Annotated in this window: 59 protein-coding genes (2 of these 59 running past the window's edge); 28 read left to right on the top strand and 31 right to left on the bottom strand. The window is 70.5% G+C overall.

Going from position 1 to position 55,419, the window contains the following annotated elements; genetic code table 11:
• The 3 genes from DEJ05_RS01140 to DEJ05_RS01150 all read left to right on the top strand — a co-directional run.
• On the top strand, positions 1-257 hold the final stretch of the coding sequence (locus DEJ05_RS01140; RefSeq protein WP_071406260.1) for a helix-turn-helix transcriptional regulator. 655 nt of this gene lie to the left of the window's left edge; 257 of the gene's 912 nt are visible here — the last part of the coding sequence; the start codon falls outside the window, past its left edge; its stop codon occupies positions 255-257.
• Positions 258-288: 31 nt separating this feature from the next.
• Entirely contained in the window at positions 289-1,029 is a 741-nt protein-coding gene (locus DEJ05_RS01145) for a class I SAM-dependent methyltransferase (RefSeq protein ID WP_111109509.1), read from the top strand.
• A 168-nt stretch (positions 1,030-1,197) separates the two neighbouring features.
• Complete coding sequence (locus DEJ05_RS01150; protein WP_111028883.1) at positions 1,198-1,680, top strand: FBP domain-containing protein; 483 nt, start codon at positions 1,198-1,200, stop codon at positions 1,678-1,680.
• Positions 1,681-1,844: 164 nt separating this feature from the next.
• Here DEJ05_RS01150 and DEJ05_RS01155 read toward each other — a convergent pair whose 3' ends face one another.
• Positions 1,845-2,831, bottom strand: a complete 987-nt coding sequence (locus DEJ05_RS01155; RefSeq protein WP_111023409.1) for an aldo/keto reductase — start codon at positions 2,829-2,831, stop codon at positions 1,845-1,847.
• Between the two features lie 111 nt (positions 2,832-2,942).
• On the opposite strand from DEJ05_RS01155, the gene DEJ05_RS01160 reads away from it, so the two are divergent.
• From DEJ05_RS01160 to DEJ05_RS01195, 8 genes are all read left to right on the top strand, one after another.
• Positions 2,943-3,179: a hypothetical protein gene (locus tag DEJ05_RS01160; protein WP_111023411.1), complete on the top strand. Its 237-nt coding sequence runs from the start codon at positions 2,943-2,945 to the stop codon at positions 3,177-3,179.
• A gap of 127 nt (positions 3,180-3,306) precedes the next feature.
• Positions 3,307-3,852, top strand: coding sequence for an acyl-CoA thioesterase (locus DEJ05_RS01165; protein ID WP_111109510.1), 546 nt, complete (start codon positions 3,307-3,309; stop codon positions 3,850-3,852).
• 32 nt (positions 3,853-3,884) lie between these two features.
• Positions 3,885-4,472 carry a YdeI family protein gene (locus DEJ05_RS01170; RefSeq protein WP_111109511.1) on the top strand — a complete coding sequence of 196 codons (588 nt, stop codon included), beginning with the start codon at positions 3,885-3,887 and terminating at the stop codon, positions 4,470-4,472.
• Between the two features lie 74 nt (positions 4,473-4,546).
• Positions 4,547-5,428, top strand: a complete 882-nt coding sequence (locus DEJ05_RS01175; protein WP_110859382.1) for an aldo/keto reductase — start codon at positions 4,547-4,549, stop codon at positions 5,426-5,428.
• Between the two features lie 154 nt (positions 5,429-5,582).
• Positions 5,583-6,191, top strand: coding sequence for a PadR family transcriptional regulator (locus DEJ05_RS01180; protein WP_258376059.1), 609 nt, complete (start codon positions 5,583-5,585; stop codon positions 6,189-6,191).
• Positions 6,188-6,916 carry an ABC transporter ATP-binding protein gene (locus DEJ05_RS01185; protein ID WP_071404089.1) on the top strand — a complete coding sequence of 243 codons (729 nt, stop codon included), beginning with the start codon at positions 6,188-6,190 and terminating at the stop codon, positions 6,914-6,916. The genes DEJ05_RS01180 and DEJ05_RS01185 overlap by 4 nt, the downstream gene beginning before the upstream one ends.
• A complete protein-coding gene (locus tag DEJ05_RS01190) occupies positions 6,913-9,735 on the top strand; it encodes an ABC transporter permease (RefSeq protein WP_111109513.1) in 2,823 nt (940 codons plus the stop codon). Before DEJ05_RS01185 ends, DEJ05_RS01190 begins: the two co-directional genes overlap by 4 nt.
• A 206-nt stretch (positions 9,736-9,941) precedes the next feature.
• On the top strand, positions 9,942-10,385 hold the full coding sequence (locus DEJ05_RS01195) for a hypothetical protein (RefSeq protein ID WP_146244988.1): 444 nt from the start codon (positions 9,942-9,944) through the stop codon (positions 10,383-10,385).
• Between the two features lie 119 nt (positions 10,386-10,504).
• Here DEJ05_RS01195 and DEJ05_RS01200 read toward each other — a convergent pair whose 3' ends face one another.
• Positions 10,505-11,176, bottom strand: coding sequence for an SDR family oxidoreductase (locus DEJ05_RS01200; protein ID WP_111087659.1), 672 nt, complete (start codon positions 11,174-11,176; stop codon positions 10,505-10,507).
• Positions 11,173-11,571 carry a cupin domain-containing protein gene (locus DEJ05_RS01205; RefSeq protein ID WP_111028874.1) on the bottom strand — a complete coding sequence of 133 codons (399 nt, stop codon included), beginning with the start codon at positions 11,569-11,571 and terminating at the stop codon, positions 11,173-11,175. Before DEJ05_RS01205 ends, DEJ05_RS01200 begins: the two co-directional genes overlap by 4 nt.
• Positions 11,572-11,681: 110 nt before the next feature.
• Between DEJ05_RS01205 and DEJ05_RS01210 the strand changes: the two genes are divergently transcribed.
• The 6 genes from DEJ05_RS01210 to DEJ05_RS01235 all read left to right on the top strand — a co-directional run bounded on the left by DEJ05_RS01210 (position 11,682) and on the right by DEJ05_RS01235 (position 17,057).
• Positions 11,682-12,839 (top strand): sorbosone dehydrogenase family protein, encoded by a 1,158-nt coding sequence (locus DEJ05_RS01210; RefSeq protein WP_111109515.1) that lies wholly within the window; start codon positions 11,682-11,684, stop codon positions 12,837-12,839.
• Between the two features lie 55 nt (positions 12,840-12,894).
• A complete protein-coding gene (locus tag DEJ05_RS01215; protein ID WP_111028872.1) occupies positions 12,895-13,773 on the top strand; it encodes a helix-turn-helix transcriptional regulator in 879 nt (292 codons plus the stop codon).
• A 202-nt stretch (positions 13,774-13,975) separates the two neighbouring features.
• Positions 13,976-14,908 carry a helix-turn-helix transcriptional regulator gene (locus tag DEJ05_RS01220; RefSeq protein WP_181440619.1) on the top strand — a complete coding sequence of 311 codons (933 nt, stop codon included), beginning with the start codon at positions 13,976-13,978 and terminating at the stop codon, positions 14,906-14,908.
• Complete coding sequence (locus tag DEJ05_RS01225) at positions 14,905-15,108, top strand: hypothetical protein (RefSeq protein ID WP_111109517.1); 204 nt, start codon at positions 14,905-14,907, stop codon at positions 15,106-15,108. The genes DEJ05_RS01220 and DEJ05_RS01225 overlap by 4 nt, the downstream gene beginning before the upstream one ends.
• Before the next feature lie 60 nt (positions 15,109-15,168).
• Entirely contained in the window at positions 15,169-15,867 is a 699-nt protein-coding gene (locus tag DEJ05_RS01230) for a carboxymuconolactone decarboxylase family protein (RefSeq protein ID WP_111109518.1), read from the top strand.
• A complete protein-coding gene (locus DEJ05_RS01235; RefSeq protein WP_111109519.1) occupies positions 15,864-17,057 on the top strand; it encodes an MFS transporter in 1,194 nt (397 codons plus the stop codon). Before DEJ05_RS01230 ends, DEJ05_RS01235 begins: the two co-directional genes overlap by 4 nt.
• Before the next feature lie 9 nt (positions 17,058-17,066).
• On the opposite strand, the gene DEJ05_RS01240 is transcribed toward DEJ05_RS01235, so the two are convergent.
• Together DEJ05_RS01240 and DEJ05_RS01245 are read right to left on the bottom strand one after the other, a co-directional pair.
• Entirely contained in the window at positions 17,067-18,038 is a 972-nt protein-coding gene (locus tag DEJ05_RS01240) for an NAD(P)-dependent oxidoreductase (protein ID WP_111109520.1), read from the bottom strand.
• Between the two features lie 146 nt (positions 18,039-18,184).
• The gene (locus DEJ05_RS01245; protein WP_163342984.1) at positions 18,185-18,670 is read right to left on the bottom strand and encodes a DUF4126 family protein; all 486 of its coding nucleotides are present in this window, start codon (positions 18,668-18,670) and stop codon (positions 18,185-18,187) included.
• Positions 18,671-18,806: 136 nt separating this feature from the next.
• Here DEJ05_RS01245 and DEJ05_RS01250 point away from each other — a divergent pair, with 136 nt between their 5' ends.
• Positions 18,807-19,457, top strand: a complete 651-nt coding sequence (locus DEJ05_RS01250) for an NAD(P)H-binding protein (protein WP_111109521.1) — start codon at positions 18,807-18,809, stop codon at positions 19,455-19,457.
• Positions 19,458-19,575: 118 nt separating this feature from the next.
• Here the strand turns inward: DEJ05_RS01250 and DEJ05_RS01255 are convergent, their stop codons facing one another.
• Complete coding sequence (locus tag DEJ05_RS01255) at positions 19,576-20,562, bottom strand: matrixin family metalloprotease (protein WP_111109522.1); 987 nt, start codon at positions 20,560-20,562, stop codon at positions 19,576-19,578.
• Positions 20,563-20,683: 121 nt separating this feature from the next.
• Positions 20,684-21,385, bottom strand: coding sequence for an SDR family oxidoreductase (locus tag DEJ05_RS01260; protein WP_071404103.1), 702 nt, complete (start codon positions 21,383-21,385; stop codon positions 20,684-20,686).
• A 94-nt stretch (positions 21,386-21,479) separates the two neighbouring features.
• Between DEJ05_RS01260 and DEJ05_RS01265 the strand changes: the two genes are divergently transcribed.
• Positions 21,480-21,875, top strand: a complete 396-nt coding sequence (locus tag DEJ05_RS01265) for a MerR family transcriptional regulator (RefSeq protein WP_071404104.1) — start codon at positions 21,480-21,482, stop codon at positions 21,873-21,875.
• A 93-nt stretch (positions 21,876-21,968) separates the two neighbouring features.
• On the opposite strand, the gene DEJ05_RS01270 is transcribed toward DEJ05_RS01265, so the two are convergent.
• The 8 genes from DEJ05_RS01270 to DEJ05_RS01305 form a co-directional block, all read right to left on the bottom strand.
• A complete protein-coding gene (locus tag DEJ05_RS01270; RefSeq protein ID WP_111109523.1) occupies positions 21,969-23,651 on the bottom strand; it encodes a CBM35 domain-containing protein in 1,683 nt (560 codons plus the stop codon).
• An 86-nt stretch (positions 23,652-23,737) separates the two neighbouring features.
• Positions 23,738-25,015, bottom strand: a complete 1,278-nt coding sequence (locus DEJ05_RS01275) for a family 1 glycosylhydrolase (protein ID WP_111092137.1) — start codon at positions 25,013-25,015, stop codon at positions 23,738-23,740.
• A 53-nt stretch (positions 25,016-25,068) separates the two neighbouring features.
• A complete protein-coding gene (locus DEJ05_RS01280; protein ID WP_111109524.1) occupies positions 25,069-25,941 on the bottom strand; it encodes a carbohydrate ABC transporter permease in 873 nt (290 codons plus the stop codon).
• Positions 25,938-26,891, bottom strand: coding sequence for a carbohydrate ABC transporter permease (locus DEJ05_RS01285; protein WP_035809298.1), 954 nt, complete (start codon positions 26,889-26,891; stop codon positions 25,938-25,940). The genes DEJ05_RS01280 and DEJ05_RS01285 overlap by 4 nt, the downstream gene beginning before the upstream one ends.
• A gap of 25 nt (positions 26,892-26,916) precedes the next feature.
• The gene (locus tag DEJ05_RS01290) at positions 26,917-28,182 is read right to left on the bottom strand and encodes an ABC transporter substrate-binding protein (protein ID WP_071404107.1); all 1,266 of its coding nucleotides are present in this window, start codon (positions 28,180-28,182) and stop codon (positions 26,917-26,919) included.
• A gap of 134 nt (positions 28,183-28,316) precedes the next feature.
• Positions 28,317-29,327: a LacI family DNA-binding transcriptional regulator gene (locus tag DEJ05_RS01295; RefSeq protein WP_111109525.1), complete on the bottom strand. Its 1,011-nt coding sequence runs from the start codon at positions 29,325-29,327 to the stop codon at positions 28,317-28,319.
• Between the two features lie 152 nt (positions 29,328-29,479).
• Positions 29,480-30,172, bottom strand: a complete 693-nt coding sequence (locus tag DEJ05_RS01300) for a DUF6766 family protein (protein WP_258376060.1) — start codon at positions 30,170-30,172, stop codon at positions 29,480-29,482.
• A 97-nt stretch (positions 30,173-30,269) separates the two neighbouring features.
• Positions 30,270-30,992 carry an SDR family NAD(P)-dependent oxidoreductase gene (locus tag DEJ05_RS01305; protein ID WP_111109526.1) on the bottom strand — a complete coding sequence of 241 codons (723 nt, stop codon included), beginning with the start codon at positions 30,990-30,992 and terminating at the stop codon, positions 30,270-30,272.
• A gap of 138 nt (positions 30,993-31,130) precedes the next feature.
• On the opposite strand from DEJ05_RS01305, the gene DEJ05_RS01310 reads away from it, so the two are divergent.
• Together DEJ05_RS01310 and DEJ05_RS01315 are read left to right on the top strand one after the other, a co-directional pair.
• The gene (locus DEJ05_RS01310; protein WP_111109527.1) at positions 31,131-32,555 is read left to right on the top strand and encodes a hypothetical protein; all 1,425 of its coding nucleotides are present in this window, start codon (positions 31,131-31,133) and stop codon (positions 32,553-32,555) included.
• A 97-nt stretch (positions 32,556-32,652) separates the two neighbouring features.
• Positions 32,653-32,985: a DUF4190 domain-containing protein gene (locus DEJ05_RS01315; protein ID WP_111053631.1), complete on the top strand. Its 333-nt coding sequence runs from the start codon at positions 32,653-32,655 to the stop codon at positions 32,983-32,985.
• Positions 32,986-33,067: 82 nt separating this feature from the next.
• Here DEJ05_RS01315 and DEJ05_RS01320 read toward each other — a convergent pair whose 3' ends face one another.
• The 4 genes from DEJ05_RS01320 to DEJ05_RS01335 form a co-directional block, all read right to left on the bottom strand.
• Positions 33,068-33,637, bottom strand: a complete 570-nt coding sequence (locus DEJ05_RS01320) for a manganese efflux pump MntP family protein (protein WP_027466883.1) — start codon at positions 33,635-33,637, stop codon at positions 33,068-33,070.
• Positions 33,638-33,868: 231 nt separating this feature from the next.
• Positions 33,869-34,723, bottom strand: a complete 855-nt coding sequence (locus DEJ05_RS01325) for a LamG domain-containing protein (RefSeq protein WP_111109528.1) — start codon at positions 34,721-34,723, stop codon at positions 33,869-33,871.
• On the bottom strand, positions 34,720-35,604 hold the full coding sequence (locus DEJ05_RS01330; RefSeq protein ID WP_111038376.1) for a S26 family signal peptidase: 885 nt from the start codon (positions 35,602-35,604) through the stop codon (positions 34,720-34,722). The genes DEJ05_RS01325 and DEJ05_RS01330 overlap by 4 nt, the downstream gene beginning before the upstream one ends.
• Before the next feature lie 96 nt (positions 35,605-35,700).
• Positions 35,701-36,354 carry a hypothetical protein gene (locus DEJ05_RS01335; protein ID WP_027466885.1) on the bottom strand — a complete coding sequence of 218 codons (654 nt, stop codon included), beginning with the start codon at positions 36,352-36,354 and terminating at the stop codon, positions 35,701-35,703.
• Positions 36,355-36,529: 175 nt separating this feature from the next.
• Here DEJ05_RS01335 and DEJ05_RS01340 point away from each other — a divergent pair, with 175 nt between their 5' ends.
• Complete coding sequence (locus tag DEJ05_RS01340) at positions 36,530-36,976, top strand: MarR family winged helix-turn-helix transcriptional regulator (protein ID WP_071248606.1); 447 nt, start codon at positions 36,530-36,532, stop codon at positions 36,974-36,976.
• A gap of 23 nt (positions 36,977-36,999) precedes the next feature.
• Here DEJ05_RS01340 and DEJ05_RS01345 read toward each other — a convergent pair whose 3' ends face one another.
• The 4 genes from DEJ05_RS01345 to DEJ05_RS01360 form a co-directional block, all read right to left on the bottom strand.
• Positions 37,000-37,968 carry an NAD-dependent epimerase/dehydratase family protein gene (locus tag DEJ05_RS01345; protein ID WP_111109529.1) on the bottom strand — a complete coding sequence of 323 codons (969 nt, stop codon included), beginning with the start codon at positions 37,966-37,968 and terminating at the stop codon, positions 37,000-37,002.
• Positions 37,968-38,528, bottom strand: coding sequence for an MOSC domain-containing protein (locus DEJ05_RS01350; RefSeq protein ID WP_258376061.1), 561 nt, complete (start codon positions 38,526-38,528; stop codon positions 37,968-37,970). The genes DEJ05_RS01345 and DEJ05_RS01350 overlap by 1 nt, the downstream gene beginning before the upstream one ends.
• Before the next feature lie 71 nt (positions 38,529-38,599).
• The gene (locus DEJ05_RS01355) at positions 38,600-39,019 is read right to left on the bottom strand and encodes a MauE/DoxX family redox-associated membrane protein (protein WP_027466888.1); all 420 of its coding nucleotides are present in this window, start codon (positions 39,017-39,019) and stop codon (positions 38,600-38,602) included.
• Positions 39,020-39,072: 53 nt separating this feature from the next.
• A complete protein-coding gene (locus DEJ05_RS01360) occupies positions 39,073-39,537 on the bottom strand; it encodes a hypothetical protein (RefSeq protein ID WP_146244989.1) in 465 nt (154 codons plus the stop codon).
• Between the two features lie 75 nt (positions 39,538-39,612).
• Between DEJ05_RS01360 and DEJ05_RS01365 the strand changes: the two genes are divergently transcribed.
• A complete protein-coding gene (locus DEJ05_RS01365; protein WP_181440620.1) occupies positions 39,613-41,055 on the top strand; it encodes a glycosyltransferase family 39 protein in 1,443 nt (480 codons plus the stop codon).
• Between the two features lie 38 nt (positions 41,056-41,093).
• Here DEJ05_RS01365 and dnaB read toward each other — a convergent pair whose 3' ends face one another.
• From dnaB to DEJ05_RS01395, 6 genes are all read right to left on the bottom strand, one after another.
• Positions 41,094-42,458, bottom strand: coding sequence for a replicative DNA helicase (dnaB, locus tag DEJ05_RS01370; RefSeq protein WP_031260130.1), 1,365 nt, complete (start codon positions 42,456-42,458; stop codon positions 41,094-41,096).
• A 569-nt stretch (positions 42,459-43,027) separates the two neighbouring features.
• Entirely contained in the window at positions 43,028-43,480 is a 453-nt protein-coding gene (gene rplI / locus DEJ05_RS01375; protein WP_027466901.1) for a 50S ribosomal protein L9, read from the bottom strand.
• Positions 43,481-43,494: 14 nt separating this feature from the next.
• Positions 43,495-43,752, bottom strand: a complete 258-nt coding sequence (rpsR, locus tag DEJ05_RS01380) for a 30S ribosomal protein S18 (protein WP_017887834.1) — start codon at positions 43,750-43,752, stop codon at positions 43,495-43,497.
• Between the two features lie 50 nt (positions 43,753-43,802).
• On the bottom strand, positions 43,803-44,372 hold the full coding sequence (locus DEJ05_RS01385) for a single-stranded DNA-binding protein (RefSeq protein ID WP_111109533.1): 570 nt from the start codon (positions 44,370-44,372) through the stop codon (positions 43,803-43,805).
• 3 nt (positions 44,373-44,375) lie between these two features.
• Complete coding sequence (gene rpsF, locus DEJ05_RS01390; RefSeq protein ID WP_027466903.1) at positions 44,376-44,759, bottom strand: 30S ribosomal protein S6; 384 nt, start codon at positions 44,757-44,759, stop codon at positions 44,376-44,378.
• Between the two features lie 176 nt (positions 44,760-44,935).
• Positions 44,936-46,375, bottom strand: a complete 1,440-nt coding sequence (locus DEJ05_RS01395; RefSeq protein WP_111109612.1) for a CCA tRNA nucleotidyltransferase — start codon at positions 46,373-46,375, stop codon at positions 44,936-44,938.
• A gap of 133 nt (positions 46,376-46,508) precedes the next feature.
• Here DEJ05_RS01395 and DEJ05_RS18250 point away from each other — a divergent pair, with 133 nt between their 5' ends.
• The 5 genes from DEJ05_RS18250 (at position 46,509) to DEJ05_RS01420 (ending at position 54,591) form a co-directional block, all read left to right on the top strand.
• Complete coding sequence (locus DEJ05_RS18250) at positions 46,509-50,627, top strand: DUF6049 family protein (protein ID WP_220036988.1); 4,119 nt, start codon at positions 46,509-46,511, stop codon at positions 50,625-50,627.
• A gap of 94 nt (positions 50,628-50,721) precedes the next feature.
• Positions 50,722-51,720 carry a thioredoxin-disulfide reductase gene (gene trxB / locus DEJ05_RS01405; RefSeq protein ID WP_110863691.1) on the top strand — a complete coding sequence of 333 codons (999 nt, stop codon included), beginning with the start codon at positions 50,722-50,724 and terminating at the stop codon, positions 51,718-51,720.
• Positions 51,721-51,786: 66 nt separating this feature from the next.
• A complete protein-coding gene (gene trxA / locus DEJ05_RS01410; protein ID WP_017887828.1) occupies positions 51,787-52,113 on the top strand; it encodes a thioredoxin in 327 nt (108 codons plus the stop codon).
• Between the two features lie 150 nt (positions 52,114-52,263).
• Complete coding sequence (locus DEJ05_RS01415; RefSeq protein ID WP_111109534.1) at positions 52,264-53,568, top strand: PLP-dependent aminotransferase family protein; 1,305 nt, start codon at positions 52,264-52,266, stop codon at positions 53,566-53,568.
• Positions 53,569-53,628: 60 nt separating this feature from the next.
• Positions 53,629-54,591 (top strand): D-alanine--D-alanine ligase, encoded by a 963-nt coding sequence (locus tag DEJ05_RS01420; protein ID WP_111109535.1) that lies wholly within the window; start codon positions 53,629-53,631, stop codon positions 54,589-54,591.
• 160 nt (positions 54,592-54,751) lie between these two features.
• Here the strand turns inward: DEJ05_RS01420 and DEJ05_RS17765 are convergent, their stop codons facing one another.
• Positions 54,752-55,054, bottom strand: a complete 303-nt coding sequence (locus DEJ05_RS17765) for a hypothetical protein (protein WP_146244990.1) — start codon at positions 55,052-55,054, stop codon at positions 54,752-54,754.
• 163 nt (positions 55,055-55,217) lie between these two features.
• Positions 55,218-55,419, bottom strand: partial view of a ParB/RepB/Spo0J family partition protein gene (locus DEJ05_RS01425; RefSeq protein ID WP_111109536.1) — the end only. Its footprint extends 767 nt past the window's final position; only the last 202 of its 969 coding nucleotides appear in the window; its start codon lies off the right edge, out of view; its stop codon occupies positions 55,218-55,220.

Here is a 55,419-nt window from a genome sequence, read left to right on the forward strand (position 1 = left end):
GGGCCGCCCACGACGTCCGGATGCAGCGCACCGGCAAGAAGCGCATCGACCACCCGATCGTGGGGGAGCTGCGGCTGTCCTACGAGGCGCTCGACCTGGTCGCCGACCCCGGACTGACGCTGTTCTCGTACTCGGCCGAACCGGGCAGCGAGTCCGAGCGGTCGCTCGCGCTGCTCGGCAGCTGGGCCGCGACGGAGCGGGCCGAGCAGTACGCGGCCCTGCGCGAGTCGGAGTCCGAGTCCGAGTCGGTCGACTGACCCGGCCCCCGCGGGTTCGTAGGGTGGGGACGTGACGAGGACGACGGACGGCTCAGCAGGGGATGCGGACCACCGGCAGCACCGCCGGCCCGAACCCGCGTTCGCCCGCGCGGTCGCGAAGGCTCTCGGAGACGCCCGGGCCGTGCTCGACGTCGGGGCCGGCGCTGTTTCCTACGCACCGACCGACCGCGACGTGACCGCCGTGGAACCCGCCGGAGACCTGCCCTTCGCCGACGCCACCTTCGACGCCGCGATGACGACCTTCTCGCTGCACGAGTGGGACGACCTCGAACGCGGGCTCGCCGAGGTGCGTCGGGTCACCCGGGGCCCGATCGTGGTCCTGACGTTCGACCCCGACCGCATCGAGCGATCCTGGCTCGCCGAGTACGCGCCCGAGGTGCTGTCGGCCGACGCCCGTCGCCATCCGGCACTGCCGCGGATCGCCGACGCACTGGGCGACGACACCGTGACGAGCACCCCGTTGCCGATCCCGTTCACGTGCGTCGATGGGTTCGCCGAGGCGTACTACGCGCGCCCCGAGCGTCTGCTCGACCCCGGCGTGCGCCAGGCGGACCCGGCGTGGGGCCTCGTCGACGAGTTCACCGTCCGGCGGTCGGTGGCAGCGCTCCGCACCGCGCTCGAGTCGGGGGAGTGGGACCGGCGGCACGGGTCGCTCCGCATCCGCCCGACGTACGAGGGTTCGGTCGTCCTGGTCACGGCGACGCCGAACCGGCCGCGGACGGACCGGGCCGGGCTTGACACCCGGTCGTAGGCTGGTCGGGTGAGCTTCCAGGAGGTGGTCGGCGCCCGTATCGCCGGCATCAGGGCGTGAGGCCCCCGGTCGTGCCCTCGGGTGCGGCCGCCCTCGTCGAACCCTGACCTCCTCCGCCCGGTGCGGTGTGCGTCCGCACACCCCGGGCCTGCACGAAAGCGATCACCCATGCTCCCCATCGTGGAGAAGACCCTCCGCACGTCCTTCGTCAACGCCTCGCGCAAGGAGGTGTCCGACCTCACGCTGCCCGCCGACTTCGAGACGCTCGGCTGGGACGCGCTCGACTACCTCGGCTGGCGCGATCCGAAGATCGGTCGGCGTGCGTACGCCGTCGTGCCGACCCTGGACGGCGACCTGATCGGCATCCTGTTCCGGCAGGCCGAGGCCTCGCCCCGCTCCCGTGCCCAGTGCTCGTGGTGCCAGGACGTCAAGCTGCCGAACGACGTCGCGTTCTACAGCGCGAAACGGTCCGGGCCGGCCGGACGGAACGGCAACACCGTCGGCACCCTGGTCTGCCAGGACTTCCAGTGCTCGCGGAACGTCCGGAAGCTGCCGCCGCCCGCCTACGAGGGCTACGACGTCGAGGCCGCGCGCCTCCGGCGCATCGAGAACCTGCAGGTCCGGGCCGCGTCATTCGCCGCCGAGGTCTGAGACGCCGGCGTCCTCGAAGGACGCCCTCGAGTCAGCGAGACGCCGCCGGATTCGGAGGCGTCTCGTGCTGACGCCGGCGTCTCGCGTCCGCTGACGCGACTGACGACGGCCGGAAGGCCCGGTGCCAGCTGGCACCGGGCCTCCCGGCCGTCAACCGGTCGCGTCTACCGACCGATGGTCGACATGTCGGGGTAGCGGTCACCGGTCGGGACCGGCAGCGCCGACAGGCGCGACAGCTGGTCCGCCGTGAGGGTCAGGTCGGCTGCGCCGACGTTCTCCTCGAGGCGGGAGACCCGCTTCGTGCCGGGGATCGGGACGATGTCGTCACCCTGGGCCAGCAGCCAGGCGAGCGACACCTGCGCCGGGGTGGCCCCGGCCTCGGTCGCGATGTCCTTGACGGCGTCGACGATGCGCATGTTCTGCTCGAACGCCTCCTGCTGGAAGCGCGGGTTCGCCAGGCGGAAGTCGTCGGAGTCCAGGTCGGACGGCTTCGTGATGGCACCCGTCAGGAACCCGCGGCCGAGCGGCGAGTACGGCACCAGGCCGATGCCGAGCTCGCGCAGGGTGTCGAGGACGTCGCCCTCGGGGTCCCGCGTCCACAGCGAGTACTCGCTCTGCAGCGCGGTGATCGGGTGGACGGCGTGGGCCTTGCGGATGGTGTCGGCACCGGCTTCGGACAGTCCGATGTGCCGGATCTTGCCCTCCTGCACGAAGCCGGCGAGCTGGCCGATGACGTCCTCGATCGGGACGGCCGGGTCGACGCGGTGCTGGTAGTAGAGGTCGATGTGGTCCGTGCCCAGGCGACGGAGGGAGCCTTCGAGCGCCTCGCGCACGGACTCCGGCTGGCTGGAGAGACCGCGCTGCTGCGTCGGGGTCTCCTCACCGGCCTCGTGGCGGTACAGGCCGAACTTGGTCGCGATGACGACGTCGTCGCGACGGCCCTCGAGCGCACGGCGCAGGAGTTCCTCGTTCGTGTAGGGGCCGTACGCCTCGGCGGTGTCGAACAGGGTGACGCCGAGGTCGATCGCGCGGTGGATGGTGCGGATCGACTCGTCGTCGTCGGTGCCGGCGCCCGTGTAGAAGGCGCTCATGCCCATGGTTCCGAGGCCGATCGGTCCGACCTCGAGGTCTGCGAGCTTGCGTGTCTGCATGCTGCAGGTCTACTCCCGGTCCCCGTGACGGCGGGAGGCACTGGCTGTACCCGCCTCGGCACCGCTACGCTGCGAGGGACGGGGCAGGCGCCCCGGGCTCGGGGGAGTGTCGTGGTCATCATCTGGATCGTCATCGCCGTGGTCGTCGTGCTCGGCGCCCTGCTGATCGTGCTCGAGGCGCAGAACCGCCGTCGTCGGCGGGCGCTCGAATCGATCGAAGACCTGTCGGATCCGCGTGACACCGCACGCGCCGCGGCCGAAGCCGATGCGGCGCACTCCAGGACCGAGGGGCTCGCCAAGTCCGCGCACCCCGGCATCACGGGCGCCGGCGGCGGCTTCCCCGGCTGAACCGCCCGACCCCGCCGCCTGCCGATTGTCGGGAGCGGCTGGTCGTGTGTCGGCAGACGGCCGCTCGCTTCGTGAGGTTCCTCCAAGGTGCTCGCACGAGTGCTCCGCGCACTGGTGTGATCGACCCGTGAACCTGTACTTCCGACTGCTCCTGCTGCAGCTGCGCACCCGTCTGCGCGCTCGGGTCGGTGGACGCCGCCGGGCGTCGCTCTGGGACGAGGTCCGGACACCGTTCCGGGTGGTCCCGACCGACCTCGACCCCCTGCGCCACGTCAACAACGGCAAGTACCTGTCGATGCTCGACCTCGGTCGGCTCGACCTGATGCTCCGCTCCGGGTACTGGGCAACGCTGACCGAACGTGGCTGGTACCCCGTCGTCTCGGCGCAGACGATCACGTACAAGCGGTCGCTGACGCTCGGGCAGCGGTTCGAGCTCCGCACCCACGTGCTCGGGGTCGACGACCGTGCCGTGTACCTGGAGCAGACGTTCGTGCGGCAGGGTGCCGTGATGGCCCGCGCCGTGGTGCAGGCCCGGTTCCTGCGGCGTTCCGGCGGGACGGTGCCGACCGCGGACCTGCTCGAGGCGGCGGGCGGCGCGGACCGCGACCTCACCGTGCCCGACTGGGTGCACGACTGGGCGAGTGCAACCCGGATCAGCAGCAGCGCGGCCTGACCCGCGCGGAAGGCCGGTCCTACGATGACCGCATGGACATCGTCGACCTGGTACTGCCGGACGTCGCCGCGTGGCGCGCCTGGCTCGACGACCACGAGCACGAACCGGACGGGGTGTGGCTCGTGCTCGCGAAGAAGGGCGTCACGGAGCCGACGACGCTGACCTACGACACGGCCCTCGACGAGGCGCTCTGCTCCGGGTGGATCGACGGGCAGCGGCGCGGGCGCGACGACACGACCTACCGCCAGCGGTTCACCCCGCGCCGGAAGGCTTCGCTGTGGTCGCAGCGGAACCTCGGCCTGGTCGCCGCACTCATCGCCGAGGGGCGGATGCGGGAGCGCGGGCACGCCGAGATCGAGCGCGCCAAGGGCGACGGCCGGTGGGACCGCGCCTACGCCGGCTCGGCAACGGCCACGGTGCCCGAGGACCTGCAGGCCGCGCTCGACGCCGCCCCCGCAGCCGCCGCGCTGTTCGCCGAGCTCGACGCCACCAACCGGTACGCCGTGCTGCACCGCATCACCACCGCCCCGAACGCCACGGTGCGGACGAACCGGCTCATCAAGCTCGTCGGCGGACTCGAACGCGGCGAGACCCCGTACCCGCGACCCACCCGTCCGTAGACCCTGCGAACCCGGAAAGCGGTCGGGGGACACCGACTCAGGGACCGGCAACGCACCGGGCGTAGACCGGGGACATGACCACAGGCACTGACACCACGAACCGTCCGGCCGCGTCCTCCGGCACCTTCCGCATCGGCGGCGACCTCGAGGTCAACCGGCTCGGCTACGGCACCATGCAGCTCACCGGCCCCGGCGTCTGGGGACCGCCGAAGGACCACGACGAGGCGATCCGCGTCCTCAAGCGTGCCGTCGAGCTCGGCGTGAACTTCTTCGACACCGCCGACTCGTACGGCCCCTACGTCGCCGAGGAGCTCCTCAAGGAGGCCCTGCACCCCTACGGCGACGACGTCGTCATCGCCACGAAGGCCGGCCTCACCCGCACCGGCCCGAACGTCTGGCCGCCCGTCGGCCGCCCGGAGTACCTCCGGCAAGAGGCCGAGATGAGCCTCCGCCGCCTGGGCCTCGAGCGCATCGACCTGTTCCAGCTGCACCGCATCGACCCGAAGGTCCCGCTCGAGGACCAGGTCGGCGAGCTGAAGAAGCTGCAGGACGAGGGCAAGATCCGCCACATCGGCCTGTCCGAGGTCTCCGTCGACGAGGTCAAGGCCGCGCAGGAGATCGCCACGATCGTCTCCGTGCAGAACCTCTACAACCTGCAGAAGCGTGACGCCGAGGAGCTGCTCGACTGGTCCGAGCAGCAGGGCATCGGCTTCATCCCGTGGTTCCCCCTGGCCACGGGTGGCCTGACCGGCGAGGACTCGCCGCTCACCGAGATCGCCGAGCGCAAGGGTGCCACCCCGGCACAGCTCGCGCTCGCCTGGCTGCTGAAGCGCTCCCCGGTGATGCTGCCGATCCCCGGCACGTCGAGCGTCGCGCACCTGGAGGACAACCTCGCGGGTGCCACCGTCGAGCTGACCGACGACGAGTTCGAGGAGCTGGCGAAGCTGGGTCACTGACCCGGCGCGACCAGCAGACGGACGGGAGGCGCGGTGCCAGCTGGCACCGCGCCTCCCGTCCGTTTTCTGCCCTGTCCAGATCCGTGCTTGCGCACGCATACCGGGTATGTGCATACTCAGTATGGCCACGGTGGCCCGAGACAGGGGAAGTGCCATGAGCGTTCGGATGGGCGTACTCGCGCTGCTGGTGGGGGGACCCGGCTACGGGTACCAGCTCCGGGGGGAGTTCGAGCACCGCACCGGCGGGAGCTGGCCGCTGAACATCGGCCAGGTCTACACGACCCTGGACCGCCTGGAACGCGACGGCCTGGTGGCCCGCGGCGACGCCGACGACGACGGACACGTCGTCTACACGGCGACCGACGCGGGTCGCGCGGAGGTGGCACGCTGGTTCAGCGAGCCCGTGCCCGCGAAGCGCGGCCGCGACGAGCTGGCGATCAAGTTCGCCCTCGCCGTGACCGTGCCCGGGGTCGACGTCGCCCGGCTGGTGCAGGTGCAGCGCGGTGCCGCGATCCGGAACCTGCAGGACCTGACACGGCTGAAGCGCACGACCGACCCGTCGACGGACCTGGCGTGGTCGCTCGTGCTCGAGTCGATGGTGTTCCAGGCCGAGGCCGAGGTGCGCTGGCTCGACCACGTGGAGTCGAGCGTCGCGCGGTACCGGCCGGACGAGCACCAGGCGGCGCCTGCCAGTGCCGACGCTGCGGCTTCCGCTGCCGCTGCCGCTGCCGCTGCGGCTTCCGCTTCGCGGAGCGCACGGTGACCGCCGCACCGCTCCTGCAGCTCGACGCCGTGAGCGTGCACTACGGCTCCGGCGCGAAGGCCGTCACCGCCTTGGCCGGCATCGACCTGCGGGTCGAGCGCGGCGAGATGGTGGCCGTGATGGGCACCTCGGGGTCGGGCAAGTCGACGCTGCTCGCCTGCGCCGGCACCCTGCTGCCACCGACGAGCGGTGAGGTGCTGATCGACGGCGCCTTCGTGTCCGACCGTCCCGCCAAGGAGCTCGCAGCGCTGCGGCGCCGGCTCATCGGGTTCGTGTTCCAGGACTTCAACCTGATCCCCTCGCTGACCGCGGTCGAGAACGTGGCACTGCCGCTCGAGCTCGACGGGTGGAAGGCCTCGCAGGCCCGCCGCGCCGCGGAACTCGCGCTGGACAACGTCGAGCTGTCGCACCGATCCGACGCCTACCCGGACGACCTGTCCGGCGGCCAGCAGCAGCGCGTCGCGATCGCCCGCGGGGTGGTCGGCGAGCGCCGGCTCGTGCTCGCCGACGAGCCGACCGGAGCCCTCGACTCGCAGACCGGCGAGGTCGTGCTCCGCATGCTCCGTCGGCACGTCGACGCCGGAGCCGGCGCCCTCCTGGTGACCCACGACGCCCGGCACGCGGCCTGGGCGGACCGGATCGTGTTCCTGCGCGACGGTCGGGTGGTCGACGAGACCGTGTACTCGGGCGTCGAGGCGGCGCTGACGGACCGGACCGCCTCGTGAGCCGGGGTCGGCGTGCCGGGACCGGCCGGACGCCGTTCGCCCTGAGACCGGCGCTCCGTCTGGGGCGTCGACTGGCGTTCGCGAAGGCGGGCCGCGCGGCACTGATCATCGCGCTCATCGGGATCCCCACCGCCGGGTTCGCCGCGGTCGCCGTCGTGGTGCAGTCCACACAGGCCACCGCAACCGAGCGGCTCGACTACGACCTCGGCCAGGCATCGGCGCAGATGCGGGTGTCCGGCCCGGACCTGCCCGGCATGGTGCAGGACCCCGTCCAGTGGCAGTCCACGGACTCGAAGCGGAACAGCCCCGTCACGGATTCGGACGAGGACTCCCCCTTCGCGAACGTCCTGGCGCACGTGCCCGACGGCGCCCTGTCGATCCCGGTCGGCAGCACGCCCGTCGTGGTGCAGGGGGCACACGGCCCGGTCGGACTGACCGCCGTCGAGGGCAGCGTCTGGGACCCGTCGCTCGAGGGCCACTGGCACGTGCTCGACGGTTCCAGGCCGACCACGCGCAGTGAGCTCATGGTCACGCCGGCGACGCTCGAACGCCTCGGGGCGCACATCGGCGACACGGTGGACCTGACCGACCCGGTCACCAAGCGCTTCACGATCACCGGGACCATGACCGACCTGGGGACCGATCCGGGGACGCAGGGGGTGTTCCTGCCGTGGGGCACGACGCTCGCGACGACCGACACCACCGACGACGCCGGGCTCACCGACGTCACCGTGTACCTGCCGTCGGACGCCCCGACCTGGTCGGAGATCCGGCAGCTCAACGCGCACGGCATCATCGTGCAGTCGCGTCCGGTCGTGCTCGACCCGCCCGACGCCCGGCTCCCCGGTGGGCAGCTGGGCTCGTCGCTCGGCTGGTACCTCGGGGCGATGGGACTGCTCGGCGTCTTCGCGATGTTCGAGGTCGCCCTGCTCGCCGGGGCTGCGTTCCTGGTCGGTACCCGGGCGGACACCCGCTCGTACGCCATCGTCACGAGCGTCGGCGGGGACAAGCGGTTCGTCCGCGCGATCGTCGCCGGGTCGGGCCTGGTGCTCGGCCTCGTCGGCGCGGTCCTCGGGGTCGCCGCCGGCACCGGGATCGGCGTGCTCGCCTACCGACTGATCGACAACGGCAACGTGGCGTCGTTCCCGGGGTTGCACGTGCCGCCGCTCCTGCTGCTGTCCATCGCGGCCGCCGGGGTGCTCGCCGGACTCGTCTCCGCGCTCGTCGCCGCACGGTCGGCGACCCGGATCAACGTGCTCGCGGCACTGCGGGGCTCGCTCCGTCCGGTGCCCGTCAGCCGTCCGGCCCGCCGTCGTCGTCGCATCTGGGGGCCGCTGCTCGTGGTCCTCGGCGCCGTGATGACGTTGGCGTGCGGTGTCGGGGTGCTCATGCTCAACGACCGTCCGGTGCAGCAGGACCGGTGGGCCTACGTCGTCGGTGTCGGCGTCGCGATCGGGCCGTGCCTGATGCAGCTCGGCATCGCCATCTGCTCACCGTGGCTGCTCGCCCTGATCACCCGGCTCACCTCGCGGGCCGGTCTGTCCGCCCGGCTCGCCGCCCGCGACGCCCGCCGCAACCCGGTCCGCACGGTGCCGGTGCTGGCGAGCGTCATGAGCGTCGTCTTCGTGGCCTCCGTCGTGATCACGTGGAGCGCGTCGAGCCACGCCCAGTACGTCCGTGGATACGAGTACTCCACGGCGGTCGGGGTGGCGACGGCCGAGGTGCAGACCGAGACGAAGGACGGCGGCAGTACCGGTCGCCACGACGCAGAACTGACGGCCCACGCCGCGAAGGTGGTGTCCGGGGTCTTCGACCAGGACCGCATCCGGGTGCTCGGTGTCGCGCAGGAGCAGCCAGGCGACACCCCCTCGACCGTCACGATCCCGCACCGCTGGAGCGCGTACGACTGCCCGGTGAACGACACCAGGAGCTGCTCGTACTACCTCGACACGGCGAGCGTGTCGAGCCCGCACATCTGGACCGGGACCGTGGACGACTACGCCGTGCTCACCGGGCACCGGCCGTCCGCCGCCGTGCGGGACGCGCTCGAGGGCGGCGAGGCCGTGTCGCTCTGGCCCGAGTACGCCCACGACGGCGCGGTCCGCGTCGACACCTTCCACGACCGGACGTGGGAGAGCGACCCCATCACCGAGCGGAGCCGACCGGCGGCCAGCGTCTCGATCCCCGCGGTACTCGACGTGCAGACCCCGCGGATCCAGGTCGGCGTCTTCATGACGAAGGCGACCGCCGAGCAGTACGGCGTGCCCGTGGTCGACGGCATGCTCGTCACGACGCTGCCCCACGACCTCGACCCGGCCCAGGCGGACGAGCTGAGCTCGGCGTGGCAGAGCTTCGGCGGCGACGACCGTGCCCGGTGGAGCGGCCCGTCGTTCATGTACGAAGCCGGCCCCACCGACAACGAGGCGATCATCCGGGCGATCGTGCTCGCACTGGCCGCGGCCGTCACGATCGGTGCGACGGCGGTGGCGATCGGACTCGCACGGTCCGACGGCCGGCGGGACGACGAGGTGCTCGACGCCATCGGTGCCGCACCGCGCCTGCGCCGAGGGGTGTCGACCTGGCAGGCGGCGATCCTGGCCACGGTCGGCTCGGTGATCGGGACGCTCCTCGGACTCCTGCCGATCCGCGCCTTGACCCTGCGCTTCACCGAGAGCCCGGTCGGCGTGAACCACATGCCGTTCATGCCGGACTGGCCGGTGCTGGCCCTGCTCGCGATCGGCCTGCCCCTCGTGGTGACGGCCGGGGCGTGGCTGACCTCGCGGGGTCGGCGGCGGGTGGCGGTGCGACGGGCGCACTGATGCGCGCGCTGCCTGAGCCGCGCGCTGCGTCGTGCGCTCCGCTTCGCTTGGTGAGCAGAAGATGTCGAGTCGGCTGCTCGGACTCGACGTCTTCTGCTCACGAAGTGACCGGCAACGAAGACTCGGAAGCACATTGACTACGTTTGGCGTCACAACAACCGAACGATCACAGTGCGGACGTCCTTGAGTGGCCACATCAGCAACGGATGGGTGAGATGAGCGATATTGCACGGCTCGTCGATGCCGGAGCGATCGAAGCCGCGGTCGCCGAAGCTCAGGGGCTGACTCCCGACCGGGTCGCCGACCTGCTCTTCGCCTCGGGCGGCTTCGCTGTGGACATGGCTCCGTACGACGCGTTCGTCCGGCGCTGGTACGAGCGCCTCGACAGCCCCTATCTGCGCGCGGCGGCGGCGGAACGATTCGGGGATGCCTACCTCACCGAACTCGCGGGGGTGCCCGGGGGCGAGGCGTTCGCGGCCGAGCTGACCGAGGCCGCACTCCGAGCCGTGATCGCGCACACCGGTCGAATGATGCGCGGGCCGGCGATCACCGACTGGGCAGAACCGCACGTCGCGGTGATGAGCACCGCCCGCGCGCGCTCCTGGCGAGAAGCGTCCATGGAGCTCGCGAAAGTGCACTTGCCGGACTGACGGACGGGAGGCCCGCGGCGGGGTCGCCACGGGCCTCCAGTCCGTCACATGGTGAGCAGGAATGGTCGGGTCGCTGTGCCGGACCCGACCGTTCCTGCTCACGAAGCGGCGAGCGCCGCTCACGCGAGCTCGGGCAGCGCCTCCGCATAGGTGCGGAAGTCGCCGCGCTCCGTGTGGATCGCCCACAGGCGGTCGGCGATGGACTCCCCGGAGTGCTCGGGCCGCCCGTCGTCGATGCCGAACGGGATGATGAGCTGGCCGACGTGGACGTCCTCGTCGCGGACGGCGTCGTGCAACAGCTGCGCGTAGGCGCTCTCGGCCGCGAAGGCGACGGACGTGCCGGTGACGCGGGCGCCCGGTCGGACCGCGCTGCCGCCGTTGACGAACAGGATCGTGCCGTGGCCGATCGCGCGCATGCCGGGCAGCACCTGGCGGACGGCGTTGACCGAGCCGTAGACCGAGAACTCGATCGGGCCGACCAGGTCGTCCGCCGTGGTCTCGAGCACGGGGCGCATGTACTCCTTGGCGGGGAGCGGGCTGTACTGCAGCACCTCGATGGGGCCGAGCTGCTCGGTGGCGCGCTCGAGTGCGGTGCGCAGGGAGTCCCCGTCACGGACGTTCGCGGCGAACCCGGCTGCGGTGTGGCCGCGCTCGCGCAGTTCCGCGGCGAGGCCGTCCAGGCGGTCCTGGTTGCGGGAGATCAGGGCGACGGCGAAGCCCTCACGGGCGAAGCGCTCGGCGACGGCGAGGCCGAGGCCCTTGCCGGCGCCGACGATGGCGATGGTGGTCATGCGGTGTACTCCTCGTCGCTCACGTGCTCGAGCCAGGTGGTGGTCGTCGCCGGGTCGGCGGCGGCCTCGAGCATCGCGAGGTGTTCCATGTAGTCGGTGGGGGTCGCGCCGTGCCAGTGTTCCTCACCGGCGGGCGTGTAGACGGTCTGTCCAGCCTGCACCTCGATGACGCGGCCGTCCCGGGTGCCCATCCGCGCGACGCCCTCGGTGACGTGCAGGGTCTGGCCCTTGGCGTGCGAGTGCCAGGCGGTGCGGGCGCCGGGCAGGAACCGGACCTTGGCGACGGTCATCGTCTGACCGGGCTCCTTCGGCGAGGCGATGGCGTCGAGGTACACGTCGCCGGTGAACTGCTCGGGCGGGTTCTTGACGGTCGGCTGCTTCGGTTCGATCTGCATGCCGACGACGGTAGGCCGCCGTGCGCACCGTCGGGAGGTGCCGACAGACCCCCTCAGGGGTTTCCCGAACGCAGCGTGTGTGATCGACCCACGACCCCGGGAGGATCATCGTGGACACACCCGCCGGAACGCCCCGCAGCCGCCGCCGCTGGTCGGTGGCCGGCCTCGCCGCCGTCGCCGCACTGGCCCTCACCGCCTGCACGAGCGGCGACGGAGCAGAGCGGGACGGATCCGACCGGGGCGGTTCGCCGTCGGCGCGCGCGACCGCGCCCGCCGACCTGTCGGCCGGTCAGGTGGCGCTCGACGGTGACACCACCGACGTGGTCACCGGCCTGGAGGCCCCCTGGTCGGTGGTCCTGACGGGTGACGACGGCGACGCGCTGGTCAGCGAGCGCGACTCGGCCCGGGTGCTCGAGCTGCGGTCCGACGGCACCACCCGTCGAGTCGGCACGGTCGACGGTGTCAGCCACGGCGGCGAGGGCGGACTGCTCGGGCTCGCGCTGCACGACGACGACCTGTTCGTCTACTCCACGGCCGACGACGGCAACCGGATCCAGCGGTACGAGCTGACGGGGAGCACCGGGTCGTGGGGGCTCGGCGAGGCGACGACGATCATCGACGGCCTGCCGAAGAACACGTTCCACGACGGCGGCCGGATCGCGTTCGGGCCCGACGACATGCTCTACGCGAGCGTCGGGGACGCCGGCGCGAGCACGGACGCGCAGGACGAGGAGTCACTCGCGGGCAAGATCCTGCGGCTCACCCCGGACGGCGACGTCCCCGCCGACAACCCGATCGACGGCTCGCCGGTGTGGAGCCTCGGGCACCGCAACGTGCAGGGCATGGGGTGGTCGTCGGACGGCACGATGTTCGCGTCGGAGTTCGGCGAGAACACCAACGACGAGCTCAACGTGATCGAGCCCGGGTCGAACTACGGCTGGCCCGAGGTCGAGGGCACCGGCGGCGAGGACCAGGGCTTCGTCGACCCCGTGCAGCAGTGGTCCACCGACGAGGCGTCCCCGAGCGGCCTCGCCGTCGTCGACGACACGGTGTTCGTCGCGAACCTGCGGGGCGAGGTGCTCCGGGCGGTCCCGGCCGACGACCCCGGCACGGCGACCGAGTACTTCGCGGGTGACTTCGGCCGCATCCGGACGGTGCTCGAGGGCCCGTCGGACACGCTCTGGTTCGTCACGAACAACACCGACGGCCGCGGGACACCGTCGAGCGGGGACGACCGGATCGTCTCCGTCCCGTTCACGCGCACGTGAAAGGGGTTCCCGCAGCCCCTCGCTCGCGCCGGACGGGGCCAAGTACCGTGACGGCATGAACCACCGCGACGAAGCGCGCGACTTCCTCTCCAGCCGTCGCGCCCGCATCACCCCCGAGCAGGCCGGCGTCGAGACCTTCGGCACACGGCGCCGCGTCACCGGGCTGCGTCGCGAAGAGGTCGCACGCCTGGCCGGCGTCAGCATCGACTACTACACGCGACTCGAGCGCGGGAACCTGCAGGGGGTCTCGGACAGCGTGCTCGACGCCATCGGCCGGGCCCTGCAGCTCGACCCCGCCGAGCAGGAGCACCTGCGCGACCTGTCGCAGCACCAGAACGAGACCCCCCGTCGCGCCGGTCGTGTCGTGCCCGTCGCTGCCGTCCGGCCCGAGCTGCAGTACCTGCTCGACGTCGTCACGGACGCCCCGGCGATGATCATCAACAACCGGCAGGACATCGTCGCCGCGAACGCGCTCGGCTTCGCGATGCACTCGGACCTGGTCGCGGCACCGGCGCGGCCGATGAACTTCTCGCGCTTCATCTTCCTCGACCCGCAGGCGCGGAACTTCTACCAGGACTGGCAGCGGGCCGCGCACACGAACGTCGCGATCCTGCGCCGCGAAGCGGGCCGGACGCCGAACGACAAGGACCTCGCCGCGCTGATCGGCGAGCTGTCGATGCGGAGCGACGACTTCCGCGAGCTCTGGGCAGCGCACGACGTCCGCCGCCACTACGCCGGCGTGAAGTCCTTCCGGCACAGCGTCGTGGGGCCGCTCGAACTGCACTTCCAGACGCTCGAACTCGCCGAGGACCCGGGGCTCGCGCTCACCATCTACCCGGCGACGCCGGGCAGCCCGACCGCCGACGCCCTGCGGGTGCTGGCGTCGTGGGCGGCGACCGAGGGCATCGCGGAGCGGGCGCGCCAGCTCGCCTGACGCGGCGGTGCGACCACCGCATGTGCCGGGAGGGACGGGGCGGGCCCGCACCGCGCCTCTCGGGGGCTCGTGGTCGCGTCAGACCTCCGGGATCACCCGGTCGAACCGGCTCGTGTCCGTCCCGTCCGGGTCCGGGCCGATCCCTGCTGACGGGTACCACCAACCCCTGCTTCCGGCACCCGGCCGGCCGTACCGTGGACGCATGGACACCAGAAGCGAAGTGCGCGACTTCCTCCGCACACGCCGCGAGCGCGTCACGCCGCAGCAGGTCGGTCTGCCCGACTTCGGTGGGGTCCGCCGCGTCAAGGGGCTGCGGCGCGAAGAGCTCGCGCTGGTCGCGGGGATGAGCGTCGACTACTACGTCCGCCTCGAGCGCGGGAACCTGACCGGGGTCTCCGAGAGCGTCCTCGAGTCGTTGTCCCGTGCGCTGCGTCTCGACGATGCCGAGCACGCGCACCTGTTCGACCTGGCCCGCCTGCAGAACGCTTCGGGTGCCTCACGCCGGACAATCCCGACGTCGAAGGTCCGGCCGAACGTGCAGCGGGTGCTCGACTCGATCAGCGCCCCGGCCTGGGTCCGCAACGGCCGGTTCGACTTCCTCGCCGGCAACGCACTCGCCCGCGCGGTGTACTCGCCGCTGTTCCTGTCGCCCTCCGGCACTCCGAACACCGCGCGTTTCGCGTTCCTCGACCCGCGCGGTCAGCAGTTCTGGCGAGACTGGGACTCGGTCGCCGGCGACGTGGTCGCCGCCCTGCGCGCCGAGGCGGCCCGCTCGCCGTACGACAAGGGACTGACCGACCTGATCGGGGAGCTCTCCACCCGCAGTGACGAGTTCCGGCGGCGCTGGGCCGCACACGACGTGATGCGGCACCGGAGCGGTGTGAAGCGCGTGCACCACCCGGACGTGGGCGACATCGACATGAGCTACGAGACGATGGAGCTCGTCACGGACTCGGGGCTGACCATGGTCGTGTACGGCACCGAGCCCGGGTCGGCGTCCGAGGAACGGCTGCAACTGCTGGCGAACCTCGCGGCGACGAGCGCGACCGGTGCGACGAGTGCGGCGGCTGCGTCGACCGCTTCCGCCGCAGGTGCTGCTTCCGTCGCTGGTGCTGCTGCCGGGGAGGACGCGTGAACGAGACCGAGTCCGTCGAGACCGTCGTCCCGGCTCCGCCGACCGGGTTCCTCGGCCGACTGCGGTTCCGGTGGCGTGCCGAGCAGGAGATCCACGAGCTCACCCGCGACCGTGAACTCGAGGAGCGTGTCCGAGCCGAGGCAGCGGTGCGGCTCGCGCCCGGGCCGTGGCACCTGGGGGAGCTGTTCCGGCGACAATGACGGCTGAGGGGGGAGGACAGCACCTGTCACGGCCCTGCGGTCGGCCCTAGCGTCGAGGACATGACCTTCGCCGACACCGACCCCGAGTTCGCCCGGTACCACGCCGACTTCGTGGACGAGACCCTGCGGAACGCATCACTCAGCGAGCACGACCGCGTGGTCGTCCAGCTCGGTGCGACGATCGCGGCCGGGGCGCCGACGGCGTTCCGCGACCTGCTGGACGCGGCCATCGACGGCCCGCTCTCGCCCACCGAGGCGAAGGAGATCGTCTACCAGGCCGTGGCCTACGTCGGTTCCGCACGAGTCGCCGACTTCCTGACGATCACCAACGCCGTACTGGTCGCCCGCGGGGTCACCCTGCCGTTGGCCGGACAGTCGACGACGACCCCGGCGGACCGGCTCGAGCGCGGCCGAGCGGTGCAGGGCGCCGTCGTCGGTGCGGACCGCGTCGACGCGATGTACGAGAACGCCCCCGCGGACGCCGTGCACTTCCAGCGGTTCCTGTCCGGCAACTGCTTCGGGGACACCGTCGGCCGGGACGGCCTGTCGCTGCCCACCCGTGAACTCCTGACCTTCGCGCTGCTCGCGGCGCTCGGCGGGGCCGACGCCCAGGTGCAGGGGCACGTGGCCGGCAACCTGAACGTCGGGAACACCCGCCAGCAGATGCTGGACGTCCTGACCGTGCTCGTCCCGCTCATCGGCTACCCGCGCACGTTGAACGCCCTGGCCGCCGTGAACGAGGGAGCACCCGCAGCATGAGCACGGACCACTCGATGTCGACGGGCCGGACCCTGCTGTTCGCCGTCGCCGGGGGAGCGGCGGTGGGCAACCTGTACTGGTCGCAGCCGCTGCTCGACGACATCGCATCGTCGCTCGGCACCTCGGCGTCGCTCGCCGGGCTGCTCGTCACGCTGACCCAGGTCGGCTACGCCCTCGGCATCCTGCTCGTCGTGCCGCTCGGGGACGTCCTCGACCGCCGGCGCCTGATCCCCTGGGTGCTCGTCGCCTCCGCCGTCGCGCTGCTGCTCGCCGCGATCGCTCCGACCTTCGCGACGCTCCTGGTCGCCCTGGCGCTGGTCGGGCTGACCACGGTCGCCGGGCAGCTCCTCATCCCGCTTGCCGGGGACCTCGCCGACCCCGCGCAGCGCGGACGCGTCGTCGGCACGATCGCGTCCGGGGTGCTCACCGGCATCCTCGTGTCGCGGACGATCAGCGGCCTGGTCGCGGACGCGTTCGGGTGGCGCGCGATCTACGTGCTCGCCGCCGTCGTCGCGATCGTCCTCGCCGTGCTGCTGCGGCGCGCCATCCCGGAGCTCGAGGCCCGCGGCGGGGTGCCGTACCCGCAGCTCATCCTGTCGGTGTTCCGTGCCGTCCGGACCCACCGGACCGTCCAGGTCACTCTGGTGATCAGCTCGTCGGTGTTCGCCGTGTTCACGATGTTCTGGACCGCCCTGACGTTCCTGCTGAGCAGCGACCCCTACGACTTCTCCACCAGCAGCATCGGGCTGGTCGGCCTGGTGGGGCTCGCGGGTGCCGTTGCGGCGCAGCGGGTCGGGCGGCTGCACGACCGGGGGCTGTCGGTACCCGTCACCGGGGGAGCGATCGTGCTCCTGCTCGTCTCCCTGGTCGTCGCCGGGATCCGTGCGCACTCGATCGTCGTGGTGCTGCTCGCCGTGCTGCTGCTCGACGTCGCCGTGCAGGCCGCGAACGTGCTCAACCAGACCCGGCTCTTCTCGGTGGACCCGGCCGCGCGGAGCCGGCTCAACACCGCCTTCGTCACCTCGAACTTCATCGGCGGAGCGATCGGTTCGGCCCTGGCGTCGGTGCTGTGGAACGCCGGGGGCTGGACGGCGGTCACGATCGGCGCCGCGGTGCTGGCGGGGTTCGCCGCGACGGTCTGGGTCGTGCACCGGAACCGCGGGCTCGTGGTCGAGCCGGAGCGGGCCTGACCACGGGGCTCAGCGGACCAGGGGGTTCGCGACCTCGAGCTCACCGTGGTCGACGAGCCAGCGCACGGCGTCCAGCACGGTCTCCTCGGCGGTGAACGCCGGTGCGTAGCCGAGCAGACGACTCGCCTTCTCGGTGCTGAAGACCTGGCTGCGGAACAGGTGCTCCCAGCTGGCGTCAGCGTGCTCTGGAGCCGTGGTCTCGCGGAACCGGTCCCACGTGACGGGGTCGAGCCGGGCCTCCTGGCCGAACCACGACGCTGCCAGGTGGGCGTACCCGCGCGCGGTGAGCGCCGTCGGAGCCGTGACGAAGAAGTCCTCGCCCGCCGCCGCATCGCGGTGCTCGACCGCGAGCTGGAACGCCTGCGCGACGTCGTCGGCGTGTACGTGGGCCATCGTCTCGGTACCGAGACCGGGGACCTCGAGCGGTTCGCCGGCGGACAGCTTCGTCAGCACCGCCGTGTCGAGGTTGCCGAGCGGACCGATCGGCGTCCAGCCCGGACCGCTGATGTGGCCGGGGTGCAGCGACGTCGTGACCAAACCGCCTGATACGGTTTCTTCCTTGAGCATCCGGGCGATTGCGTCCTTCTGGACGCCGTAGTCACCGAACGGCGGGGTCGCGTTCTGCTCGGTGATCGGCAGCACGTGCGAGACGCCGGCGCGCCAGATGGAGCCGCAGTGCACCAGGTGCGTGCCGGTACCGCGGAGCGCGTCGACCAGCGCTGCGGCGGAGGACTCGGTGAAGCAGACGAGGTCGACGACGGCATCGGCACCGAGCGCGGCGATGCGGCTGCCGAAGGTGCCGTCGCGGTCCTCCTGCTCGCGGTCGGCGGTGATCCGCTCGACCTGCTGCCACTCCGGGGCGTCGGCGTACGGGGTGCTCGTGCCACGGGTGACGGCGACGACCCGGTGACCCGAGCGGACGAGACGGGGGACGAGGAACGAGCCGATGTGGCCGGTGGCTCCGATGACGACGATGTGCATGGGGGCCACCGTAGGCCGAGGCGTGCGGATCGTGAGCAGGAATGGTCGGGTGCGGCGGTGCGACCCGACCGTTCCTGCTCACGAAACGCGCCCGCGGCGAGCGCGGCGCCCGCGAGCGCGGCCCTCGCCGCGCACGAGCGGCACGCTCAGTCGGCGGTGATGACCTTCACGGAGCCGGCGATGGTCGCGGCGTCCTCGGCGAGCGCGACGACGGGGTCGGGCAGGCCCGCACCCCCGAGGGCCTTGCGCGCACCCCAGCCGACGAAGCTGCCGACGAGGGCACCGACGCCACCGAGGATCGCGCCCTCGATGCGCAGGTCGCGCTTGCCCGTCGTGCCGAGGGCGGCACCGGCGAGGGCACCGGACGCGACACGTCCGAGCAGCGCCGAGGGGGCGATGCGGTTCGGGGTCTTCGGCAGCTTGTCGCCGATGAGCTCACCGATGGCAGAGGCCACGAGCAGCCCACGGCCGACCGGGGTGCTGAAGACCTTCCACTGCTGCCACGAACCCTTCAGCGAGGACCGGTCGTGGTTCAGTGCGAGGACGGCGAGCGGGGTGGCGCTCCGGCCGCCGCTCATGATGCCGAGGACCAGGGTGCGGACCAGGGTGTGCTGCTCGTGCTGCTTGCTCATCGTGACTCCTGTCGTGTTGCCCCCGACGGTACGCACGGTGACCTCGGGTGTTCCGAGCATCGCGGGCGCCGAGCGGACGTCGGGCGGACGTCGGGCGTTCCCCGGGCACGGAGCCGCGCCGAGTAGCGTCCGGCCCATGAGCAACGTCATCGTCTTCGGCGGCCACGGCAAGGTCGCACTCCTCGCCACCCGCATCCTGTCCGAGCGCGGACACACGGTCACCTCCGTCATCCGGAACGCCGACCAGTCCGACGAGATCCGAGCCCACGGCGGCGAACCGCTCGTCGCGGACATCCAGCAGCAGTCCCTGAACGACTTCGCCGAACTCGTCCGCGGGCACGACGCCGTGGTGTGGTCGGCCGGTGCCGGTGGCGGGTCCGTCGACCGGACCTGGGCGATCGACCGCGACGCTGCGGTGCTGTCGATCCAGGGGGCGAAGCTGGCCCGCGTCGACCGCTACGTGATGGTGTCGTTCTCGGGCTCGCAGCTCGACCACGGCGTCCCGCAGGACCAGGACTTCTTCGCGTACGCGCAGTCGAAGATGATCGCCGACGCCGTGCTCCGTGACTCGGGGCTGCAGTGGACGATCGTCGCCCCGAGCACCCTGACCGACGACGAGCCGACCGGCTCCGTCGACTGGGACGGCTCGTCGACGCAGGTGCCGCGCGGTGACGTGGCGCACGTGGTTGCCGACGTGGTCGAGAACCCCGGTACGGCCGGCAACACCTTCCGGTTCAACACCGGGTCGACGCCGGTGGCGGAGTTCCTTCGCGCCGACGCGGTCTGACCAAGACCGACCGCGCCGACGCGGCCTGACCGACAGTCAGACCCACCAACGCGCAGACCAACGGGGTCGCGGCGGTTCTCCGCCACGACCCCGTCCGTGTCCCTGCAGAACGTCGAGCTCAGTAGAGCGTCGAGATCCCCGTCATGTCGCCACGGCCCAGCGTGCGGCCGTCGAGCTCGCAGTAGCCGCCGGACGGCTCCATGACCTGGCCGGTGCCGGTCTTCACGTGGTCGAGGCCGTACAGGTGGCCCCACTCGTGCGTGGCGACGACCTGGGTGTCGAAACGCGCGCCCGAGCAGGTGGCCGTCGAGCTCCACTTGAAGCCGGTGGCGTAGCGCTGGTCGGCCTCGCGGGCGTTGCCGTTGCCGTCGAACCAGATGCACGTCACGCCGAGGGTCCCGGTCGGGAGCTTGCCCCAGCCCATCACGTTGTAGCCGTTGTTCCGCGAGCAGCCGCCCTGGTCGGTGAGGTTGGGCTTCTGGGTCGCGAGACGCAGGTAGTCGTTCTTCGCCGTCGACGTGACGGTACGGTCACACGCCGAGATCGTGCCGTTCCAGGCGTTCGCTCCCTTGCGCAGGGCGTCCTTGGCGTACGTCGACTTCTGCCCGGTCTGGTTGTAGTACCACTTGACCGTGCTCGGCCAGGTGTAGCCGGACGCCTTGTACGCCGTGCTCGTGCACTTCGTGGTCGCAGCGGTCGTCGCGGCGGGGGCTGCCTGTGCCGTCGCGGCCTGGCTCTGCGCACGCTCCTGCTGGACGGCGGGGGCCGAACCGGTCCAGGCCTCGTCCACGCGGACGGCGACACCGGCGGAGCCGTTGTTCGCGATGAGGACGTCGGCGAGTTCGGGCGCCCCGGGGGCGGCCGAGCTGCTCGCCATGACGCTCTCACCCGGCGCGGGGAGCGCGAAGGTGCGGCCGTCGGGCGTCACGACCGTGCCGGAGGTCGCCGTGCAGCCGCTCTCGAGCGTCTGCACCGACAGGGTCCCGGGGGCGCAGCTCGCGCCGGCCCCCGGGGTCGCCGCCTGGGCGGGTGCTGCGGTGATGGTGAGACCGGCGAGGATCGCGACGATCGCCCCGGTGCTCAGCGCGTTCCTGACAGGACGCATGGTTCCCTTCCAGCGGCAGGCGACGTGCCCCCGCTCCTGATCGGGGTCCATGCTCGCCGATGACCACGCAGCGGGTCCAGGACTGCGCTGCGGGGACACGCCCCCAGTCAGGGGCGGCGGCTCAGGCCATCTGCGCGTAGAAGGGCTCCGGTGCATCGGCGAGCGACGCCTTCACCATCCGGCTCCAGTCGTCGACGAGCACCTCGGCCACGCCACGCTCCACACCGTCGAGTGCCGCACGGGCCACGTCCGTCGGGTCCGTCTTCGGGCCGTCGTAGTCGCCCATCATGTCGGTGTCGGCCGCACCGAGGTGGAGTCCCTGCACGCTGATGCCCCGGTCGGCGAGCTCCAGGCGGACGGCGTTCGTCATGTTCCACTCGGCCGCCTTCGCCGCGGCGTAGCCACCCGCGCCGGGCGCCGCGAACCACGACAGGGCCGACAGCACGTTGACGATCGCGCCGCCGCCGTTCCGCTCGATCACCGGTGCGAAGGCGCGGATCATCGACAGGCTGCCCCAGAAGTGCGTGTCCATGGCCTTCCGGACGATGGTCAGGTCGTCGGTCACCAGGGAGCCCTGCGTCGAGATGCCGGCGTTGTTCACGAGCAGCGTCACGTCCCCCGCGGCTGCGGCCACCGCGTCGACCGAGGCCTGGTCGGTGATGTCGAGGGGCAGCGCGACGACGCCCTCGACGTCGACGAGTTCGGGGCGGCGTGCGGTCGCGTAGACCTTCGACGCCCCGCGCTCCAGCAGCTCCAGGGCGAAGCGGCGTCCGATGCCGCGGTTCGAGCCGGTGACGAGTGCGACCGATCCAGCGATGTCCATGGTGTCTCCTCCTGCCGCGCGGGTGTCTCCCGCAGCGGCTCGGCTACGCTAAGACCTCACATCCATGTCAGGGGCAAGCCCGGATCGGAGCACCATGCGCATCGGTGACCTCGCAGCAGAGACCGGCGTCAGCGTCCGCTCGCTGCGGTACTACGAGGAGCAGGGGCTGCTCACCGCGTCGCGCACCGCGAGCGGGCAGCGGGTCTACACGGACGCCGCCGTCGAGCGGGTCCAGCTCGTGCAGCAGCTGTTCGCCGCCGGGCTCGCGAGCCGCACGATCGTGCAGCTGCTGCCATGCGTCGACCGCGGGGAGTCGACGCCGGAGTCGTTCGCGCTCCTCATCGCCGAGCGGGACCGGATCACCGCGCAGCTGGCCGAGCTCGAGGCGGTCCGGGGGCGCCTCGACCAGGTCATCGCGATCACCGAGCACCCCACCGCCGAGCACTGCCCGGCACTGCGTGACCGACCTGCGGAGCCGGTCGCGGCCTGAGACGCGGCACCAGGACGGACTGGAGGCCCGTGGCGGGTCCGCCACGGGCCTCCCGTCCGCATCCTGGTCACGACCAGGGCCGCGGGTGCGACGTCAGGGCTGGAACACCTGGATCTGGTCCAGCTCGGCGAACCCGGTCCCCTTGGTGAAGGTGAGCGTGTTCGCGCCGGCCTTCAGGGTGACCGTCTTCTGCGCCCATCCGAACCGGCCCCAGTTGACGGTCGGCGCGTAGCTGACCGAACCGGCCGAGGTCCCGTTGACCGCGAGCGCGTGCGTGCTCGTCGCACCCGTGCCGTTGTCGTACCGGACGTTCACCGTGTACGTCCCCGCGGTCGCGGCCTGCACCGTGAACTGCACGGAACTCGTCGCGTTGTTGATGTTGCCGACCTTCGCGCCGCCCACCGCGTCGGCCTGGGTGACGGTGCTCGTGTCGTTCCGGACCGCGGACTCGGCCTCGTACCGCTGCGCGTTGATCGGGATCGACCCGACCCGCACGTCGTTGTACGTGGTGGTGAGGTTCTCGACGTTCGTCGCCTGGTACAGGGTCTTGCCGTCGGCGCTCGAGTCGAAGCCCTGGGCGAAGCCGCTGAACGTCCCGCCCTCGGCGTCCCGCGCGTCGTACGTCACCGCGTACGGCAGCTGCTCCCACGAACCCGTGCCCTGGTTGCGGTTGACGACGAAGTTCTGGCCACCGTCGATGTTGCCCGCGCTGTCGAGGGACCACTTGGACGAGACGACGATCATGCCGTTGGCGTTGCCGGCGGTCGGCACCCAGCGCACCTCGGGCGACGACCCGACCCCACGGCCGTCCGGCAGCGCGATCTTGGTGCCGATGCTCGTCTCGGGGCTCCAGTTCAGACCGTCCGGTGAGGTCTTGAAGTACACCGGCGCCGTGTTGTTCGTCTGGCTCGGCCGGTTCACGACCTCGAACGTCGCCACGTAGTTGCCGTTCGGGATCCTCGTCACCGTGATCATGCCCGGACGGTCGCTCTTGTTGGTCGGTGCGGACACGTTGACCAGGGGACCCCAGGTCAGGCCGCCGTCCGTGGAGCGCCGGTAGCTGACGGCCTGCAGGACGTTGTTCGCCTTCTGCCGCTCGTCCGAGAAGTAGGTGACCAGCCCGCCGTTCGCGTCGACGGCGACGGACGGCTCCCACACCGTCGAGGTCGTCGAGGTCGGGCTCGGGTCGTACGTGGCCGGACCGCCGGTGTCGACGGTGCTCACGAAGGACCAGGTCAGCCCGTGGTCGAGGCTCTTGTACATGACCAGTCGGCTGCTCGAGCGGTCGGTGGGCATGATCATGCCGCTCAGCAACAGCGTGCCGGCCGGCATCGTGCCGAGCTGGACCGGGGTCTCGTACAGCGAGGGCTGCGCGGTGCGGGTGAGGGTCGGGAACTGGGTGCTCGGCTTGACCGTGGCGACGCGGCTCCACGAGGTGCCGTTGTCCGTGCTCCGGTAGATCGGGTAGACCTGCACGCCGTTCTCGAGCACGAGCTGGTCGAAGGTGACGAACTGCTGGCCGTTGGCCGATCCGCTGTTCTTCAGGACGATGTTCTTCGCGTAGGTGGTGCCGGCAGCGCGGCCGCCCTCGGGGTTGAACGAGGAACCCGCTGCCGGCGAGTACACGAGGGCTCCGTTGCCGGTCGTGACCGCCTGGGCGGGGAGGGGGCCGGTGACACCGGCGACGAGGGCTGCCGCGGCGGCGGCAGCGGTGACGACGAGCGCGAGCGTTCGGCGTCGACGAGGCGCCGGAGCGGCGCCGAGGCGGAGGGACATGGTGCTCCGTTCGGTTGGTGGTGCAGTGGTGGTGCGCGGAGGCGGACTGGAGGCGCGGGACCGACCCGACCCGCGCCTCCAGACCCTCAGGTGGTCGCCGACAGGGCCGCTGCCACGGCCCGTTCCTGTCGCGTGTGCGCAGCGAACGCGTCGGCGACCGGGTTGCGGCGACGGTCGAGGCCGCCCGCACCGTCCTCGACGAGGTCGAAGAGGCCCATCGTGAGCAGGTGTTCCTGGCGCGGGGCGTCCGTGTGCCGCCAGGTCCACTCGTACATGTCGAACAGCGGCCACCAGGTGTAGCCGACGACCGGCACCCCCTCGTCGCGGAGCTCCCGCACGGCCGTGACCGACGCGTCCAGCCAGCCGATGCGCTCCTCGACCGAACCGGTGACGCAGGTCTCCGTGAGCATGACCGGGGCGCCGTAGCGCTCGGCGTAGGTGGTGAGCACGTCGCGGAGCCCCTCGACGCCGGTGTCCTCGTAGGGCCGCGGGTCGGCGAACCCGCCGCCGTGGTGCACCCCCGTCTCGAAGACCTCGGTGGAGTGCAGCGGGTAGTAGTTGACGCCCATCACGTCGGGCCGGACCGCGTGCTGCCGGAACCAGTCGAGGTCGGCGTCGGTGACGCCCCCGGAGCGCAGCCGACCGACCAGGGGGTGCGCGTCGTCGACGCCACCGGTGACCAGGTCCTCGACCAGGAACGTCTGGGCGCGCAGGCGCGCGACCGTGTCGCGGTGTTCCGGGGCGTCGACGTCGCCGACGTACCGGATGCCGGCATCCACGTGCACGAAGGTGGCGGCGTCCCCGAGCTCACGCGTGATCGCGTGCTGCGTCGAGACGAACCCCTTGGCCAGGGCGGACGCGATCCGGGCCGACCCCTCCGCGCCGGTCAGGTACGGGGGCCAGTACCCGTACTCACCCGAGAACAGGGCGTGGATGACGGGCTCGTTGACGGGCGTGTAGTCGGTGGCGACGTCCCCGTACCGCGCCGCGAACCGGGCGGCGTACTCGGTGACGTGTGCCGGGTAGTCGGGGTGGGCGAACTGCCCGTCGAGCCAGAGCGGTGTGCCGTAGTGCAGCAGGTCGACGACGGGGCGCAGGCCGGTCTCGCGGAACCTCGCCATGACGCCGTCCACCCACGACCAGTCCCAGACGCCCGGCTCGGGGGCGACCCGGTACCAGGGGACGCCCCACCGCAGCAGCTCGGCGCCGACGTCGACCGCCAGCCCGAGGTCGGCGGCGTACTGCCGGTAGTGGTCGGTCAGCTCGTACTCGTCGATGGGCCGTTCACCCGGTCGGGCCTGCGGGACGAAGGTGTCCTCGATGCCCAGGGCGAAGTGCAGCCTGCCGTCGTCGGACCAGTGCATGGTGTCTCGTTTCGTGGTGGGCACGGCCGCTCCGGGCTCGTGCGGTGTCGTCGTCACTTGAGCCCGGTGCTGGCGACGCTCTCGATGAAGCGGCGTTGCACGAGCAGGAACATGACGGCGAGGGGCAGCACGGCGATCAGGGCGCCGGCCATCATCACGCCCTGCGGGATGATCCCGCCGGGTCCGGTCAGCAGGGTGAGGCCGGACGTGATGGTCCCCATGTCCTGGTCGGTGGTGAACACCAGCGGCCAGAGCAGGTCGTTCCAGTTGTTGACGAAGGTGAAGATGCCGAGGGTGAGCAGGGCGGGGACGGCGTTCGGCAGGACGACGCTCCGGAAGATCCGCCACTCCGAGGCCCCGTCGATCCGCGCCGCGTTGTCCAGGTCGCGGGGGAGCGACACGAAGAACTGCCGCAGGAAGAAGATCCCGAAGGCGTCGGCCGCCCGCGGCGCGATGAGCCCCGCGAACGTGTTCACCCACCCGAGGTCGGACACCAGTTGGTAGATCGGGATGAGCGTCGCCTGGAACGGGATCATCAGGCTGGCGACGATCACGATGAGCAGCACCTTGCTGCCCCGGAAGTCGAGCCGTGCCAGGGCGTAGGCGGCGAGCGCGTCGAACGCCAGCGCGAACACCGTGACACCGCCGGCGAAGGCGAAGCTGTTCAGGATGAGCCGCCCGAACGGTAGCTGTGTGAAGATCGCCCGGAAGTTGTCGAGCGTCCAGGTGTGCGGGAACAGCGTCGGCGGGTAGGCGTTGACCTCGCTCGCCGGCTTGAACGCGGTGAACACGATCACGAGCACGGGGAGCAGCACCGCCAGGGTCACGACGGCCACGGCTGCGAAGCCGAGCCACCGCATCGACGGCTGTCGACGGGCCACGGTGCGACGGCGCACGGCGGTCGCGGGACGGGGGAGCGCGGTCATGATGCGGTGTCCTCTCCGCGCTTCCCGAAGAACAGGAACTGCACGAGGCTGAGCAGCAGGGTCGCGATGAGGAGCACGTACGCCAGGGCGCTCGCGAACCCGAGGTCGAGGTCCTTGAAGCCGGACTGGTAGATCTGCATGACGATCGTCTCCGTCGACCGGTACGGACCACCGCCGGTCAGGACGTAGATCTGGTCGAACGCCTGCAGCGCGGCGATGAGGGCGACGATCACGACGAACGCCATCGTGTTGCTCAGCATCGGGAAGGTGACGTTCGCGAACCGCTGGCGGCCGTTCGCGCCGTCGAGCTGCGCTGCCTCGTACAGGCTCGTGGGGATCTCCTGCAGCCCGGCCAGGAAGATCACCATGTAGAAGCCGAAGTTCTTCCACACGGCCACGAGCACCACGGTGGGCATCGCGAGCGTCGGGTCCTGCAGCACGTTGCCGAGCCGGATGCCGACGAGCTGCAGCCAGTGGTTCAGCAGGCCGATCTGCGGGTCGAGCAGGTACGACCACGCGAACGCGGCGACGGCCAGGGACACGATGAACGGCAGGAACAGCGCCGACCGGAAGAACCCGCGGAACGGCAGGGCCGGGTGGTTCAGCACGAGGGCGAGCACCAGGGCGACGACGATCGCGACGGGGGTGAAGAGCACCGAGTAGAGCGCGGTGTTGCCGATGGACCGCAGGACGTCGGGGTCGGTGAAGACCCGGACGTAGTTCGCGAAGCCGATGAACGACGGGTCGCCGAACCCGCTGGCGTCGGTGAACGACAGCCGGAGCGCCGAGAGCATCGGCCAGAGCACGAACGCCCCGAGGATGACGATCGCGGGTGCGAGGAACCCGACGATGGTGGCGCGGCGGCGGAACGTGCCGTTCAGGGGCGATCGTCCGCCGAGCTGGCCCGGTGGTCGGTACCGACGGCGTCGGCCGAGTTGCTGCGTGGTCACGAGGGTCCTCCGAGGGCCGCTGCTGCTACTTCAGGGCCGACTGCACGTCGGCGTCGGCGGTGGCGAGGAGCGATCCGGGGTCCCCGCCCGCCATCGCCTTCTGGGTCGCGGTGTCCACGGCGGTGAGCACGTCGGCGCTGTCGACCACGCCGGGCAGGAGCGGGATCGTGGTGCCCGGCAGCCCGGTGAGTGTCGCGACGGTCGGGTTCTCGTCGACGTCCGCGGCGGTGACGTCGGTGCGGAGCGGCGGCCAGCCGGACCCGAGGGCCCACTTCGTCGCGACGGACTGCTCGTTGAAGTAGCGCAGGAACCGCTCGGCTGCGGCCTGCTTCGCGTCGTCGGTCTGGGCCGTCACACCGAGCGAGATGCCGATGGCCGAGGCCACTTGTGCTTCAGGGCCCGCCGGGATCGCCGCGATGCCGTAGTCGATGTCCGACGCCTCGGCGACGCCAGCCATCCAGGGGCCGCCGATCTCCATGGCGGTCTTGCCGGCCGTGAAGAGCTTGTCCGCGGCGATGCCGTCGACACCGGTCGGCGAGATCTTGTCGTCGCGCACCGCCTTCGCCCAGTACTCGAGCGTCTCGGCGTTCGCGGCGGAGTCGATGGTGGACTTCGTGCCCGCCTCGTTCGTGATCGATCCGCCGTTGCCGGCGAACAGGCTCGGCCAGATGCCGTTGCCGACGGTCTGGTGGTCCGGCAGCACGAGCCCGTACTGCTCGGGGGTGCCGTCGCCGTTCTCGTCCTTCGTGAGCTTCTTCGCGTCGGCGACCCACTCGTCCCAGGTGGTCGGGAAGGAGTCGATGCCGGCCGCTGCGAACAGCTTCTTGTTGTAGATCACGGAGAGCGGGACGAACCCGCTCGGCACCCCGTACTCCTTGCCGTCGACCCGCTCCATCGCGACGGCCTGTTCCTTCAGGTCCCCGGTGTTGTTGGCGTCGTCGGCGTAGAAGTCGCTGAGGTCGACCAGCGCCTTCTTCTGCGCGTAGACCGGCAGCCGGTCGGAGGTCATCGCGACGAGGTCCGGGCCCTTCTTCGCGGACAGGGCGGGGAGCATCGTGTCGTCGATCACGGCCCAGGTCTTCGTCTGGGTCGTGATGGTGACCTTGTCCTGCGAGGCGTTGAAGTCCTTGACGATGCCGTCCAGGACCTTGCCGTCGGCCTCGGTGTAGCCGTGCCAGAACGTCAGGTCGACGTGGCCGCCGTCACCCGACGACCCGGGGGAGCCGGCGCACCCGGCGAGGGAGAGCGACGCCGCTGCTGCGAGCGCGACGACCGCGATGTGCTTCTTCATCGAAAACCTGCCATCCGTCCGGCACGTCGGTGTGCGGACCTCGTCCATCCCGGATTTACACCGGTGTAAATGTGGACAGTAGCCGGTGCTCGACCGCCCGGTCAAGGGGTCGGGGAGCACCCGTGGTCAACGGGTCAGGCAGCAACCGGACGCAACGGTCCGGACGACGCCCGGACGACGAGTGCGTGCGGGGAGCGCAGCACCCCCGGCGTCGCCGGGGCGCCCTCCTCGAGCTGGGCGACGAGCACCCCGACCGCCGTCGCCGCGACGCGGTCCAGGTCGGCCGACACCGTGGTCAGCGCCGGGGTCGAGTACGCCGACTCCTCGATGTCGTCGAACCCGACGACCGCGACGTCGTCCGGCACGGTCCGGCCCGCGAGCTGCAGGGCACTCATAGCCCCGAGCGCGAGCGCGTCGTTGCAGCAGACGATCCCGTCGACCGGCACGCCGGCGTCGAGGAGCTGCCGTGCAGCCGCCGCACCCTCGGCCCGGTGCCACAGCGCGGTCGGCACGACCCGCTCGGGCGCGAACGGCACACCGTGGTCGTCGAGCGCCTCGCGGTAGCCCCGCAGTCGCTCCTGCGCCGTGCGCACGGGGCCGGACGGGTCGGAGCCGATGAACGCGATCGACCGGCGACCGGCGTCGAGCAGGTGCGCGGTCGCGTCCCGCAGCGCGTCCGCGTTCGACATCGCGATGAACGGCACGGGGGCGTCGGGGATCGGCTCACCGAGCACGACCAGGGGGAACTTCACCTCGAGCGCGGCGGCGTCGCTCGGCCGGACGGTCAGCGGGCTGTAGATGATGCCGTCGATGGAGTGCTCGCGCATCCGGGTGATCGCGTCCGCCTCGCGCACGCCGCTCGCGGTCTGCTCGATGAGCACCGTGTAGCCCACGGCTCCGGCAGCGCGGATGACGGCGTCCGCGAGTTCGGCGAAGTACGCCTGCCGCAGTTCCGGCACCGCGAGCCCGAGCACCTTGGAGCGTCCGGCGCGGAAGTTCCGGGCCGAGACGTTGAGTTCGTAGCCGAGCTCGTCGACGGCGGCCATCACGCGGTCACGGGTGCGGACGGAGACGTGTTCGTAGCCGGACAGCACGTTCGAGACGGTCTTCTTCGAGACACCTGCCACGGCGGCGACGTCGCTCATCGTGGGCGGAGAGCGGTGCCCCTGCGCCATCGGGCGCCCCCTCTCACGTGCGGACTGCGTTCCGCAGGAACCTACCGCACCAGCGTGGTGCGGATCGGACTGGAGGCCCGTGGGGGGTCCGCCACGGGCCTCCCGTCCGGTCTCGGCCGCGCTCAGGCGCCGGTCTGCTCCGTCGGCGCGGCCACGGGCTTCGACTGGCTCGACCCTCGTTGCCGCAGGGACACGGTGGCGATCACCATCACCGAGATGACCAGGAACTCCGACTGCCAGTTCTGCATCGACTCGAACCAGAACTGGCTCGTGCCCAGGTAGCCCCACGCCGAGACCACGCTGTCGCCGTGCTCGAGCTGCTCCTCGTTGTAGGCCGCAGCGCCACCGATCACGTGCCCGACGACACTGCCGAGGAACAGCACCGCGAACAGGATCAGCAGGGAGTTCTCGTACAGCACGAGCACGATCCCGCCCCGGCGCACCGGCCACGGGGCCCTCGGGTCGTCGGCGTGCTCCCGGGGGTCCTCGTCCTGCGGGCTCTGTTCGTCCAGGGGCTCGGACTCGCTCGACCCCTTCTGGAACAGGAACACCGTGAACACGATGTACGCGCCCATCTGCAGGAACTCGCTCTCCCAGTTCTCGAACGTGGCCTCGGCGAAGTCCCCGCTCGTCAGGAAGCCCCAGAGCGACACGGCCGCCTCACCGTGCTGGAGTGCGTCCGCCGCGGACACCCGCCATCCGGCGAACACCATGCCGACGAAGCACACGACGAAGACGGCGACGTTCGCGAGGAGCAGGCCGTGCCGTCGCACGCGCTGCCACCCACTCGATCCGTTGTGCAGGCCGAGGGTCACCGGGTCCTCCGTTCGTCGTGTCGACGCCATCCTCGTCCGGGCGCGACGAACGCCTTCGCAGGAGCACCCGACCGGTCGCGGCGGTTCCGTCAGCGACTCAGAGCGTGATGCCGGTGGCCTCGGCGAGCGTGTCGAGCAGTTCGGTGCGGAACCGCTGGTCGGCCACCGCCGGGTGCGGTTCCTGCCGCTCCCCGTGGAACCAGTAACCGCCTGTCACGGTTTGGTCCGGGTCGGTCGCGAGCGTCTCCTGCGTGCGGTGTCCGAGCTCGAAGTCGTCCGGAGCGCCGGCCCCGCCCATCTTGGTCGCCACCCAGCCTGGGTCGACAGCGTTGCTCAGCACGCCCGGGCGTCGGAGCGGCACCTCGGCGGCGAGCGCCGTCACGAACAGCTTCGTGTCGGAGTACGAGTTCGTCTCCGAAGCGCCGGTCCAGTCGACGGTGTCCAGGCGCGGGCGGCCGCCCCGGTGCATCCCGCTGCTCAGGTACACGTGCCGCTCCGGCGAGCGCAGCAACGCGGTGAACAGGTACGGCGCCACGACGTTGACGGGCACCAGGGAACGGCCCGAGATCACGCCGGCGTTGTGCACGACGGCGTCGAGCGGGGTGCCGGCGTCGAGTTCCCGGGCGGTGGCGATCACGGCGTCGCGGTCCGCCAGGTCGGCGACGACGAGTTCGGCGCCGCGCTCCACCAGGTCGGCGACCGCCTCGGCGCGGGCCGTGTTGCGCGCGTGGACGACGACGTCGTGCCCGCTGCGGAGCAGCGAGTCGGCGGTTCCCCGCCCGAGGCCGTCGGTGGATCCGGTGACGAGGATGCGTGCCATCCGCCCATCATGCGCCCGACCGCTGCGGCGGGTCCGGCAGGTGGACCGGGAACGGGCGGACGGGAGGCGCGGTGCGGGCCCGCCACGGGCCTCCCGGCTGTTCACGGGCCGGCCACAGGGCCGCGGTACGGTCGCTGCATGAGCAGCTTCCTCGAGCCGATCGACGCCGTCGGCGTCGGTGACGCGACGATCGTGCCGGACGCCACACGACCGGTCGCCGCGGTCGTCACGGGCGACGACGTGCGGTGGGTGACGTGGCCGGACGCCCCGTTGCCGGACGGTGCGGTCGACGAGGTCGGGGTCCTCGCGACCGACGGGGGCGCGTGGGTCGTCTACGGATCGCGCGAGGAGGTGGGCGACGACCTCGACGAGATGTCTCGGACCGCCGTGCACGTCACGCCGACCGGGGTGACGTGCGCGGTCGACCTCGGGGATCGACGCGTGCTCGGGGCGGACGTCGAGGGGTTGTGGATCGGCGACCCGCGTGACGCGTCGATGTGGATGGGTGAGAACGAGGACGAGGACTCCGAGGACGAGGGCCTCGGGGATCCGGAGGACGACGAGGCGGTCGAGGACGACGAGGACTCGGACGACCCGCTCGACGGCGTCGACCCGGAGACCCTGCCGTGGGCGCCGTCCGAGCCGTTCTGGCCGTCGCCGGAGGAGTGGGCGGCGACGCTCGCTGCCGGCGAGGAGCCGGAGGACGACGAGCCCGAGCTGCTGGACGACGACGACGATGACGGCCCCCGCTTCTTCTGGAGTGCCGGATCCGACGCCGACGACGAGGACGACTTCCCTCGCCGATCGGGACCACCGGTCGATCCCGCGCCGCCCCTGCCGACCCCGCCGACCGAGCTCGTGCTCGTCCGGACCGACGGCAGCCGGACGACGATCACCGTCGACCACCTGGTCGAGGACGTCCGCCGCACCGGCTCGGTCCTCACCATCCGGTACATGCCCACCGGACCCCGGCGCACGCCCGATCTGACGGGCGGCTTGACCTACCACTACGACGCTCGGGAGGTCGACCTCGACGTCGCTGTCGGCCTGCCCAGCGTCGTCACCACCGATGACCTGCCGTCCCGTTCCGCGAGCGACGAGGACGAGACGTCGTGGGAGGACGAGCAGGAGCGTCTGGAGGCAGCCCGCACTCCGTGGACGGATCGGTTCGACCTGACCGACGTCGAGGGCGCGCACTGGCCGCTGCACCACCTGGACGCTGCCGCGCGGGAGCGCGCAGTCGCGGACCTCGTGGGCGTGTTCGAGGCGCTCGACCAGCCCGGCACCCTGTGGACCCGCGACCACCCCGAACCCCGGCGGTCGGCGAGCGACTACCGAGCCGTCGAGGTCACCGTCGAGGGGGAGTGGCCGGCGACCGAGCTCGTGGTGTCGTTCGAGCACCGCGCCGTGCCGTACCTGCGGCTCCGTCGGCGCTACCGGGTGTTCGACGACGCCGGGCACGTGGAGGACTGGACCTACGTCGGCGTGCACCTGGACGAGGACATCGACAGCGGGCACATCGCCGACCGAGCGGACGCGGTGGACGGGGTGCTCGACATCTGACGGCGTCGGTCCTGCCTGATCCCACCGCCCCGTCCGGCCCGCTGGTCCTGTACGTTTCCTGTGTAGACATCCCCCTGATCAGAGAGGACGCGGCGCCATGAGTGACGGCACGCCCCAGTACAACCAGCAGAACCCGAACCCCTACGCCGCCGGCGGGCAGCCCTACGGCGCTCCGATGCAGCCGTCGTCCGACCGCTTCAACGTCATGGCGATCGTCGGGTTCGTCCTGGCCTTCGTGGTGAACATCGCCGGCCTCGTGGTGTCGATCATCGCGCTCTCGCAGATCAAGAAGACCGGGGAGCGCGGCCGCGGCCTGGCCCTCGCCGGCATCATCATCAGCGCCCTGTCGCTCGTGTTCGGCATCATCTGGATCATCTTCGGGATCGCTGTCGTCGCGAACGCTCCGGCGGGCAGCCTGGGTAGTTACTGACGCCCACCAGCACCAGACGGGAGGCCCGTGGCAGCTCGCCACGGGCCTCCCGTTCGTCCGGGGTCGGTTCTGACCCGCGGCCTCAGCCGATGACGCCGGTGTGCTCCAGCACGATGTTCAGGCCGATCAGGATCAGAACGACGCCACCCGCGATCTCCGCCGGCTTGCCGAAACGGGCACCGACACGGCGACCGACCAGGACCCCGACGAACGACAGCACCGCGGTGGTGATCCCGATGAGCAGCACCGCGCCGCCGATCGAGACGGGCAGGAACGCCAGGGTGACGCCCACCGCCAGGGCGTCGATGCTGGTCGCGACCGCCAGCACGAGGAGCTCGCGGACCGGCAGCCGATCGGTGTCCTGCTCGGTGTCCTCGTGCTTCGAGAACGCCTCCCACAGCATCTTCCCGCCGATCAGCGCAAGCAGCCCGAACGCGACCCAGTGGTCGAAGGCCGCGATGTACTGCGCGAACGCCGACCCGAGCAGCCAGCCGAGCAACGGCATCACCGCCTGGAACACCCCGAACGTCAGCGCGATCACGATCGCGTGCCGCACGTCGAAGCGCTTCATGTGCAGGCCCTTGCCGAGGGCGACGGCGAAGGCGTCCGCGGAGACGCCGAGCGCGATGAGGAAGAGGGCCCAGAAGGACATGGGGGTGGCGCCTTTCGAGACGGTCGGATGGAGACTCCGACGTCTCAGGACCTGACGATCCTGGCACGGCCCACGGAACGAAAAGGCCTGATCAGCGGGATTCGTCGCCCCGAATCCGCGGGTTGGTGGGCCCGGTCCGCAAACTCGGCCCACGTTCTCGACGTGACCAGGGGACGGACTGGAGGCCCGTGGCGGGCACGGCCACGAGCCTCCAGTCCGGCAGTCAGTGCGTCAGGAACCGGCGGCCGCGTGCGCGGCCACCTGGCTGGCCGTCAGTTCGGTGCCGTAGACGGCGGCGTACCGCATCGAGCCGGTGAAGTACGGGTTGTTCGTGGAACCCGGCCACCCGCTGACGACGTCGTAGCCGACGCGGAAGTACCCGGTGAAGTTCTCGGGGCTCTTGAAGGCCGTGTTCGACGCGACGAGCGTGCCGTCGACGTACAGGCGCATGCCGTTGGTGGGCGACATCGTCGCCACAGTGTGGTGCCAGGCGCCGTCGGTGTAGGCCTTCGGCGAGGTGAGGACCTGCGTGGCGCCGTTGTACGTGCCGAACGCGAGCTGGCCGGTCGTGGTCAGGTAGAGCTTCCGGTCGTGCTGGCTCGACGCGCCGGTCTGGCTGCTGCCGAAGCCGATGAGCATGCCGCCGGCGACCGTGGTGCGGAACCAGACCTCCTCGCTGAAGGTCGTTGGGTTGGCGTAGGAGCGCGGGGTGGAGACGTAGCTCGTCGAACCGTTGAGCGCGTACGCGCTCCCGCTGTCACGAGGGCAGGCGTTCGGGCTCGGCGTGGTCGCGGTCATCGTGCCCTGGTAGGTGCCGTTCGCGCCGCGACCGGACCAGTCGGTGGCCGTCTTCGAACCCGAGGCCTCGGTCAGGCGATAGGCGAACAACGCGTTCGCGGTGTCGGCGCCGACTGCGCCCGTGCACGTGAAGTACGGGGCGGTCGCCGCCGTGTTCGCGCTGTTGGTCACGCGGGCGGTGTACGCCGAGCGGGTCGGGGCGAACTGGTTCAGCAGGACGACGACGGCCAGAGCGACCACGAGGAGGACGGCGACGACGCGACCGTCGCGCAGACGGCGGAGGATCACGACGGACGCACCGCCTCGACGCGGCCGACCGCCAGGCACGCCACGAGCGGCACGAGGCACACGGCGAACAGGGCGACCCAACCCAGGGGGTCGAGGTCGATGTTCGACATGAGCTGGTAGTGCCCGTTCTTCGTCAGCTCGTGGATGACGACCTTGCCCATCTCGCCGTCGACCAGGTGGACGCTGTTGCCGCCGTGGGCGTCGACGCGGACCGGGAAGATCCCCGACGAGATCACGGTGGCCTCGACGCCGGTCGGGCTCGAGGTGTTCGTGATCGTCGTCACGTTGACGAACGGTTTGAACACGAACGCCGCGTACGCAACGGTGAGGGCGCTGCCCGCGATCCGCAGGCACGTGCGGGTCACCCGGTCGGTGAACGCGCTGGTCAGGGTCAGGATGATCAGCGTGCCGATGAGCAGGATCGGGGCAGCGCGGAGCAGCCAGCCGATGCGCGGGACCAGGAGCGCGGGGGTGCCGATCACGTCGGCCTGGGTGAGCGTCCACGGGTCGGTGGCGCCGTTGACGTCACCGCGGGTGTGGAGCCCACCGTCCGCGTCGATCGAGACGATGCGGTGCGTGTAGACGACGTCCGGGTTGGCGGAGGTCTCGAACGAGACGATGTCGCCGACGCTGAGCGTGGCGACGTCCACCGGCAGGTCGAGCACGAGGGTGCCGACCGGGGCGGCTTCGCCCATCGAGGGGGTCTCGACGACGAACCAGCGGCCGCCGGCGGAGAGGAACAGGACGGCGGCGGTGAGGAGCAGTGCGGCGATCGCGGCGACCGACCAGGCGAGGACCGTCTCGGAGCGGGTGACCTGACGGCCGCGGAGGACCGGGCGGTCGAGCATGCCGCTGAGCGGGATCGCTGCGGTCTGGCTCATGGGCGCTGCTCCGGGGATTCAGGGGAATGGCGACGCTCGACCGGAGGGGGGTCGGCCGAGCGTCGCCGGTCTGGGGGAAGGGTGATGGGGGTCGGATCAGGCCGTGAAGGTCCAGGTCATCGGGACCGAGGCGGCGAGGCCCTGGTAGGTGTTGCCGGCCGAGGAGTCGAGGGTCACCGCGAAGTTGAACGGGACGCTCGCACCGGCGGCCGGGGCCTGCGGCATCGTGAAGGCCGACGCCGCCGCACCCTTGAAGCTGGCGAGGGTGCCGCTGAACACCGTGGTCGAACCGGAGGTGACGACGAGGTTCATCTTGGCGCAGAGGTCGGTCGCGGTGCCGTTGGCCGAACCGTTGGCCGACTGGGTGCAGGTGGCGCCCGGGTTCAGCGTGAAGGTGCTGGCGTTCGCGGTGCCGGTGTTCTTGATCGAGATCGCGGTGTTGACCGTGTTGCCCGGGGTCATCGTCGTGCTGCCGCCGAACTTGTTGATCGTCGAGCAGGTCGCGGAGTTCGTCGAGACCGAGCCGCCGTCGGTGCTGAGGCAGGTGACGGTCGCGCCGGCGTTCTGCTCCTGCATGATCAGCGTGCCGCTGCCGGCGGTGTTGCTGCTGTTGGTGATGCTCGCGGCGAACCCGGAGAGGGTGCCGGTGAGCGAGAGGGAGAGCAGGACGGCGGCGAAGATACCCGCGAGGAGTGCCACGGGGGCGAAGCGGATCCGCTTCAGTGCGGAGGTGCGGAGCTTGGTGGACACGGGGTACCTCTTCGTTCGGTGGTGGTTGCAGGAAGTTGGGGGAAGCAAGGCGTTCGGGCTGTTTTGCTTCAATGATTAAGATAGTCACTGATTCACCAAGTTGACCACTCGTATACTTACCCCAGTGCGGGGGACGCTCCTTGTCCCCCGGTCCCCGACACGGAAGAAGGCCCTCGTGGCAGCAGCACCGAACGACGACGACGCGGCCGATCTCATGGCCGCGTTCACCGCCGTCGTGCGTGCGAACGCGAGCCTGGTGAGTCAGCTGAGCGCTCGTGCGGGCGTGCACGAGAACGCCCTCCGCGCCCTGGTCCTCATCAGTGACACCGGGTACTCCACGCCGACCGAGGTCGCCGGGTACCTGGGGCTGACCTCGGGCGCGGTGACGAACATGATCGACCGGATGAGCACCGCCGGCCTGCTCGAGCGCGCACCGAACCCGGCCGATCGCCGGGGCTCACTGCTGCGGCTGCTGCCCCCGGGGCATGTCGTCGTGTCGGACTACCAGGAGCGGTACGCAGCGATGCTCCGGGCCGTCGACGGGGCGCACAAGGGCGAACTGCACGAGGTGCTGAACGACCTGGCGACGAGTCTGTACGAACAGGCTGCCGCCGCGTCCTGATCTCGCTCGCGGGGACCGCGCGTCTACCTGGTGGGGATCGCCCGTTCCGCTGTCGAGGTGAGGCCGGCACGGCGTTCCCGATCCGTCCCGCGGGCGCGCTCGTCCTCGAGCACGAGCACGACGGTGTCCCGGAGGGGTCGGGTCACTCCGCCGGCGTCCCTGAACGCCACGGTGGAGCGCTGTGCGAACCCGCCCTCCGACACCGGGATCCACAGGGGGAGTGATCGCGGTCCGGCCCAGTAGGCCACGTCGTGCGCGAGCAGGACGTCGTCGTCGACCGCGACCAGCTCGTCATCGAACCCGGTGACCTCCGCCACACACCGGAAGAAGTCCTGCATCGGCACCGGAGCGCCCACCGCGTTGACCGTGCCGACGAACCCGTCGCGCCCGGCCCGGACGAGCCAGGCAGCGAGGTCCGCGACGTCGATCATCTGGACGAACCGCTCCGCCGACGTCGGCACCAGCACCGGCCCACCGCGGTCGAGGCGTGCCGGCCAGTACCCGAACCGGTCACTCGGGTCGCCGGGGCCGACGATCAGCCCCGGGCGTGCGATGAGCAGCCGTGACCCGAGCCGGAGCCGCGTCATGCGCTCGGCGAGGACCTTCGCGTCGGCGTACTCGGACGGGTCCTTCGGCTCCACCAGCCGGGCGGACTCGTCGGCGCCCGGTTCGTCGTTGTCCGCGTACACCGAGACCGTGGACACCAGGGTCCAGTGCGCGGCCCGGTCGGCGAGGGCGTCGAGCGCCGGGGCGACGAGTTCGGGGGCGCTGGCGAGCTCGATGACCTCGTCCCAGTCGCCGGTGGCCTGTTCGTACGCGCCGGCCAGGGCTCGATCCGCCTGGACGAAGCGCGCTCCCTCCGGAACGTTGCCGGTGGTGCCCCGGGCGAGGCAGGTGACGTCGGCGCCCTCGGCCAACAGCTCGTCGACGATCGTTCGCCCGAGCCAACCGGTTCCGCCGAGTACCAGGACGCGTCGCGCGCGCTGCGTCATCAGACGGGCTGGAGGGGTCGTCGTTCACCGTCGGGGAGCTCGACCCGGATGCGGTCGCCCGGCCGGACCATGCCACCGGTGAGCACGACGCTCATCACCCCGCCCTTGCGCTCGACCGTGCCGTCCTCGGCACGCCCCAACACGGCACGGAGGAGCCCCGGCTCGAAGCCGTTGATCTGCTGGCACGGGTTCCGCAGGCCCGTGACCTGCACGGAGGCGTCGTCGCCGAGGTGCAGCACTGCACCCTCGGGCAGCCCGAGCAGGTCGATGCCACTGGTCGTGACGTTCTCGCCCATCTGTCCCGGTTCGACGCTGAACCCGGCTTCGGCGACCTCGTCGAACAGCTCGGCGTGCAGCAGGTGGACCTGGCGGAAGTTCGGCTGCGACGGGTCACGCGCGACCCGGGAGCGGTGCTGCACGGTCGTGCCGGCGTGGGCATCACCCTCGATGCCCCACCCCGCCACGAGCGTCACCGCGTCGACCAACGGCTTGCTGAACCGGTGCTCGCCGTCCTTGCTCACCGCGACCACGCGCGGCTGGTCCATGTCGTCCCCGCTCATGGGGCCGATTCTGCCCCATGGTCGCGGCCGCGCGAGTGCAGCGTCGGTCAGCGGCGCTCGCGCGGGCCGGTTCAGCGGCGCTTGCGCAGCGCGTTCGTCGCCCACAGCGAGACGGCGATGAGCACGGGCTGGAACAACAGGCGGACGAAGCGCTTGGTGTCGGTGTCCAGGCCGAACCCGTCGCGGTGGTGCATCCACTGCGCGATGTTGCCGGGGAAGACCGCGAGGAAGAACACCGCGACGACCCACCCGACCGTCACCTGACGCCGAGCCAGGAGCATCAGCGCAGCCCCGAGGGAGATCTCCACCACACCGGAGGCGATCACCGTGACGTCCGTCGGCAGCGGCACGAACTTCGGCACCTGCGCCTGGAACTCCTCGCGCGCCACCGTCAGGTGGCTGATGCCGGCCCAGGTGAGCATCGCGCCGAACAGGATGCGGACGATGGTCCGGGGGCGGGTGGAGCGGACTGCGGGGGTGCGGGTTGCCATCGGGGCGGTGCCTTTCACGGTGGTGGTGGGGTTCGGTGGAGTGGGGGGCGAGGTCAGCGCCTGCGGAGGACGCGGCGACGGCGTGCGGCCTCGAAGGTGATCACGACAGCGGCGGAACCGAGCGTGAGGATCCGCGCGACCGGACGGCCGCGGGTCGAGGTGAGCAGCCGCAGCAGGCCGGCGAGTGTGAGTGCAGCAGCACCACCAGTTGTGCTCGTCACCGAGCCGTCTTCGCGGTCGATCACGAGCCGGGTCCCACCGAGGGCCGTCGCCGCGACGGCGGAGCCGGTGCCGGTCAGGTCGCTCCCGGGGGCGCGGCGGACCGCTGCGGTGGCGAGTCCGAGCCCGGCCAGGACTTCCAGGGCAGGGATGCCGAGTGCGTGTGGGACGCCCGGCTCGAATCCACGTCGCTGCATCTGCTGGGCTCGAGCGCGCAGCGGGGTGCGGCGAACCGTGGCGATGCCGTGCCCGGCGAGCAGGCCACCGGCGACGAGGTCGATCCAGCTGGTGAATTTCACGTTGTGCTCCATTGGGTTGTGCACAACCTAACACGTCGATGCCGAAGACGGTCGAAGGGCCAGTAGGTTCGTCTGGTGCCATCACGAGTGTCCGGGTTCGCCGGCGACCTCCGCCTCCGCCTGACGATCGCCTCCCTCGTCGTGATCGCCGCGCTCTACCAGTGCTTCTGGAACCTGGCCGGCTCGAACATCACCGGCGACGAGAACATCTACCTGCAGAGCGGGTGGCAGTACGTCCACGGTGACTTCACCGCGAACCGCGAACACCCGCCGACGGCCAAGTACCTGTTCGGGCTCGTGCAGCTCCTCACCGGGCAGGGTCCGATCGGCCCGCGGGTCCTCGTCGGCGTGCTCACCTTCGCGGTCGGCGTGGTCCTGTACCTGTGGCTGCGTCGCGAGATCGGGTACTGGGGTGCCCTGCTGGCGGCATCGCTTTGGTGGCTGACCCCGCGTGGTGGGGCGGGTGCCCGGGTCGACCGGCTCGCCCTGCTCGACCCGGTGATGACGGCCTTCGCCGTGTTCGCGATCGTCGCCGCGTGGTGGTGGATCCGCAGCGAGCGGGCCTGGTGGCTCGCTCCCGTGTCCGGCGTGCTCATGGCTGCCTCGGTCACGTCCAAGCTGTCGACCATCGTGCTGCTCCCGGCGTTCCTGCTGCTCCCGGTCCTGTTCAAGGTCTGGCGGAAGGGCCTCGTCGGCGGCGTGCTGTGGGTCGCCGCCTTCACGGTCACGTTCGTCGCCCTGTACGTCCCGATGGGCATCCGTTCGGCGATCCAGTACATGGTCGCGTTCCAGGAGGGGCAGAACACCAACGGGCACCCGATCACGATCGACGGGCAGATCTACACGTTCGCACCGTGGTGGGCGAGCTTCCGGTTCTTGCTCGACGGCACCGGCAAGGCGATGCTCGTCGTCCTCGCGATCGGTGTGCTCGCTGCCCTGGTGGTGCGGGCGGACCGCCTGGTCGCGTACGTCGGCGCATCCCTGGTGCTGCTCGTCGGGTTCTACGTCGTCGTCGCCAAGATCGCGCTGCCGACCTACTACACCGCGTGGATGCCGTTCCTGCTGGTCCTCGCCGCCATCGGCTTCGCACGCCTCGCCACCGTCCCCCCGAGGGCCCTGACCGTCCCGGTCGTGCTGGTCCTCGTCGCGACGCTCGTCGCCCCCTCGTTCCGGGTGAGCCAGGCCGTCGCGCGGGCGCACCCGACCGGGATCGCGCTGTTGCCCGGGTACCTCGAGGAACACGATGTGCCCGACGGTCGGATCCTGTTCGTGTCGGCGACTCCCACGCTCTTCCTGCCGTACGTCGGCGACCACGGCACCAACCGACTCGACCGTGGCCCCTACGTCGCCATCGTCGTCGGACGCGACCAGCGGCTCCCCGCACCGGAGGCCGTGACCAACCTGCTGCAGGACGACGCCTCGTCCTTCACCACGGGCAGGCTCGACGGCCTGCGCGTGTGGGTCCCGAAGGACGGCAGCATCCGCGAGGAGAACGGAGCCCTCACCATCGCCCGCTAGTCGACGCGACGTCGGCGAGGCGTCGCGCGCCCATGCGCCTACTGCGGCATGTCGACGAACCGCGAGAACATCCCGTGGAACGCCACGGTGATGGTGTCCGTCGGTCCGTTACGGTGCTTCGCCACGATCAGGTCCGCCTCACCCTGACGCGGGTTGTCCTTCTCGTACGCCGACTCACGGTGCAGCAGGATGACCATGTCAGCGTCCTGCTCGATGGAGCCGGACTCACGGAGGTCGGAGATCGCCGGCTTCTTGTCGGCACGCTGCTCCGGACCACGGTTCAGCTGCGACAGGGCGATGACCGGGACCTGGAGCTCCTTGGCCATCAGCTTCAGGGCACGCGAGAACTCGGAGACCTCTTGCTGGCGGCTCTCGACCTTCTTGCCCGAGGTCATCAGCTGCAGGTAGTCGATGACCACGAGCTTCAGGTTGTGCTGCTGCTTGAGTCGACGGCACTTGGCGCGGATCTCGACGAGCGTCATGTTGGGGGAGTCGTCGATGAAGAACGGGGCGTCGTTGATGCGACCGCGGGTCTGCGCGATGGTGGTCCAGTCGCGGGAGTCCACGGTGCCCTTGCGCATGTTCTGCAGCGGCACGCTGGTCTCGGCGGAGAGCAGACGCATCGCGATCTCGGCACGACCCATCTCGAGCGAGAAGAACGCGGCGGTCTGGTCGTGCTTGATCGCGGCGGCGCGGCACAGGTCGAGCGCCAGCGTCGACTTACCGAGGGCCGGTCGGGCAGCGACGATGATGAGCTGTCCGGGGTGGAAGCCGTTCGTCAGGCCGTCGAGCTGCGCGAACCCGGTCGGCACGCCGGTCATCTGGCCGTCGCGGCCCTTGGCGGCCTCGATCTCGTCGAGCGCGGCCGAGATGGCGTCGGTCAGCGGGACGTAGTCCTCGGTCTGCACACCACCGGCGACGTTGTAGACCTCGGCCTGCGCACTGTTGACGAGGTCGGTGACCTCACCCTCGGACGCGTAGCCCATCTGGACGATGCGGGTGCCAGCGTCCACCAGGCGGCGGAGCACCGCCTTCTCGGCGACGATGCCGGCGTAGTAGCCGGCGTTCGCGGCGGTCGGCACCATGCTCGTGACGCTGTGCAGGTACTCGGCGCCGCCGGCGCGGGACAGCAGTCCGGTCTTGGTCAACTCGTCGGTGACGGCGATGACGTCGGTGGGCTCACCGTGCGAGTAGAGCGACAGGATGGCGTCGAAGATGACCTCGTGCTTGGGAACGTAGAAGTCCACGCCACGGGCGGTCTCGATGACGTCGGCGACGGCGTCCTTCGACAGGAGCATGCCACCGATGGTCGACTGCTCCGCGAGCATGTCGTGCGGCGGGGTGCGTTCCATGCCGCGCTCCGCGTAGTCCTGCGGTGCGGGCTCAAGATGTGCGATCGACACACGCTCTCCTCTGTTGACGACACGGACCTGGACCGGCGGGACAGCACCCACCGGCCGGAACCCGCACCCCTGTTTCTACCCCCGGCAACCGACATCCCCGAGTCGCTGGGCCAACGTACGGCCCCAGAGTTATCCCCAACAAACGGCCCTGTGGATAACTCTGTGGAGAGCCTGCGGAACACGCCGGAGCGCTGTGTGGAGAACTGTGGACGGGCCTGTGGAAAAAGACCCGTACGAACACACTTTCGACCACTTGACCTGGGCTTTTCTGTTACACACGGTGTGTGGAAAAGTGGGGTTCAAGTACCCCTTGAAGGTTCCGATTTGACACGTTTCCACTGTGTAAAACGACTTGACAAGGACCCCTCCTGTGGGAAGAGTTCTCGGCCTGTTCCCAGCCAGCGCGACCCCGTCTGAACCGTAACCAGCCAGCCCGAGTCGAGCCGCGCCTCCAGGCCCGTGACCATGTCGGCGACAGCCGTGGGACAAGCCGCGCGACCGCCCCCGGAACGCAACGACGGGCGGGCCTCCCGGAGGAGACCCGCCCGTCGTGGAGCGGAACGTCAGTGCTACTTGGCAGCGACGACCTTGAGCGAGATCACGGCAGTGATGTCCTCGCGCAGGCGCACGGTGGCCTCGTGGTCACCGACGGTCTTGATGGTCGCGGGGACCTCGACCTTGCGCTTGTCGAGCGAGCCGACGCCCTGCGCCTGGACGGCGTCAGCGACGTCGCCCGGACGGACGGAGCCGAACAGACGACCGTCCTTGCCGGCCTTGACCGACAGGGTGATGGTCGCGTTCTCGAGCTTCATCTTGAGGTCCTGTGCCTCTTCGATGGTGGCGAGCTCGCGCGCGGTACGCGCGGCACGGATCGACTCGACCTGCTTCTCGCCGCCCTTGGACCACGCGACAGCGAAGCCCTGGGGGATGAGGTAGTTGCGGGCGTAGCCGTTCTTGACGTCGACGACGTCACCAGCGGAACCGAGGCCGGAGACCTCGTGGGTGAGGATGAGCTTCGACATGTGTCGACCTCCGATCAGCGGCCGGAGCCGGCGTAGGGGAGGAGCGCCATCTCACGGGCGTTCTTCACGGCACGGGCGATGAGGCGCTGCTCCTGGACGGAGACGCCGGTGATGCGACGGGCGCGGATCTTTCCACGCTCCGAGATGAACTTGCGAAGGGTCGCAACGTCCTTGTAGTCGATGACGCCGACCTTGATCGACTTCGCGGGAGCAGCGTTCTTGCCGCCCTTGCCGCGAGGCTTCCGGCGGTCGCCGGTGCTCTTTCCAGCCATAGTGATTTGTCCTTAGAAGAAAAGTTGTGTGTCCGTCGGAACGCTGAGGATCAGAACGGGGTCTCGTCGTCGAAGTTGCCACCGGGGGTGCTCCACACGTCGTTCGACTGTGCGTTGCTGCCACCCTGCTGGCCGCCCTGGGGAGACCAGGGCGCGTCCGACTGACCGCCACCGTTGTTGTTCCAGTTGCCGCCGCCGTTGCCCGCGGGGGCGCTGGCGCCGCCGCCGACCTGGCCACGACCGCCGCCACTGCCACCCGCTGCGCGGGTGATCTGTGCGGTCGCGTAGCGGAGCGACGGGCCGATCTCGTCGACCTCGAGCTCGATGCTCGTGCGCTGCTGGCCCTCACGGTCCTGGTAGGAACGCTGACGCAGACGACCCTGCGCGATGACGCGCGAGCCCTTCGTCAGCGACCCCGCCACGTGCTCGGCGAACTCGCGCCACACACTCGCACGGAGGAACAGCGCGTCGCCGTCCTTCCACTCGTTCGCCTGACGGTCGAACGTGCGAGGGGTCGACGCGATGGTGAAGTTCGCCACGGCGAGCCCGTTCTGCGTGTAGCGCAGCTCGGGGTCCGCGGTGAGGTTGCCCACCACCGTGATGACGGTTTCGCCGGCCACGGGTTACTCGGCGCTCGCGGTCGCGGTTGCGGAGGCGTTGGCGGCCTTGCGGGCCGCGCGAGCCTCGTCACGCTGCTTCTGGGCGGCGACCTGCGCGATGCCCTCTTCAGCGCGGAGGACCTTCGTGCGGAGCACGGCCTCGGAGAGACCGAGCTGACGGTCGAGCTCCTTGGCGGCCTCGGGCGACGACGTGAAGTCGACGACGGCGTAGATGCCCTCGGACTTCTTCGCGATCTCGTAAGCGAGCCGGCGACGGCCCCAGACGTCCACGTTGTCGACGGTGCCACCCGCGTTGCGGATCACGGCCAGGAACTTGTCCAGGCTGGGAGCGACGGTGCGCTCATCGATCTCGGGGTCGAGGATCGCCATCAGTTCGTACTGGTGCATGCGGAACCCACCTCCTCTGGTCTCAGCGGCCCCGGGCGGTTCCCGGGGCAGGAGGGTTGATGCATGTGCCCCAGACCACGCAGGTGCGCGAGGGGCAACCTGGGTAGCCTACCGGACTGCCTGGAGGCGCGCCACCGGCCTGTGGAGAGCGGTTCCGCCCGGCAGGCGGTCGCGTCTCAGGCGTCGGCGTCGCCTCGGGTGCTCCACCACTCGCGCAGGCGCTCCTCGGCCGTCTCCGGCCCGAGGGGCCCTTCGTCCATCCGGGCCTCGAGCAGGAACCGGTAGGCCTCGCCCACGGCACGCCCCGGCGGGATGTCGAGGATCCGCATGATGTCGTCGCCGGTCAGGTCCGGGCGGATCGACTCGAGCTCCTCCTGCTTGGACAGCACCTTGATGCGGTCCTCGAGGTCGTCGTAGGCGAACGCCAGCCGGTCGGCCTTGCGGCGGTTGCGGGTGGTGACGTCCGATCGAGTGAGTTCGTGCAGCCGTTCGAGCTGCGGTCCGGCGTCGCGGACGTAGCGGCGGACGGCGGAGTCCGTCCAGGCGCCCTCGGTGTACCCGAAGAAGCGCAGGTGCAGCTCGATCAGGCGGGACACCGCGGCGATCGTGTCGTTGTCGAAGCGGAGCGCACGGAGTCGCTTCTTCGCCATCTTGGAACCGACCAGGTCGTGGTGGTGGAAGCTCACGGCGCCGCCGGGCTCGAGCTTGCGCGTCGCGGGCTTGCCGATGTCGTGCAGCAGCGCCGCGAGCCGGAGCACGGTGTCCGGGGGATCGCCGGCGTGCCGCTCGGCCTCGTACCCGATGGCCTGCTCGAGCACGGTGAGCGAGTGCTCGTAGACGTCCTTGTGGTGGTGGTGCTCATCGACCTCGAGCCGCATCTCGGGCAGCTCGGGCAGGAACCGCTCGGCGAGGCCGGTCTCGACGAGCAGCCGGAGGCCGGGGACCGGGTCGTCCGTGTTGAGCAGCTTGACGAGTTCGTCGCGGACCCGCTCGGCGGACACGATGTCGATCGATGCGACGAGTTCCTGCATCGCGGCCCGCACGTCGTCGTCGACGGTGAAGCCCAGTTGGGACGTGAACCGTGCGGCGCGCATCATCCGCAGGGGGTCGTCGCGGAACGAGACGACCGCGGTCTGGGGCGTCCGGAGCCGTGCGGCGAGCAGGTCCTCGACGCCGCCGTGCACGTCGACGAGCTCGCGGTCCGGCAGCCGCAGGGCCATCGCGTTGACCGTGAAGTCGCGACGGAGCAGGTCGTCCTCGATGGTGTCGCCGAACGCGACCTCGGGCTTGCGGGTCTCGCCGTCGTAGACGTCGCTGCGGTACGTGGTGATCTCGACCTGCTCGCCGGCGACCCGTGCGGCGATGGTGCCGAACTGGCGACCGACGTCCCAGGTGGCACTCGCGATGGGTTCGACGATCCGCAGGATCTCGTCCGGCCGGGCGTCGGTGGTGAAGTCCAGATCGGTCACCGGACGGCCGAGGAACGCGTCACGGACGGGGCCGCCGACGAGGGCGAGTTCGTGCCCGGCGTCGGCGAAGGCCCGAGCGAGGAGGTCGACGGGCTCGGTGGTGGCGAGTGCGTCGAGTCGTTCGACGGCCTGGGCAACGGACTGCATGACGGTGCTCATCCTCCCAGATCGAGGCCCCGAGTTCTCCACAAGCCGCGCGCGCACGGGACCTGTTCATGGTCGCGCCTCATACACTCGTGCTCGGCCCGAACCGACCCCGTGGCCCGCTCCCCGTATGCAGATGCTCCGCACCACGCTCGCCGCAGCCGCGTCGACCCTCGTCGCGCTCGGCCTGGTCGTCGCGCCCGTCGTCACCGATCACGCCTCGGCCGCCACGGTGTCCGCAGCCAAGAGCCACGTCGCCGATCCGGCCGCCGCAGACGCGGGCAAGGCGACCATCTCGATCGCCCCCGCGAACCGTGGCGTCGTCCAGCGCGACCAGGACCTCACCCTGTCGGTCACCGTCACGAACGACACCGACGCGGCGCTGCCGGCCGGCACCGCGGAGTTCGACATCTTCCGCTCGGTGAGCACGCGCGACGTCCTGGCGAGCTGGCTCAGCGACACCACCACAACCGGTTACCTCGGCGCCCCGATGGACTCCGTGGACATCCCGGCGATCCCGGCGCACCGTTCGATCACCATCGACTCGGTCGAGATCGTCTCCGGCAACGTGGCGCTCGGCGGGTACTCCTCGTTCGGCGCCCGCCGCATCGCGGCCGAGTACACGGCGGGCGACGCCTTCGCCGTCGACCGCTCCGCCATCACCTGGTACCCGGACTTCGAACAGGCCCCGGTCAGCGTCTCGGTCGCGATGCCGATCACCGTGCCGAAGTCGACCGACGGCATCCTCACCGCCCCCGTGCTGGCCGCCGCGACCTCGGTCGACGGCACGCTCACGCAGCAGCTCGACGCAGCCGAGGACCACAACGTCGCCGTGGCGGTGGACCCGCGGATCATCGCCTCGATCCGGATCCTCGGCGGCAACGCCCCGTCGAGTGCGATCACCTGGCTGCAGCGTCTCGAAGCACTGCGCAACGAGACCTTCGCGCTGCCCTACGCCGACGCCGACGTCACCGGCCTGCGCCAGGCCGGGTCCGACGGCATCCTGTCGCCGATCTCCCTCGACCAGTCCGTCAAGTCCGAGAACTTCCCCGGCGCCGAGACCCCGGCACCGACTCCGACGGCCACGCCCGGGCAGACCTCGTCGCCGGCCCCCACCGAGGCCTCGAGCGGCACCACGACCGACGACGGTGCCGACCAGGCGCAGGAGACGCTGCCGACCACGGAGTCCCTGCTCGACTTCCCGTACTCGATGGACTCGATCGCTTGGCCGACCGAGGGGACGGTGTCCTCCGCCGACCTGCCCGCCCTCGAGCGTGCCGGCACGAAGACCACCATCGTCTCGAGCGGCAACACCTCGGCCGGCGCGGACACCACCATCACCGCGTCCGAGAAGATCGGCGACGACCACGTGCTCGTCTCCGACCAGTCGATGTCGTCGATGCTCCGCCGAGCCGCCGCCGCCACCGACCGGCAGACCTGGTCGTCGACGATGTCCGAGCTCACCGCGACGCTGGCCACCTCGGCTCGTGCCGCCACCGCCACGGGGCCGATCCTGCTGACCCTCGGGCGCGAGTGGCCGTCCGACTCCACCCGGCTCAGCCAGGCGCTGGACGCCCTCGAGAGCACCGCCTGGGTCGCCCCGGCCGACCTCTCCACCGCCTCGAAGGCCGTCGCCGGGTCGCTCACGCTCGCCAGCGCGTCCACCGGCGAGCCCCGGATCGACCAGCTGCAGCGACTCGTGCGGGGGGAACAGGGGCTCTCCGCGTTCGCGACGATCCTCGGCGACCCGAACCAGCTCACCGCGCCCGCCCGGCTCCGTCTGCTCGCGCTCGCCTCGAACGCGTGGCGCGACGACGACCAGGGCCTCGCCGCCGCGGTGGAGGCCCGCACGGCCGCCTGGGCGAAGAGCACCACCGAGGTCGGCATCGTCGACTCGAGCAGCCTCACCCTGCTCGGCGACCGGTCGTCCCTGCCGGTGTCCATCCGCAACAGCTCCGCCTACCCGGTCACGGTGCACCTGTCCGTGCAGCCGTCCAACTCGGCGCTGCGTGTCGTCCGCAACGACATCGTCGTCGAGATCCAGCCAGATTCCTCCACCCGCGCGACCGTCCCCGTGCAGTCGGTCGCGAACGGCAAGGTCGAGCTGACGATGTCGCTCTCGAGCCCCACCGGCGTCGCCGTGGCCGAGCCCGCGACCGTCGAGCTGAACGTGCAGGCGCAGTGGGAGACGGTCATCACCGCGGCCGCCGCGATCGCCCTGATCGGCATCTTCGGCTTCGGCATCTTCCGCAGCATCCGCAAGCGCATCCGCCGCCGAAACGGCGAACTCGACGACGAGGACGACGACGACCCGAACCGCCCCCTGGCGGTCCAGCCGACGGTCGGGGGCGCGCAGGCGTCCACCACCCGGCCTGGAGGCACGGATCACCGCTCCGGAGCGGCCCCCGCACCCAGTGTGGCCGCGTCCACGGCCGGCACGGCCACCGGAGCGGCGACCGCGGCGGTGGACCAGGGCCCCCTGCAGGACGCCATCGCGCGCGCCGGAGCCGAGCCGAGCCTCCCGTCCGACGCCGCACGCAACACCGTCGCGGACGACCGCGACCCCGAGGAGCCGACCATCAGCACCAGCCAGCCCCAGCCCGACGTCGACGCCGAGCCGGTCGCCGAGCGCAGCCTCGGCCGGGCGAGCGCGATGCTGGCCGCCGGCACGATGCTGTCGCGCATCCTCGGCTTCGCGAAGACCTTCGTGCTGGCGTACGCGATCGGGCAGACGCAGTCACCGGCGGCGGATGCGTTCGCGGTGTCCAACCAGCTCCCGAACAACATCTACGCGCTGATCGCGGGTGGCCTGTTGTCCGCCGTGCTCATCCCGCAGATCGTGCGTGCGATGAAGCAGCACACCGACGGTGGCACGGCCTACGTCAACAAGATCGTGACGCTCGGCGGATCCCTGTTCATCGTCATCGCCGTCGTCGCCACCCTCATCGCCCCACTGCTCGTGCAGGTGTACGCGCAGACCGCCTCAGGCGAGGGCAAGGGGTTCACGCCCGGTCAGATCGACCTCGCGGTGGCGTTCGCGTTCTGGTGCCTGCCGCAGATCCTCTTCTACGCGATGTACTCCCTGCTCGGCGAGGTCCTCAACGCGAAGCAGGTCTTCGGCCCGTTCACGTGGGCGCCGCTCATCAACAACGTCATCTCGATCGCCGGGCTCGTCGTCTTCATCGCCATGTTCGGCGGCAGGGCCGCGAACTCCGGCATCGACGACTGGACTCCGCTCAAGATCGCCGTCCTCGCCGGCAGTGCAACCCTGGGCGTGCTCGCTCAGGCCGCCTTCCTGCCGTTCTTCTGGCGCCGGGCTGGCCTGAGCTTCCGACCTGACTTCCGCTGGCGCGGTGTCGGCCTGAAGTCCACGGGCACCGCGGCGGGGTGGCTGTTCGCGATGATCCTCGTCACCCAGCTGGCCGGCATCGTGCAGTCACGCGTCGCATCGCTGGGTTCCGGTGCCGCGGGCAACGCGGTGCTGCAGAACGCCTGGCTGCTCTTCATGCTGCCGCACTCGATCATCACGGTCTCCATCGCGACGGCGTACTTCACACGGATGAGCCACGACGCGGAACGCGGCGACCTCGACGCCGTGCGGAAGAACCTGTCGCTCTCGCTGCGGATCGTCGGACTGTTCACCGTCTTCGCATCGATCGCGCTGATGGTCGTCGCCGTGCCGTTCGGACGCATGTTCTCCAACACCTTCGACGGGGCGCTGTCGATCGGCGCCGTCTTGCTGGCCTACATGCCGGGCCTCGTGCTCTTCAGCATGCTGTTCATCATCCAGCGCGTCTTCTGGGCGATGCACGATCACCGGACGCCGTTCCTCATGCAGTGCGTCCAGTCGGTGCTGTTCGTGATCGGTGCCCTCGCGGTCACCACGCTCCCGAACGAGGCGATCGGTGTCGCGATCGCAGCGTGCACCACCCTCGCGGGCACCGCGCAGACAATCGTCGCCCTGGTGCTCGTCCGCAAGCGGCTCGGTGGCATCGAAGGGCCGGTGGTCACCCGTTCGCACGTGCAGTTCGTCGTAGCCGCGCTCATCGCGGGCGTCGCGGGACTCCTCGTCGTGAACTTCTTCGGGTCGTTCTCGGCGAGCGGCTTCGCGATGGCCGACTTCACCGGAGCGGCCATCACCCTCGTCCTCGCCGGCGCGGTGATGGCAGCCGTGTACTTCGGAGCCCTCGTCGTCGCGAAGAACGGTGAGATCGGCAACGCCGTCCGGATGCTCCGGAGCAAGCTCGGCCGCTGATACCTGCCGAGCACCACACGCTCACGGGGCGTGAGGAATGCCTCGCCGGTACGATGGGTTGACCCGGTCAGACGCAACGGAAGGGCAATCAGGCATGCGCCAGCTCATCATCATCGGTTCCGGCCCGGCCGGGTTCACCGCCGGCATCTACGCAGCGCGCGCAGAGCTCAAGCCGCTCATCGTCGCCTCCAGTGTCGAGACGGGCGGTGAGCTCACCAAGACGACCGAGGTCGAGAACTTCCCCGGCTTCCCCGAGGGGATCCAGGGCCCCGACCTCATGATCAAGATGCAGGAACAGGCCGAGAAGTTCGGTGCCGAGGTCCTGTACGACGACGCCGTCTCCGTCGACCTCACCGGCAAGGTCAAGAAGGTCACCGTCGGCTCCGGCGAGACGTACGAGGCCCTCGCGGTCATCTACGCCACCGGCTCGGCCTACCGTCACCTCGGGCTCCCCGACGAAGAGCGCCTGTCCGGCCACGGTGTCTCGTGGTGCGCGACCTGCGACGGCTTCTTCTTCCGACAGAAGAACATCGCCGTCGTCGGTGGTGGCGACTCCGCGATGGAAGAGGCGACGTTCCTCACCCGCTTCGCCGACAAGGTGACGGTCATCCACCGCAAGGACTCCCTGCGTGCGTCGAAGATCATGCAGGACCGTGCGATGAACGACCCGAAGATCGAGTTCGCCTGGAACAAGGAGGTCACCGGCATCACGGGTGACACCGCGGTCGAGGGCGTCACGCTCAAGGACACCGTGACGGGCGAGGAGTCCGAGCTCGCGCTGGACGGCCTGTTCATCGCGATCGGCAACGACCCGCGCACGCACCTGATCCACGGCCAGATCGACATCGCGCCCGAGGGTACGATCGCCGTCCAGGGCCGTTCGTCGAAGACCAACCTGCCGGGTGTCTTCGCCGCCGGTGACGTCATCGACCCGTCCTACCGTCAGGCCATCACGGCTGCTGGTTCGGGCACGGTCGCCGCGCTCGACGCCGAGAAGTACCTCGCGGAGCTCGACGACGCACTGACGGACGAGGCCGAGGGCGTTGCCCCGACCGAGCCCGCCATGGTCGACGTCATCGCCGCGCGGGCCTGACCCGCCTCGGAATACCACGACGGCATCGCCGTTGTACCCCCTGAACGACTTCTCGAAGGAGCACACATGTCCAACGCCAAGGCTGTCACCGACGCCACCTTCTCGGACGAGGTCCTCAAGTCCGACAAGACGATCCTGGTCGACTTCTGGGCCGAGTGGTGTGGCCCGTGTCGCGCGGTCTCGCCGATCCTCGACCAGATCGCCGAAGAGCACGCCGGCAAGATCGAGATCGTGAAGCTCAACGTGGACGACAACCCCCAGTCGGCCATGAACTACCAGATCACGTCGATCCCGGCGATGAAGGTCTTCAAGGGCGGCGAGGTCGTCAAGACCGTCATCGGCGCCAAGCCGAAGCCCGCGCTCGAGGCCGACCTCGCCGAGTTCCTCGCGTAGGTCGCCCCACCCGAACGGCCCCGCTCTCCCCGGAGAGCGGGGCCGTTCTCGTCCGGAGCCACCGGATGACGATCGGCCCCGTCGCGGAACCCTGGTTCCCCGGGCCGATGTCGTAGTGTGGCGGGAATGTCCCACTGAACGGAGCACTCGATGACGAACGGCAACAGCCTCGACCCCTGGTACGACTCCTACGCCCAGCGCACCGCCGGGCTGAGCGCCTCCGAGGTCCGAGCCCTGTTCGCCGTCGCCTCGCGCCCCGAAGTGGTCTCGTTGGCCGGCGGCATGCCGTTCGTCTCCGCGCTGCCCAGAGAGCTCGTCACGGGCTCCCTGGACCGTGTCATGAACGAGCACTCCGCCATGGCGCTCCAGTACGGCGGCGGACAGGGCCTGCGGTCCCTCCGCGAGCACATCGTGGACGTCATGAGCCTCGAGGGCATCCGTGCCAGCGCCGAGGACGTCGTGGTCACCACGGGCTCGCAGCACGCCCTCGACCTCGTCACACGACTGTTCATCGACCCGGGTGACGTCGTGCTCGCCGAGTCACCGTCGTACGTCGGCGCGATCGGGGTCTTCCGGTCGTACCAGGCCGAGACGGTGCACGTCACGACGGACGAGTTCGGTCTCGTCCCCGAGGCGCTGCGCGAGGCGATCGCGAACCTACGCACCCAGGGCAAGCGGATCAAGTTCCTCTACACGATCCCGAACTTCCACAACCCCGCCGGCGTCACCATGAGCCGCGAGCGCCGCATCGAGGTGCTCGACATCTGCCGGTCGAACAACATCCTCGTGCTCGAGGACAACCCGTACGGGCTCCTCTGGTTCGACGAGCCCGCGCCGCAGGCGATCCGATCGATCGACGAAGAGGGCGTGGTGTACCTCGGCTCCTTCTCGAAGACCCTCGCACCGGGCTTCCGCGTCGGCTGGGCGCTCGCACCGCACGCCATCCGCGAGAAGCTCGTGCTCGCCAACGAATCGGCCGTGCTCGCGCCGAACTCCTTCGGCCAGTACGTCGTGAACGCGTACCTCGACGCCGCGGACTGGAAGGGTCAGGTCGACACCTTCCGGGGCATCTACGCCGAGCGTCGTGACGCCATGCTGTCCGCACTGGGGGAGTTCCTGCCCGACCTGTCCTGGACGAAGCCGAACGGCGGCTTCTTCGTGTGGCTGACACTGCCCGAGTCACTCGACTCCAAGGGCATGCTGCCGCGCGCGGTCAAGGAGCTCGTGGCCTACACGCCCGGCACGGCCTTCTACGCCGACGGACGCGGAGGCGGACACATCCGTCTGTCGTTCTGCTACCCGACCCCGGAGCAGATCCGGGTGGGCGTCAAGCGTCTGGCCAACGTCGTCAACGACGAGCTCGAACTGATCGAGACGTTCGGCCCGACGACCCGCCCGAACACCGTGGTCCGCGAGACGTCGTCCGTCAGTGCACCGCCCCCGAACATCTCCTGATCAGCGCTTTTCCTCGGTACTGATCGCACAGCACCGCAGTTCCACACCGGAGGACCCCGCATGGCCGAGCTCACCCGTCGTCACGTCGTCGTCGTCGCCGGAGGCATCTCGCACGAACGCGATGTCTCCCTCCGCTCCGGTCGTCGGGTCGCCGACTCACTGACCGGCTACGGCTGGCAGGTGGACCTGCGCGACGCCGACGCGATGCTCCTGCCGGCTCTCGCCGAATCACGCCCGGACGTCGTGTGGCCGGCCCTGCACGGCGCCTCCGGTGAGGACGGGGCCCTGCGGGGCATCCTGGAGGCCGTGGACATCCCGTTCGTCGGCTCACGTTCGACGTCGGCCCGGTTGGCATGGGACAAGCCGACGGCGTCAGCGCTGGTCGCCCGCGCCGGCGTCCGTACCCCTCGTTCGGTGACGCTCTCCCACGACGTGTTCCGTGAGCTCGGCGCTGTCGGTGTCCTCGAGGCCATCGCGACCGAGCACCCGGTACCGCTCGCCGTGAAGCCGGCGCGCGGCGGAAGTGCGCAGGGCGTGACCCTCGTCGATGACGTCAAGGACCTGCCGCGGGCCATGGTGACGGCGTACACGTACTGCGACGACGTCGTGGTCGAGCAGCTCATCCGTGGCACCGAAGTCGCCGTGGGGATCATCGACACCGGCGACGGCCCCGTGGCGCTCTCCGCCGTGGAGATCGTGCCGCGCAACGGTATCTACGGCTTCGAAGCGCGCTACAACGCGGGGGAGACGACCTTCTACACCCCCGCACGACTGTCCGACGAGTTCGCCGGAGCAGCCTCGGAGGCTGCGGTGGCCGCGCACGTGGCTCTGGGACTCCGGCATCTGTCCCGCGTCGACCTGATCATCGACGGGGCCGGGACGCCCTGGTTCCTCGAGGCGAACGTGCTCCCCGGGCTCACCGAGACGTCACTGCTGCCGCAGGCACTGTCCGCGTCCGGTTTCGACCTCGGCTGGACCTATGCCGAGCTCGCCGAGCAGGCGATCCGGGACCACCGCGCCTGATCGGTGCCGACCGATGTTCCACGTGGAACACCGGTAGGTGCTCTTCACCTGCCCCTCGGACGGGCCGTAATGTTCCACGTGAAACGGCGGCACTGATTGACTTCCCTGCTTCGCGAGGCGAGGTGTTCCACGTGGAACATCTCGCCATGAGGATCCTCACTCAGCGCCGGTGTTGGCGCCCGGCGCGTTCGGCGGGCCCGGAGGCGCCCGAACCGCGTGAACAGACGATCGGAGAGGCCTTGACGTCAATCTCCACGTTTCGCCACCGCACGCCCTTGTTCGCAAGCATCGAAGCTTCGACTCCCTCAATTGGCAATCCGACGTAGCGCGTCGGATCGTCCGGTCTGCAGTAGCGGCTGGCGGAACGCGATCCTTCGAGAGCGAACTCACGGATCCTCGGGTCGACCGCTCGGAAGATCGTCCCTCGGATCGCTGGTATGAAGGGCGAGCCGATGGTGGTCACGTCGCCACCATCTCACCTGGGGCCAACCACCCTCACTGCTGGAGCAGCCGCGTCGGGCACGCTGCGTTGCCGTCAGAGCTGCCGGAATGAGTCGCAGGGGTGCTGACCGCAGCCCGGGGGCCCCAGGGCGTCACAGCGCCGCACAGAGCCGCACGAAGCTGGTTCAGCCGTCGAGGTCTTCTACCCCGAGCTCACCGAGGATCCGGTTGAGGTCGTCGCCGTTCGCGAAGTCGATCGTGACGGAACTCTTGCGAGCACCGACCGCGATCTTCACCCGCGTGTTCAGGCGGTCGCCGAGCCGCTCAGCGAGATCGTTGAAGTGCGCCTGACGCTTCGACGGTTCGGTCTTCGGCTTCGCCGGCGGC

Source organism: Curtobacterium sp. MCLR17_045 (assembly GCF_003234405.1).
Classification (GTDB): domain Bacteria; phylum Actinomycetota; class Actinomycetes; order Actinomycetales; family Microbacteriaceae; genus Curtobacterium; species Curtobacterium flaccumfaciens.

Excerpts from the sequence above, each read along its gene's own strand:
- DEJ05_RS01150 (WP_111028883.1), top strand. The coding sequence starts at position 1,198 with ATGCTCCCCATCGTGGAGAAGACCCTCCGCACGTCCTTCGTCAACGCC.
- DEJ05_RS01155 (WP_111023409.1), bottom strand. The coding sequence starts at position 2,831 with ATGCAGACACGCAAGCTCGCAGACCTCGAGGTCGGACCGATCGGCCTC.
- DEJ05_RS01170 (WP_111109511.1), top strand. The coding sequence starts at position 3,885 with ATGGACATCGTCGACCTGGTACTGCCGGACGTCGCCGCGTGGCGCGCC.
- DEJ05_RS01175 (WP_110859382.1), top strand. The coding sequence starts at position 4,547 with ATGACCACAGGCACTGACACCACGAACCGTCCGGCCGCGTCCTCCGGC.
- DEJ05_RS01180 (WP_258376059.1), top strand. The coding sequence starts at position 5,583 with ATGAGCGTTCGGATGGGCGTACTCGCGCTGCTGGTGGGGGGACCCGGC.
- DEJ05_RS01195 (WP_146244988.1), top strand. The coding sequence starts at position 9,942 with ATGGGTGAGATGAGCGATATTGCACGGCTCGTCGATGCCGGAGCGATC.
- DEJ05_RS01200 (WP_111087659.1), bottom strand. The coding sequence starts at position 11,176 with ATGACCACCATCGCCATCGTCGGCGCCGGCAAGGGCCTCGGCCTCGCC.
- DEJ05_RS01205 (WP_111028874.1), bottom strand. The coding sequence starts at position 11,571 with ATGCAGATCGAACCGAAGCAGCCGACCGTCAAGAACCCGCCCGAGCAG.
- DEJ05_RS01215 (WP_111028872.1), top strand. The coding sequence starts at position 12,895 with ATGAACCACCGCGACGAAGCGCGCGACTTCCTCTCCAGCCGTCGCGCC.
- DEJ05_RS01220 (WP_181440619.1), top strand. The coding sequence starts at position 13,976 with ATGGACACCAGAAGCGAAGTGCGCGACTTCCTCCGCACACGCCGCGAG.
- DEJ05_RS01230 (WP_111109518.1), top strand. The coding sequence starts at position 15,169 with ATGACCTTCGCCGACACCGACCCCGAGTTCGCCCGGTACCACGCCGAC.
- DEJ05_RS01235 (WP_111109519.1), top strand. The coding sequence starts at position 15,864 with ATGAGCACGGACCACTCGATGTCGACGGGCCGGACCCTGCTGTTCGCC.
- DEJ05_RS01240 (WP_111109520.1), bottom strand. The coding sequence starts at position 18,038 with ATGCACATCGTCGTCATCGGAGCCACCGGCCACATCGGCTCGTTCCTC.
- DEJ05_RS01245 (WP_163342984.1), bottom strand. The coding sequence starts at position 18,670 with ATGAGCAAGCAGCACGAGCAGCACACCCTGGTCCGCACCCTGGTCCTC.
- DEJ05_RS01250 (WP_111109521.1), top strand. The coding sequence starts at position 18,807 with ATGAGCAACGTCATCGTCTTCGGCGGCCACGGCAAGGTCGCACTCCTC.
- DEJ05_RS01255 (WP_111109522.1), bottom strand. The coding sequence starts at position 20,562 with ATGCGTCCTGTCAGGAACGCGCTGAGCACCGGGGCGATCGTCGCGATC.
- DEJ05_RS01260 (WP_071404103.1), bottom strand. The coding sequence starts at position 21,385 with ATGGACATCGCTGGATCGGTCGCACTCGTCACCGGCTCGAACCGCGGC.
- DEJ05_RS01265 (WP_071404104.1), top strand. The coding sequence starts at position 21,480 with ATGCGCATCGGTGACCTCGCAGCAGAGACCGGCGTCAGCGTCCGCTCG.
- DEJ05_RS01270 (WP_111109523.1), bottom strand. The coding sequence starts at position 23,651 with ATGTCCCTCCGCCTCGGCGCCGCTCCGGCGCCTCGTCGACGCCGAACG.
- DEJ05_RS01275 (WP_111092137.1), bottom strand. The coding sequence starts at position 25,015 with ATGCACTGGTCCGACGACGGCAGGCTGCACTTCGCCCTGGGCATCGAG.
- DEJ05_RS01280 (WP_111109524.1), bottom strand. The coding sequence starts at position 25,941 with ATGACCGCGCTCCCCCGTCCCGCGACCGCCGTGCGCCGTCGCACCGTG.
- DEJ05_RS01290 (WP_071404107.1), bottom strand. The coding sequence starts at position 28,182 with ATGAAGAAGCACATCGCGGTCGTCGCGCTCGCAGCAGCGGCGTCGCTC.
- DEJ05_RS01295 (WP_111109525.1), bottom strand. The coding sequence starts at position 29,327 with ATGAGCGACGTCGCCGCCGTGGCAGGTGTCTCGAAGAAGACCGTCTCG.
- DEJ05_RS01305 (WP_111109526.1), bottom strand. The coding sequence starts at position 30,992 with ATGGCACGCATCCTCGTCACCGGATCCACCGACGGCCTCGGGCGGGGA.
- DEJ05_RS01310 (WP_111109527.1), top strand. The coding sequence starts at position 31,131 with ATGAGCAGCTTCCTCGAGCCGATCGACGCCGTCGGCGTCGGTGACGCG.
- DEJ05_RS01315 (WP_111053631.1), top strand. The coding sequence starts at position 32,653 with ATGAGTGACGGCACGCCCCAGTACAACCAGCAGAACCCGAACCCCTAC.
- DEJ05_RS01320 (WP_027466883.1), bottom strand. The coding sequence starts at position 33,637 with ATGTCCTTCTGGGCCCTCTTCCTCATCGCGCTCGGCGTCTCCGCGGAC.
- DEJ05_RS01330 (WP_111038376.1), bottom strand. The coding sequence starts at position 35,604 with ATGAGCCAGACCGCAGCGATCCCGCTCAGCGGCATGCTCGACCGCCCG.
- DEJ05_RS01345 (WP_111109529.1), bottom strand. The coding sequence starts at position 37,968 with ATGACGCAGCGCGCGCGACGCGTCCTGGTACTCGGCGGAACCGGTTGG.
- DEJ05_RS01350 (WP_258376061.1), bottom strand. The coding sequence starts at position 38,528 with ATGAGCGGGGACGACATGGACCAGCCGCGCGTGGTCGCGGTGAGCAAG.
- DEJ05_RS01355 (WP_027466888.1), bottom strand. The coding sequence starts at position 39,019 with ATGGCAACCCGCACCCCCGCAGTCCGCTCCACCCGCCCCCGGACCATC.
- rplI (WP_027466901.1), bottom strand. The coding sequence starts at position 43,480 with ATGTCGAAGCTCATCCTCACCCACGAGGTCTCCGGCCTCGGTTCCGCT.
- rpsR (WP_017887834.1), bottom strand. The coding sequence starts at position 43,752 with ATGGCTGGAAAGAGCACCGGCGACCGCCGGAAGCCTCGCGGCAAGGGC.
- rpsF (WP_027466903.1), bottom strand. The coding sequence starts at position 44,759 with ATGCACCAGTACGAACTGATGGCGATCCTCGACCCCGAGATCGATGAG.
- DEJ05_RS01395 (WP_111109612.1), bottom strand. The coding sequence starts at position 46,375 with ATGCAGTCCGTTGCCCAGGCCGTCGAACGACTCGACGCACTCGCCACC.
- DEJ05_RS18250 (WP_220036988.1), top strand. The coding sequence starts at position 46,509 with ATGCTCCGCACCACGCTCGCCGCAGCCGCGTCGACCCTCGTCGCGCTC.
- trxB (WP_110863691.1), top strand. The coding sequence starts at position 50,722 with ATGCGCCAGCTCATCATCATCGGTTCCGGCCCGGCCGGGTTCACCGCC.
- trxA (WP_017887828.1), top strand. The coding sequence starts at position 51,787 with ATGTCCAACGCCAAGGCTGTCACCGACGCCACCTTCTCGGACGAGGTC.
- DEJ05_RS01415 (WP_111109534.1), top strand. The coding sequence starts at position 52,264 with ATGACGAACGGCAACAGCCTCGACCCCTGGTACGACTCCTACGCCCAG.
- DEJ05_RS01420 (WP_111109535.1), top strand. The coding sequence starts at position 53,629 with ATGGCCGAGCTCACCCGTCGTCACGTCGTCGTCGTCGCCGGAGGCATC.